This is a genomic window from Sphingobacterium litopenaei (assembly GCF_014692495.1).
Lineage (GTDB): Bacteria > Bacteroidota > Bacteroidia > Sphingobacteriales > Sphingobacteriaceae > Sphingobacterium > Sphingobacterium litopenaei.
In genome coordinates, this window is sequence record NZ_JACOIJ010000023.1 from 1 (window position 1) to 55,096 (window position 55,096).

The following is a 55,096-nucleotide window of genomic DNA, read 5'->3' on the forward strand; positions in this document are numbered from 1 at the left end:
CAAAATTGGGCAATTTAAACTATTCTAAAAGTAATATAGAGGGTATAATTTGACTTTAAAACAGAAAACTTATCTAGAAGCTAGATAAGGAGGTATATTATATGTCTAAAATTTTTATTTAGGACACTTGTGATTCAAAGAAATTTTAAAGTTGCTTATTATTAAATGATTTCTAAAAATAGTTTTTTTCATTAAACGCTTATCAGCTTAAATTAATGGCTTTAATGGCTATGTTTTTAGATCATTTGGCGCGTATTATTTTTCCTGATTTATATATTCTTAAAGTCATTGGAAGATTGGCGTTTATTTTATACGCCTTTTTATTAGTGGAAGGTTTTATACATACGAGAAACAAAGGAAAATATCTTTTTAGGCTATTAATATTTGCTATCTTTTCTGAAATACCGTATGATTGGGCTTTTAGCAATTCACTTTATGATCCTTTTCGTCAGAATGTATTTTTCACTCTATCAGCCGGACTCATTTCATTATGTATAATTGATTCTAAGAAGATATCATCCGATGTCAAAATATTACTTATAGCTTGCTTAGTCACTGCGAGTAATCTGTTTTATTTCGATTATTTATATTTGGGTGTATTACAAGTGATTTGCTTTTATGTGTTTAGATCCAATAAGCTGAAACAGTTTCTGACTGTCGGAATCCTTAATGTATTCTACATGTTCAGAATATCTACACAAGCCGCTGCTATTCTAGGATTCGTCCCCATTTATTTATACAACGGAGAACGAGGAAAGAAAACAGAATTATTGTATTATATCTTTTATCCAGCACATTTATTAATCTATTGGATAGTCAATCGCTGCTTTATGGAGTAATTTTTTGACTTTGCTGGGGTATCTTTCGATGTATTGCAACACCAAAGAGTTCATGTAATAATTACTTAAACACTTGTCATCTTCTTTTACAAGATCTTCATAATCTACAATATCTAACTCAACATCAAAATAGCCAAACGCATATAAAGTGTTATTCCTGAATAGAATATAAGATTTCTCGTTCAAATTTCGTCCTTGATCCACCAACACAAATGATTTCGATTGAGCAGCAATCTTTTCTATTGCGGCTTCAACCTTTTCATTATGCTGATCAACATTGGGAAGTGTTGCATAATTCAATTTTGGTTTAGGCTCATTGTGTACGCTGTAGAAATAACAAAGCTTATTATCCAACTCAAATTCTTCCATCAATTGCAACAAGAGTTGATTAGCTTCATACGGGCGCTCAAAATGTTGAATAGCCTTTGCATGCTTGTCATAAGGTGAAACAACCAAACGGATGTAATCATTTTGGTCTGTATATTGGATAAGCGAAAATTTTGGTTCAAACTTCTTCAAAGCTCTATTATGCGTAGGCCAATATTGTTTTATCAGCTTACATTCTGTCAAGAGTGACATGAGTTCTGTACCTGTTTCCAAATAATCAATATGATGAATATCATTAATAAAAGCCTGTCTCTTTTGTGTACCGTTAGTACCTGAAAAGTGACTTAATACTCTTTTACGGATATTAACAGCTTTACCTACATAAATGATTTTTCCTGTAGCATTGTGAAAAATGTAAACACCCGTAGTTTCGGGCAGTTTTAAAAAATCATCTTCATTAATATGCGTTGGTAAACGATGTTCTTTTGTCTTTTTTAAGGTGCTCTCGATCAGATTTTCTTTATCCTCTCTAACCAATTTTTCAAACAAAGTAACCGTGGCATCTGCGTCACCCATAGCACGATGTCTATCGTGAATAATAATGCCTAAATTTTGGCAAAGTTTTCCTAGACTATAAGATGATTGGTTTGGGATGATTTTGCGCGAAAGTCTCACCGTACACAATTTGGGGGCACGCCAAGAATATCCTGCATTTTTAAGTTCTTCCACCAAAAAGGAATAATCAAAATTTACATTGTGTGCCACAAAAATTCGTTTGTGCAACAAATTGTAAACTGTGGAAGCAATGTCATTAAAGTAAGGCGCATCTTCGACCATTTCATTGCTGATGCCTGTTAAAGCTTGAATATGGAAGGGGATGATTGCTCCAGGATTAACTAAAGATTGGAACTTTTCCAAAATATGAGTTCCATTATGGATGACGATAGCTATTTCGGTTATTTTATTTCCTGCCGCGTACGATCCCGTTGTCTCTATATCCACAATAGCATATTCCATAAAGCAAAAGTACAAACAACTTTCGGATTACAGAATTATCAATAGGATAGAGGCGATTATTACTAAAGAAATAATAATATAACGAAATGTTTTTTCTGGCAGAACTTTTATGATTTTAATACCAATAAAGCCACCCAATAAAATAAAAGGAATTGCCATTATATTTAGCATCAGACCTGCCCAAGTAATATTATGCCACACAAAAACCTGCAATGGAATTTTACTCAGGTTGAGGATAAATATAAACCAGGCTGAAGTTGCTGCAAAAGTAATTTTATCTAATCTTTTGGAAAGCATATAGACCGATAGAGCTGGACCAGCAGCATTTCCAATCATGGTAGAAAAACCTAAAATAAAACCGAACAAAGGCGAATACCATTTCTTTTCAGTAAGTAATTTTTGCTTTTCTTCGGAAGATTTTTCCATCCAAAGCATAATAAAAACACCTACAATGATACATATACCAATGCATATTTTGAAAGTTTTATCATCCACATAATTACCCAAAAACAATCCTACCAAAAGCCCGACAAACGCTAGGGGCAAAAGCTTTTTGACTTCGTTCCATAGAAAGGCTTTGCGGTAATAAATAACAGCTACTAAGTCAGCAAAACAAAGTAATATTAATACGATGCCCGTAGAATATTTTGCACCAAATAGCAAAGCAAAAAGGGGCACTGCAAGTGTGCCGATATTTTGTATTCCCGTCTTGGAAATACCAATGAGCATTGCACAGATAAAATACAATGACCAACTATAGGGACTAGATATTAATTGCAGTGCTTCTTGCATATTATGCTTTTAATATTTCCAACACTTTTGCTGCGCTGATTTCAGAATAATCATTAATATAGAAAGAACATTTTGGTAATTGCTCTTTAGTGTGTGAGCTTAATACAGCAACGACTTTCATCCCAGCATTTAATCCCGCTGTGACACCAGAAAATGAATCTTCAAATACCACGCAGTTACTAGGATCAACACCCAATCGTGCTGCTGAATTCAAATATACTTCAGGATGAGGCTTATGTAATTTAACATCTTCACTGCTCATTAGTGATTGCATTTCCTTGCGAATGTCTAAGTGATCTACAATAAGATCCATATTAGCTCTCGGTGCCGAAGTACATACTGCAGTTTTGAAATTATTAGCTTTTAGGTCCGCTAAGAAAGTTTTGTAATCTGGAATGGTTTCTATTTTATCTTTGTACAATTCACGAAACAATTGTTCTTTTTCATTTTCGAGCTGAATTAATTCTTCACCATGTACTGGTCTTTTGAAAAAGTAAGTCATAATATGGCTATTGTGTTTACCATACATATGGTCTTCAAACTCTTTCTCGGTATAAGGAATTTGGTATTTGTCAAAAAAAGCTTCGAATGCTTTAGCGTGATGAGGATTGGTATGGCAGATTACACCATCCATATCAAATAATACGGCATATTGATTCATGGCGCAAATATAACTATAAATTAGTCTGAATATGGTCATTTTAGCGTGGAGATTACTTAGGATTTTATTATTTTAGACACAAATGAAACATATACTAATTAGCCTAATAGCTCTCTTTCTTTTTTCATGTGATAGTGATGTTTACGAAACGTACTCAAAAGAGCGTGAGTTTACGATTCGTAAAATCAAACGATCAGGAAAAAGACATATGCGTGGATTTTATGTCGAGGGGAGTGATTACAAAATTCGTTATAGGGATATTCGTAATGGAAAGTACGAAGTAGGTGATAAGGTGGTTTTGAAATACGATTCCATTGTCAATAAAACTAAAGGCACTTACGAATTAAAAACGCAAAGAAGAATAACCGATTGATTATTCTTCTTTAGCTAACATTTTATAAGCTTGATCGATATATTGATAGAATGCTCCATCTGGTGTTCTCTTTCCAGATTTGTCGTGCATATGTCCCAATCGAACGACCATAATCCTGTCTTCGGGAATAGAAATCACAAATTGACCGAGATGTCCGTCCATATAGACAATCTTTTTCCCTTGATATTCGCCTAACCACCAACCATAACCATATTGCTGAGAATCTTCAGCCGCTGGCTGCAAAGATTGTTGGACATAGTTAGAATCCAAAATTTGTCGATTACCCCATTTGCCGTTGTTGGTATATAATTTACCGAATCGAGCGAAATCTCTGGCATTACTAGCGATACAACAATATGTTTTTTCGATACCGTCTTCTGGTGAAATTTGCCATAATGCATCGTTTTCAGCACCCATCAGCTTCCAAAAGTGTTCTGATAGAAAGTCAGATAAATTGCTTGGTATTGCCTTGGAAAGCACCATTCCCAATAATTGGGTATCTCCGCTTTGATATTTAAACTTTTGATTTGGAAATTTGTAAATAGGCAATTCTAGCATGGCTTTACTTACGTTTTTATAAAAATAAGCTTTAGTAGTAATAGAAAATGGTGAATTGTATCGCTCATCCCATTCTAATCCCGAACGCATCGTCACTAAATCTCTAATCGCCAAATCTGCTGCAAATTCACCTTTCAATTCGGGCAAATAAGACTTCACTTTTTCATCCAAACTAATAATATATCCGAGTTCCAAAGCTTTTCCAAGCAAAGCAGCTGTTATACTTTTTGCCATGGAGAAGGAATTTGTAAGCGAATTTTCGTCAAAACCATCATAATATTTTTCAAACCAAATACTATCGTTCTTAATTATCAAATACGCTATAGTCTTATTGGCTTGATGAATGGAATCCAATTTTGATGTACTGTTTACGGAATTATAATCTTTTGCTTGTGGCCAAGGTTGAGAAGCTCCGGCTTTAATAGTTCTATTTTCAAAATATTTATAATCTTCCAAAAAAGCAGAAGTGTGTCCCGTAAAATAAACAGTTCGTACAGCTTTTAGAATATATCCATTTCCTGTAAAAAGTAAACCTAATGTTATAATCGTAATGAGTACGATGACCGTACCAAGAAGCCATTTTAAAATTTTGATAATCATAGTTGAAGGTTTATAGATTAAATATACTGAATGTTTTAATTATTACTATTAATGAAGAAAATCATTTTGAATTTGTAGTTTATTTTGATATATTTATGATATCAAAATGATATCAAATTTTAACACTTATAAATTATGGAAAAAGTTATTAAGCCTACCTCAGGATATTCTGCCATCGGAATTGGAATTGTCTTGTTATTAATGTCTGGTTACATTGTATATTTATCGGTTTTAAACGATAGACCTGCATTTATATTCCTTGGGATTCTAGTTTTTTTAGCCTCAATTTTTATTTTTAAAGGAATTTTGATTGTACATCCAAATCATTCACGTGTATTGAATTTCTTTGGTAGCTATGTAGGCACAATTAAGGAAAATGGATTGTTTTTTGTGAATCCATTGTATACAGCGACAAAAATGTCTTTGCGTTCGGAAAACTTACAAGGACAAACGTTAAAGGTTAATGATAAAATGGGTAATCCTATTGAAATCGGTGCGGTAATCGTTTGGAAAATTGGTGATACGTATAAAGCTGCGTACGATGTAGAACGCGTATTTGATTATGTGCGCGCACAATCTGAAGCTGCGGTCCGTCATTTGGCGGTGAGTTTTGCATACGATGATTTGGAAGATGATACGGCTGAGATTACCTTGCGTAATGGTGGGGAAGAGGTAAATCATATTTTAGAGAATGAGTTGACAGAGCGCTTGTCAAAAGCAGGTATAGTTGTGCAAGAAGCTCGTATTAGTCACTTAGCTTATGCAGCAGAGATTGCTGGTGCGATGTTGCAAAGACAGCAAGCTGCAGCAATTGTAGCAGCGCGTGCAAAGATCGTTGACGGTGCTGTTGGGATGGTAGATATGGCGTTGAAAAAATTATCCGCTGAGAATATTGTGGAATTAGATGACGAGCGTAAAGCAGCTATGGTAAGCAATCTAATGGTCGTATTATGCGGTGAAAAAGCAGCACAACCAATTGTAAATACAGGCTCCTTGTATTAATAATAGGATCATCAAAGTGATTTGATATGAAGAAAAAAAGTTTTGTGGTGCGCATAGATGAGGATACATTCAAGCTACTTGAAAAGTGGGCGCAGGATGAATTTCGTAGTGTCAATGGTCAAATTGAATTTTTACTACATGAAGCTCTGGTGAAGAGCAAGCGTAAAAAGGATAACGCAAAAAAAGAGGATTAAATGAGGCATTATGCCTCATTTTTGTTTGATGTAGGATGATTTTCAAAGTGTTATAAAAAAAATCTCTAAAATAATTTTGATAATAAAAATTTACAATCTATATTAGTGTATTATTTAAATAGTACACTAGTATGATAACCATTAAAGACTTAAATTTTAGTTATACCAAAAACAAACCTATCTTTTCAGATTTGAATCTAGATTTGGATACAGGGCATATCTATGGACTCCTCGGTAAGAATGGGGCAGGAAAATCGACGCTTCTGAAGAATATGATTGGATTAGTATATCCCAATTCAGGCGAGATTTTAATTCTTGAACAGGATGTAAAACAGCGAAATCCTTCATTATTGAAAGAGATTTGCTTTATACCAGAGGATTTGTATTTACCTAATGTATCGGTAAAAAGTTACCTAAAATCAAATTCTTGCTTTTATCCGAATTTTGATGAGAGCTACTTTCAAAAACTCTTTACCGAATTTCAGATTCCTGCGAATCAAAATTTAGGAAATATGAGTTACGGGCAGAAGAAGAAATTCTTGATTTCTTTTGGTCTTGCGACCAACACCAAAGTAGTCATTATGGATGAACCGACTAATGGATTGGATATTCCGTCCAAAGCACAGTTCAGAAAGGTTCTTGCAGCCGTAATGAATGAAGATCGTGTGATTGTGATTTCTACGCACCAAGTCCGTGATTTGGACAATTTGATTGATTCTGTGATTATATTGGATCAACATCGTATCGTGTTGAATGAATCCATTCAAACTATTGCAGATCGTTTGCACTTTAAAAAAGTGACGGAATTGAGCCAAGATATACTGTATGCTGAACAAGGAATTGGAGCATACAATGTTATCTCAACGAATGCTGATTTTGAAGATTCGAAAATTGATCTTGAATTGCTGTTCAATGCTGTAACCGTAGAAAATGAAAAAATTACCAATCAATTTTTAATCGCAGAATATGAATAATACATTTGATTTTAATCGTTTCAAATTGCTTGTTGGTAGACAATGGCAATCTTATAAAAAAGAGTATTTCCTTATTGTTGGTGTTTTGTTGGCAATAATTCTTTATTTCTATGGGAATGAATTTTACAAAGTTTTCAAGGTAGGTGATATGGATATTTATAACAATGATTTTAGATTCCGAATTCCTTTATTTATTATTTTTGGACTTCTTTATATTTCTCTAACGGCTAGTTCTTATTTTAAAAATTACGGCAAATCCAATGCAGCTATAGCGGAGATATTAGTTCCGGCTTCTAAATTTGAAAAATTTCTTGCAGGCATATTCTACACAACAGGTTTAGGATTTGTGACATATTTACTTCTATTCCATATTGTAGATTTTGGGTTTATGAATTATGTACGATCATTTACCACAAGCACGACAACTTATGTAGAAAATGGTAAAGAAATAGTACGCGATAATTTACCTTACTTGCACAAAATAATATATATAGATCCAGTGAAATATTTTGTATTTCTACCGTTTACAATTAATGCGCTTTTTTTGCTGGGATCAATATATTTTAAGAACAAGCACTTTATCAAAACAATAGTATCTGTTGCGGTATATGCTGGACTTTGTTTTTTTCTAATTTATAGTATTTATAGATTATTCTTTTTAGGACATATGCAATTAGAAGAAAATGATTATATAGACAATAAAAAATTAATGTTGTTTTTATTTGCTGTTCTGGGGTGGACTATAACAATTATTTTGTGGGCAATCACATATGTTCGATTGAAAGAAAAGGAGGCTTAATATGGATTTTAACCCAAATAAAGCAATTTATTTGCAAATTGTAGATCATATTTGTGAGAATATTCTGCTTGGTAAGTTGCCAATAGATTCCAAACTACCGTCCGTGCGTGAGTTGGCTATTGAAATAGCCGTGAATCCAAATACAGTCATGCGTACTTATGATTTTTTGCAGCAGCAAGGTATTATTTCGAATAAGCGTGGCGTTGGTTTTTTTGTGACACCAGATTCTTTTTCACAAATAAAAAAGTATAAGAAAGAAATCTTCGTGAAGGAAGATCTTCCTCAAGTTTTCAAAAATATCTATCTTCTTGATATCTCATTAGAGGAATTGAAGGAGAGATATGATGCTTTCATTAATGAAAATTATAAATCGAACTAAAATGAAATTAAGTAATAAATTATTAATAGGGCTAGGCGTAGGCTTATTTACACTAATTTTGAGTATTGTCGTTGTTGCTAATGTTGGTGGTATCGATAGTCAAGAATATTGGAAGAGCATGGAAAATGAATCCAAAAATTTCTCGTCAGAAAGTAAATACTTGAAGGCGTCTAAACTAAAAACTTACAGCAGTATAAAATTAAATAGTGAACACCATAGGGGAGTGCAACTGCATTTAATTAAAGATGAGACTTATGGATTCAAAAGTAATTCTGAGACAAATGAAGTAGAGGTTTTATCCGATAAAAATGGACTTATATTAAACTTTAAAACAAAGTCATATCATCACTTACATGTTTACTTGTACGCGCCTCATTTTGAGAATGTGACTTTGTCAAATTTAAATCTAGATAATTTGGTTACGTCAGAAGATTCATTGAAATTGAACTTCCTTAATGCTTCATGGGGATCTTATAATATAGAAAATGAAAGTTTAAAATCTTTGGATCTGAGTTTAACGAATTCATCTATTGATAACACATTCAAAATTGGGAATTTGGAAAACCTAAATCTTAAACTAACAAATTCTTCGATTAAACTACAGCCATCCACGCTCAAAGGTTTAGCCGTTCAGGCCGAGAATTCCAGATTTGCTATTGAAGAGCCAAATGGTCCTACGACAATCTCTAGTTTATCCGTTGTTACACAAGGTAAATCAACTATTAGTTTGCCAAATAAAATTTCTGTAGATAAAATAGAAGGAAATCTTTCTGACAGTACATCAACAAATTTGCCTGTATTTTTACTAAAGAATTTAATCAAGTAAAATAAAATCTCAGACATAACAAAAGCGTCGTTTTATGACGCTTTTGTTGTTTAGTCTCTTCTCAAGAACTCTCTATCCTCATCTGATAAACCATCGTTTGGTTTGTATGGAGAATCGATATAATTATCATCTGCAGTTGTTGGCTCAACACGAGGTTCGAAAACAGGATTGTTTATGCCATATTCTGAAGGATGTTTCTTTCTTCGTCTAAAAAGTATTCCTCCAGTAATCACACCTAGCAAAAAGAAGATACCAAGAATTAAAAGTTTTGAAGTGCGGATATCACCGAATAACCAAAACGAACTTTCTTCCTTATTATTGAATAAAATAATTCCTACTAAAGCGAGAAGTATAGCGATGATTATAGTTTTTGGTTTCATAGTGAATACATTTTATTGAAACACAAACATAACAAAAAAGGAGATAACCATGGGTTATCTCCTTTATATTTTGAGCGAATAACTAATTATTCAGCTACAACTTCGAAAGGAACTTGAACTTTCACTTCTTTGTGTAAGTTTAAGTTTGCGATGTATTCACCTACAGTTTTAGGCTCTACTTCGAAAGTGATGCGACGACGGTCTACGTCATAACCTTGAGCTTTCAATGCATCAGCGATTTGGATGCTATTTACTTTACCGAAGATTTTACCAGACTCACCAGCTTTAGCACCGATAGACAACTTAACGTTTTCTAATTTAGCAGCTAATTCTGTAGCATCTTTCTTGATTTTGTCTTGTTTGAACTGAGCTTGTTTGATGTTCTCAGCCAATACTTTTTTAGCAGATGAAGTTGCTAATGTAGCAAATCCTTGAGGAATTAAGTAGTTACGACCGTAACCTGGTTTTACTACTACGATATCGTCTTTCTCACCAAGGTGCTTAACATCTTGTTTTAATATAATTTCCATTTATCGTATCCTCCTTATTTTAATGAATCAGCTACGTAAGGTAATAAGCCTACGATACGCGCACGTTTCACAGCTTGAGCAACTTTACGTTGGAATTTCAATGATGTACCAGTAAGACGACGAGGTAAGATTTTACCTTGATCGTTAACGAATTTCAACAAGAAGTTAGCATCTTTATAATCGATGTATTTGATACCATTCTTTTTGAAACGACAGTATTTTTTACGGTTGTCCTCTACTTTAGGAGCAGTCACGTATTGGATGTTTTCGTTTGCCATTAGTTTGCTACCTCCTCAGTTTTAGTTTCAGCTTTCTTGTTGAATGCACCGCTACGTTTTTTCTCGTTGTAAGCTACAGCGTGCTTATCAAGCGCGATAGTTAAGAAACGCATCACACGCTCATCACGTTTGTATTCAACCTCTAATTTTTTAATTAATTCACCTGGAGCCTTGAATTCAGTTAAGTGATAAAATCCAGTAGTTTTTTTCTGGATTGGATACGCTAATTTTTTCAAACCCCAATTATCTTCAGCGATAATTTCGGCTCCGCCTTCTGTTAAGATGTTTTTGAATTTAGCAATTGCCTCTTTCGCAGCATCTTCTGAAAGCAACGGGGTAAGAATGATTACAGATTCGTACTGTTGCATTGTTTTTAAATAATTATGTTAATTTAAATTTTCCGTACTTACGGAAGTGCAAAGGTAGATAAATATTCTTATTTGTCAAATAATTTATGCAAATATTCCAAGATCAAAACCTTCCTTATGACTTTTTAACTAATCTGCCGCTTGAGGATGTTTTGTTTTCCAAAATTTGAGTCGGCTGAGTTGCATAAGAAATTTTAGCAGAGGAGGAAAGATTGCTCTTTAATGTATTAGCTGTACTAATGTCTAACTTTGCCGAGGAACTACCTTTGCAAACCAAATTCTTTATAGTTACTTTTTCTAAATCTAAAGATGCAGACGAACTCATATCGATTGTTGAATTATCTATCTTTCCAGCCAAGGAGATCTTACCTGAACTTGAAGCTTCAATTACGGCAGTGCTCGCTAAGATGTGTGAATCAAATTTTCCAGAAGATGTGACTTCGATGTCCATATTATCAGCTTTAATATGTCTTGCGCTGATTTTTCCGGATGAATTAGCTACTATAGACACGGGAGATGAAGTAATTGGAGCATCCACATGTAAAGTAGCACTTGAAGTAGCTTTTAATACTTTTAATTTAGAATTGGAGTAAATGGTAACTTTATTTGGTTTTGAAGTTCTAATTGATGTATTAGGTTTATATCTAATAGTTAATACATCATTTTTTATTTCAGTTATAATTAAATCAAGGTAATCTTTCTTTTCACTCTCTAACACTATTTCGTTCCTATCTGATTCCACATAAGCGGCATTTAGACTCGTAGCGACTGATATTCCATGATGATTAGCAATTTTTCTTGTTTCCTTATATTGGGCAAATGTTACGGCCAAAGAGAAATAAGCTAGGAAAAATACAATTGTCCTTTTCATAATATTGGTGATTATTTATATATCTAATATAATTATATTATCTGGTTTCTTCGCTTATCTTTTGATTTCTATATTTGTCTATGACTTTAATTGAGCATTTCAAAAATTTGTATCATATAGATGAGGAATTGGAATTTTTCTTTGAATCGATCAGCGAAACGAAGGAATACGGGAAGGGAGATTTGATTTTTGAACCAAATAGCTATTTGAAGCATATCTATTTTATCGAATCAGGATTTACTCGGGTGTATTATTATAAGAACAAGAAAGATATTACGCATTATTTCTACGGTGAAAATACATTTAGTACAGGTATAGAGAGTGTATTTTACCAAAAGCCAACTTTATTTGGGTTTCAGGCGTTAGCTCCTTCCAAGATTATTCAAATTCCTTTTGCACCAATCCGTGAACTAGCCAATAAAAACATCACCATAAATCATATTATTGAAAAAATATTATTAGATAATTTAATTTCTTTTTCTAAAAGATTTTATAACAGCCAGTTTGAGACGGCGCATGAACGATATGCTTCTTTATTAACTGAAAATCCTACCTTATTACAAAATGCTTCCTTAGGACATATTGCTTCATATTTGGGAGTTTCTCAACAAACTCTTTCTGTTATTCGAGGAATGAAGTAATTTCATTTTTTAAGATATCTGAAAATTTTATTATGAAACAATCTTGATCTTTGTGATGTTATAAAAGTCAGAAGATCTTTTTATGAAAAAAAATACACTATTAGTTACAGTAGGTTTGTGTTTGTGTAGCACACTAAATGACAGTTTATTTGCACAAGAGCAATTAAATTTATTTAGTAGTCCAGTGGAATCAGCTATTAGACACAATAAATCTATCCAGAATGCTAATTTGGAAAATAAAAAAGTGGCTTTGGATAGGGAAGATGTAAGGGGAAAATTACTCCCTAAAGTATCTATGAATGCTTTGTATGGTTACGTGAATACGGGACTTGACGTGGATTTACCCACCCAACAGTTACCGATTACAGGAATTAATCTCTTCGAAGGCACTACCAAAGGCAATGTTTCTTCTCAAGTCTTTGCAACAGGCGTGACTGCTACACAGGTTATTTTTAGTGGTTTACAAATTACCAATGGTCAAAAGGCTTTAGAGCAAAAGCAAAAAGCACTTTCTCTCATGACTGAAGCTGGATATGATCAATTGGCACAGGAAGTAATCACTTCTTTTGATCAGCTAATGTTACTAAAAGAAGTTGATGTGTTGATTAATGACTCCGAAAAACGTCTGAATAAGGAACATCTTAAAGTGGTTAAAGCTATTGAAAATGGGGTGGCGATTCCTTATGATCGCGATAAAATTAAGTTAGCTATGCTAGAACTGGAAAGCAAGCGTGCAGAAATTCAAAGCAACCGCGAATTGTTGTATTATAAGTTGGAAGAATTAACAGGACTTCCAATGGAAGAATTACAAGCAGTTTCGTATCCATTACAAGAAATCCTGTTGGCTGAGGATGCTACAGCGATGAACCGAAAAGAAATAGAAACTTTAGAAACTTCACAAAAAGCATATGAGTTTGCACTGAAAAAAGAAAAGGGAGCGCAATTGCCTATGTTATTCGCTTTTGGTAATATTTCCTATTTAAATGCTTTTGATAGTAAATTGACTATAAAAGACGTTCCTCAATTGGGAGATTTGAAATTACAATCCAATCATTTTCAAATGGCGCCAACTTTTGCTGTCGGTGTGGGAATGAAATGGAATATTTTCGAAGGTAAATCTCATAAAGCTGCTGTCGAGAAAGCTAAATTGGATTTGGAAATCAACAACAATAAGTTAGAAGACACAAAAGAAAAGCTGAGTCTTTTGCAACGGAAGACCAAATCGGATTATGAATTAGCTATGAAAAAAATCTCTGTAAACCAACAACAGATGACTATTGCTAAAAACAATATGTATTTAGCTTCACGTCAGTTTGAAGAAGGTTTACAAGATGTCACAGAAAGATTGGAAGCGGAGAACGAGTATTACAAACAATCTTTGAATTATTACAATCAAATTTTAAGTCAGCGTACAGCGGCTACAGAAGTGTTGAAATCAAACGGTAATTTATATCAAACCATTAGTAGATAACTATGAAAAATATAGCATATACTTTAGGTCTTTTATTGGTGTTGCAAAGTTGCTCATCAGAGAAAGCAGAAAAGAAAATTGAGGGTAAAATAGAAAGAGAACAATTATCCGTAACGACTAAAATCCCAGGTAAAATTCAGCAGATTTTAGTAGAAGAAGGACAATTCGTACATAAAGGAGACACACTAATTATTCTGGAACTACCCGAAGTGGACGCCAAAGCGGCACAGGCTCAGGGAGCATTAGAATCGGCGCAAGCGCAATACGATATGGCGGTAAAAGGAGCGACTGATGGTCAATTGCAACAATTGCGCGCTAAGGTGGATGGATTAAAAGAGCAATATGAGTTTGCACAAAAGTCTTTGGATAGAATGCGTAATCTATTGCAGGATTCGTTGGTTTCACAACAAAAATACGACGAGGTATATGCTAAATACCAAGGCGCTAGAAACCAATATTTGGCTGCGCAAGCAGAAATCGCGGATGTAAATCATGGTGCACGTATTGAGCAGCAAAAAATGGCCTTGGGTCAAAAAGAACGTGCTTTAGGAGCAGTTTCTGAAGTGAATGTGGCTGCCAAAGAACGTTATATCATTGCGCCACAGGATATGTCTATTGAAACTATCAATCTGAAAGTAGGGGAGTTAGCGTTGGCTGGCTATAGCTTAGCTTCAGGATACATTACAGAAGGAACTTATTTCCGCGTGACCGTTCCAGAAAGTAAAGTAAAAGATTTCCAAAAAGGTGCTGTCAAAACGTTGAGCATTCCTTATTTGGATAATAAACAGATTCAAGCTAAGGTAGAAACAATAAAAACATTGACGTCCTATGCGAATATCAGTACAGCTTATCCAGACTTCGAACAACAAGAAGCTATGTTTGAGATTCGTCTGAAACCTACAGATACGACTTCTAGCAAAGAATTATTGACTAAAGCTACATTTGTTGTAGAATCTACTAAATAAGGAAATCATGAAAAACTTTATAAGTTTAGTCAAAAGAGAATTCCAGTTATTCTTTCAGAATAAGGTATTGGTGATGCTTTTTCTTGGCGCTCCTTTGATGTATGGTTTGTTGGTTGGTTCGGTTTACAAAAAAGGTACTGTAACACACATTCCTATCATCGTGGTGGATGAGGACCAAACACCGCTTTCCAAACAATTGATTGATATGTTCAATGAGAATGAAGTGATTTATGTTGCTTCGATCTTAAATGATAATTTCAATTCGCATGAGGAAGCTTTACGTAAAGAAGCTACAGTAGTGGTCAATATTCCAAAGAATTTTTCTTCGGATATTAATTACAACCGTCCTACAGAAGTCACCATGTTTGTGAATGCCTCAAACACGGTGACTTCTAACTATGCAATGATGGCGGTGAATGTGTGTGCAGGTACGTTGAAAGCAGGAATTCAGATCAAAGGGTTGGAGAAAAAAGGGGTTCCTTCGTATATCGCTTCACAACAATATGAGCCATTTAAAACCACCATCATCAGACAAAATTTCCGTTCGGGTAACTACCTGTACTTTATGCTACCAGGGGTACTCTTGACGGTATTTCAACAAGTCATGATGCTAGGATTGGCATTGAGTTTTGCTTCGGAATTTGAAAAAGGAACTTTCAGTGAGCTAATATTCAAATGTTCGAATGTTTTTGAGCTATTATTGGTGAAAATTACCCCGTACTTACTGATGTCCGTTTTAATTTATGCCTTATATTATGGTTATTCATTACTGTATAGAATGCCATTGCATGTAGAAGGTTTTGCATTTTGGGGTACTTCGGTATTATTCTTATTGGCAGTAGGTTTTTTAGGAATTTTAGTAAGTATTGCTATTCCAAATCAACTGAAAGCAACGGAAATTTTAATGGTTATAGCAACCCCATCTTTTATTCTAAGTGGTTTTACTTGGCCCTTGAGTCAAATGCCAAATTGGGTTGTTAATATAGCTAACTGTATTCCGTTAACTCACTACCTTAAAATTTTCCGTACGTTGATCGTGGAGAAAGGCACGGTGGATATGGTTACAAGTTCAGTATGGGGTTTAGTTATTATTGCAGGTGTAACTTTGATTTTGTCTGTGATTCTGTTGCAAATAAAAATTAACAAGACCAAAAAGGAAGCGCAAGTAGCTTAATGTTAGATATTAATTATATTCAAGGGGAAGGGCTAAATGTTTAACACTTAGCCTTTTTTGTTATTAATATTTTTATATAATCCTGATAAAATAAAAATTTCTTTGTAAACTATAAATTTCTTAAATAAGAAAATCTTATCTTTAAAAATATTTCCACAAAGACTGCCTTTCTATGAAATCAAAGAAACGGTATTAGTCACGTTTTTTATATTTATTTTATTTCAGTGTTATAGTAATCCTATATCAAAAGACTTATTACGTTTCAATGATTCGCTTGAAAATGTAATAAAAAAAGAGAAGGATTATAATAAAGTCCGAGATCATATCACGGATTTACTAAATACTAATTTTGCAAATAACGCACCATTTGTTATTGACTATATTGAAAAGAATATTTTAAATAACCCAACTTACACTTCTGATACCTTATTTTATGCAAACACATTAAATACGTATGCGATTTGTTTCTTATTTACCGACGTAGATAAATGTATAGAAATAGCGAAGCAAGCATTAAAATATATTGGAGATAATCAAAAGACAGAAATTCTGGAAAAGGTAGCTTTGCTAAATTCTAATCTAGGTAATGCCTATGCAAATAAGGGGCATGATCACACGAGATTAAAAGTCTTTGCAGATATTCACCCCATCATCCTTAAAACGAAAAATCCTCAGATAATAAGGAACTATCACCATAGAATTGGAAGTTATTATTATGGATTTAATGAACTTGACAAAGCTTTAGAGCATTTATATAAGGCATATTTATCGAAGAAGATTTTGTTTATCATCCGGGTTTTGCGGGTGCAACAGAAATTTTCATTGCCTCAGTTTATTTTAAAAAAAACCAAATAGACAGTGTTCGAAAATATATCACCATTGCCAATAATATAAAACGTGCAGAACTTCATTCTTTGTTCAATGCTAGAATAAAAAGTTTATTAGGCTTGACTGAAGCTTATAGAGGCGAGTACGAAAAGGCAAATCAACTTTTGAATGAAGGCTACCAAATTGCCACAAGTGTACCGGACACTTCGGAAATTTTGTATAACCAATTTATGCAAGCCAGAGTTTTGGTTTTACGCAAACAATTTGCAGCAGCCATAGAAAAATATAAGACAGTTATTGCCAACAATAATAAGGATTTTGCGCATTATCGTTATTAAGTGTTGAAAAGTTTGATAGATGCTTATAAAGCAAATGGGCAATATGATAAGGCTTTTGAGACGTATGACATGTTGTTCACATTCATGAATGAACAAAAGTTTAAAAATCAGCACTTATATGCCGAAGAACTTAGTTACAACATGAAGTTCGATGAGAAATTAGCTGAAATAGAAAACCTAAAAATTAGTAATGAGAAAGCAGAATTGACAAAACAACGAAATAGTTTGTTTATTGCTGGACTTGCCGTTTCTTTAATTTTAATACTTATAGTCTTATTTTTGGTTATTAGAGCTCAAAAACACAATAAAATTCTGGCTAAACAAGAATATGACTTATTGAAAGCTAAATTGGAGGAAGAAGAAAATAACAGAATGATTGATGAAATGCAATTGCTTAAGCAAGTGGAAGATCGTGAGCGAAATCGAATTGCTACAGATCTTCACGATAGCATTGGCGGTTTATTGTCATCCATTAAGATATCCATGTACAGCTATCAAGAATCTACGAAATTAAATCCTGCACAGACTGAGCATACTAACCGAATATTAGAATACATTGACGAAACTAAACAAGAATTAAATCGAATTGTCTATAATCTAACACCTCTTATTGTAGAAAAATTTGGTTTGCTAGAAGCAATAAAACAGTATTGTAAAAAGATTCAAAACGAGCAATTTCAAATTCGCCTTCAAATCATCAGTGTACCTACAAATATCATGGTAGAAGATGAAATCACGCTATATCGTATAATCCAGGAAGTTTTACATAACATTGTAAAGCATGCTAAGGCGCAAAATGTTTTAGTTCAAATACAAACAGACAAGGAGTCTGGTATGGTGATAATATCTATTGAAGATGATGGTCAAGGAATGGATGTGGAAGAAGCAAAAAATAAAGGAGGTTTAGGAATGCGAAGCTTATTTTCTCGAGTTCAGAATCTTAACGGATCCATCAAAATCGAGTCGCAAAAGAATATAGGCACATCCATTTATATTCATTGTTTCCCAAATCCTATTAACGGCTAAAATATTAATCCCCTGCCTTGTATTAGACAGGTGCAGGGGATACTCTCTTATTTTATAACATAACAAAAACTTATTGCTGTTTTTCAAACCAAAAATAACGTAATACGCTTTAAATCAATTTATTATTTTATCTTAGTTTAACATAATTTGACTTCCTTTTTCTAAATCTTTGATCACTGTAATAGAACGAGGCATACGTTCTTTCAATTCTTCCACGTGAGAAATAATACCGACAACGCGATTTTCTTGATGTAGATATTGTAAGGTATCAAATACCGTATTAATGCTTTCCAAATCCTGTGTACCGAAGCCTTCGTCAATAAAGAAGAAGTTCTTATCTGCTTTATTCAAAGACTGAATATTTTCTGCCAAAGCTAAAGCCAAACACAAGGAAGCTTGAAAAGCCTGACCGCCAGACAGCGTTTTGGCTGAACGTCGGTAGCCATTATTTAAGTAATCTATAACCTCAAATTCATTATTCTCATTGATGACCAAGCTCAACTGATTTTTGGTCAAACGATGAAAACGATGATTTGCAATTTCACACAATCTCTGCAAATGAATGCTTGAAACATAATTTACAAAACCATTTCCCTTGAACATATTGAACAGAACATCTAAGTTTTTCTTGCGGGTATCAAGTTTCTGATATTCTAGGAGCAATTCTTGCTTCTTCGCTAGTTCAATGGTCAAGCGGTCTAAATCGTCTTTCAAAGCACCATAAATTTCGATCTGCAGATTTAATTCTTCTTTTTTAAGTTGAATTAAATGAGACAATTCGTTGAATCGATCTTCTGAATAATTGTCCTGTTCAGAAATCTTTTGTAATTCCTGAATTCGATTCTCCAATGTGGAGTAGGCAACATAAAAATCCTGAACTGATTTTCTTGACAAGCTGGAATTAAGGCTTTTATCTAATATTGACTTAACAGTTGCTACATCAGGAAAATTAAGTTCATTTAGTAATTTGTGTACAGAATGCTGTATTTCTTTAAGCTGATTTGCGTAAAGCGCGTGTTGTTCTTGCGCTTCGGTATATGTCCCTTTTATTTGAGCATATTGGGTTCTATAACTCAACAATTGCTTGGTAAAAAGCTCATAATCTTGCATGATCTTATCGATGCTTGCCTGCGTTTTTTGCGCCTTATCTTCTAAAGCATCTTTATCATATTGCGCATATGCTGCAGCCTCAATAGCTTGTATTTGCCGTAGATTCTGTCTGATATTCGCATCCAGAACATTGATTTCATTTTGATATTCATTCAGCTTTACTTCAGCTTTTTGAATTTTATCGTTCGTGGTCTGCAATACATCACGTTTTGATTTCAACTCTTCTTCAAGCTTTTTGAGTTGATCTTCTAATTGAAATATTTCATTCTTTTTCGTTTCAAAAAACGCACGATTATCTTTATCAAAATCTTTCCAAACAAATGCCTGTTGATGAAGTTGAAATAGATTTTCAATCTTGGTGATTTCCTGCTGTAGATTAGAGGATTCAATTTCTTTTTCAGCCAATATTCTACTGTTAAGCTGTAATTCTGATTTTTGTTTTTCTAATATTTCCTTTTCTTGCTGTAATTTATTTTTGTCTGATTGTAATCGTGTGATTTCTTCATCTAAAGCTTCGATTTCCATAGGAGAGGGGTGTTCTGCTGATCCGCAGAGTGGGCAAGGCTCGCCATCATGCAGACTGTGAATATAGTGCGAAAGCTCTTGTTTGAGTCTAATATCACTGTCTCGTTGCTTCAGTGCGGTATCACGTTGTTGTAAACCTTCAAACTTATCTTCAATTTGTTGCTGCCATTCCGATTGGGTATAGCCATTCACCACAAATTGATTTTTTAGTTCTTCAATTTGTGATTTGAAATTAGTGAAACGTTCGTGTTCCTCTTTTAAATCCTGAACCAACTGTTCATTTCTTTGATACCAGGAATCTATAGCTAATAATTCGGACGAATTTATACGAGACGATTTAAGTTGTTCTATCGCAGATTCTTGTTGTTCAATATCTTTAATTAAAGCTTCAGCAGTTTGCTTTTGTTCATTCAGAAACTCATTTCCCTTAATAATACCAACTTCTTTATCCGCCTTGATTTTGCCAAACTCGACATTCTGAATAAGTCGTTTAATATCCTGAATTTCGGATTTCAGGTTATCTAAATTCTGGTATTGTGGTAGAAGTTGTTCCAGTGCTTGCTCGACTTCTGTCAAAGCTATTTTAGTGGCATCTTTAGATTCTTTTAAACCTTCAATTTTAGTCAGTAAAGCATTTTTACTTGTCGTAAGCTGACTTAAATTATTAAGTGGTTCACGAAAATTATTCAACACCAATTCATACTCATTGAGCTCGGCTTCAATTTTTTGGATGGCAGGCTTTCTTTCATTCAAAGCTGACAATTCACCTTGCTTGATCTCTAAATCGATCCGATTTTGTTTCGCTATTTGTAAAGCTTTGAAGTGAAAATCAAGCTGTTCAAATTCTTTCTTTAAGCTTTCTAAGGTAAGAGAAAGCTCTTGAAATTGTTGATTTTTCTCCTCAATAATTTCTGTATTCACTTCTTCAAAGCCACTTAAAGCACCTTTGAGATGTTCTATTTTCTTATTATTATCAGCCATCAGACCAGAGACTTTTGGACCTAGGTCATATTGATTCAGAAAGAAAATCTCCTTCATCATTTCCGAACGGTCTTTTCCCTTTAGCTCCAAAAACTCTTTGAACTGTCCCTGTGGAATAATAATGGTTCTTCTGAAATTGGAATACGATAAATTAGTAACCGCAGCACCATCGTTAGATTCCATCGGTGACCAATTGCCATCTATCCATTCATAGGCATTTCGCTCGTGATCGGTAATATCCTGAAATTTTTTCTTTCGTCTCCATTGCGCGACAAAACGAAACTTACGTCCTTCAAAGTTTAAAAACTGAAAATCTATAATCACCTGCGAAGATTTCAGGTTCATCATATTGTAGGTACGCTTTTCTTTGCTATTTAATCTTTCCGTTTCGCCATACAGTGCGTAGCCTATAGCTTCCAACACAGAGGATTTTCCCGAACCTACGGTGCCAAATATCCCAAAAAACCCCGCTTCAGTGAGGGCGGTAAAATCAATTTCTTGCTTTTGCTGATAAGAATATAATCCTTCGATACTTAAATATAATGGCAACATCTTATTCTTCTCCCTGTTTTGAATGCGTAAATACCTCTCTAAACAATTCCTTCAATTCCTCGTTTGGCTCTTGACCATATTTACTTTTGAAATAATCTCCAAACAATGAATGGATATCCTGATTTAATTTGACCTGCTCAGTAGCTTCGGTAGGACTATCTGCCTTATTTACAATTGGGATAATATGAATTATACCATCATGTGCTTCATGAATTCTTTTCAAATCCGCAGAAGTCATGAATGTATCACTAACCATCGTTAATTCGACCAAGGTATAGGGATTCTCGTGCAACCAAGCTACCGCTTCATCTACTTGGTAAAATGTTTTGCGGCACAACTGTTTGCCACTTCTTAATGGTAGAGCCTGAATGCGAGCTTCTTGATTTGGTTCTACATCGACAATTACAACTTTCTTTTCTTGCCCCGCTTCCGAAAAAGAATAGGCTAGAGGAGAACTGCAGTACACCACAGGATTTTGATGTCCTTTTATAAATTGATAGCGGTGCAAATGTCCTAGTGCCGTATATTGAATTTGAGTTGGAATGGCGTCAGAATAGACGATATCTGCGTTTCCGATTTTAATCGGCTTTTCACCTTCAGGCTCTTCTAGGATTTCTCCTCCACGCTGCAGCATGTACAAATGTGCGGTAAGTAAATTGACTCCATTTGCATTACAATATTGATCGGCAAGGTTTTGCCAACTGTTACGCAAAACTTCATTGAGTTGCTCCCCCTTATTTTCAATACCAAGGAATTGTTTCAAACGAAGTTCATTCGCATATGCTGTGGTCAAAATGCGAACAGGATAAGGAATATGTTTTAATTTAATTTCTAAAAATCCTTTATCAGAATTTATTATAGCAAAGCTATTATCTAGTTCAAAAGGTTTGACCTCTGCATGCGGATAGCCGATAAATATAATACCACATGCACGTGCTAAAGGATCTGGTGAATCAATGCGATCTGGCGAATCATGATTTCCTGCGATCGCAAGCACCGGCCTTGTACCATTAGCCGTCAGTCTTTTTAGCGTTTGATATAATAATTCTGTAGCGTCGACAGGAGGGTTAAAGGTGTCGAACAAATCTCCAGCAACGATAACCAAATCGACCTTTTGTTGTTCTGCTATCTCACAAATTTCTTGTAGTACTTCTTTCTGTTCGTCTAAACGACTTATATAATCGAGCTTTTTGCCTAAGTGCCAATCAGCGGTGTGTAGTATTTTCATGTACGCAAATGATAGTTGAGCGATTATAAAAATACTGAATTTAGATGAGCCTTAAAGGTATAGTGGAAAAGTATCTTATTTTTTCGTTTGAATTCTTTCTTTGGATAATTTATACATTGTATTCATGTTTTTATCCTGTGAAAAGAAGCTGGTTCCTGAGGAGAAAAGATGATATGCCGCTTTGAACTGTTTATCGTAAAATAATTGCATCCCAACATTGTAAATCAGGGCATCCACATTCGAGATTTTCTTTAATGAAGTAGGAGCGTTACTTTCCTGTATTGTTTTTATTATCAATTTAGTCAAACTCTCTGCGGAGTTTATGTTTTTCGAATCAAAGGATTGCATACCCAAACTAACCGCATCCTTTACTTTTATTTCTTGCAATCTTTTGTCTTCTTTGAGAAAAGGATATTGTGTTTCCCAGTTTTTTATATCCGTTAAGTTTTTATTTGGTTCTCCTTGAGTATTGATCTTCATAAGCAGCGTCTCATGCAGTAAGGCAATAACCATCGTGTCTAAATTATTCACGGCATAACAGCTATCCAAGATAGATTTTGCCTTTTGAAGTTCTTTGTTATGAACTGCAGTAATCGCTCTATTTAGCATAGGTTCATATGCTGTTAAGTCAAATACTACATATTCTTCATTTTCTTCTTTAACCTGTGCATTACAGATCAAAGAAGATAATATTAGAAATAGGATATAGAAAAAGGATTTCAAACTATTTAGCTACAGAGAAAGTTTTGGGTTCGTCGTGACCATTATGACATGTTTCACAAGTGATGTTTTTAAACGCACCATCATGCTCTTTGTTGAAATATTTTTTATTAATTTTTTTGGTCATTTTGATCATCTCGCGGGCGATATTTTTCTTCGGATTCGCATCACTTGCAAAGTCCATACCTTTTTCACCATTGGATTTTGGAGCATGACAATAATTACATTTAACACCTAATGCTGCGTTGAATCCACGCATAACCTTTGTCAATTCCTCATCAGAAATATTTTTGGGCAAAACTTTTAAGTTTTGAGGTTTCTCGTTTTTTGTCTGTCCTGGTTGTGTGAATGCACTTACAGAAATTACTAACGCTAATATTCCAGTGAAGAAAAATGCTTTTTTATTATTTCTCATGTCTTTCAAATTATAATTTAATATTACACAATAAAATTAAATTGTCATAATAAAGTCATTGTAAATTTTCATTTAACTAATTTTTAGTAGTTTTGGGACTATAAAAAAATCTAGACTACAAGTTTTTATGTTCAGACTATTGGTATTTCTATTTATAACATTCCAAATTTTTGTTTCCAAAGCAGAAGAAACTTTACCCATAAAAAATAAAACAAATTATAATTTTTTACTTCACATACCTGAAAATGGAAAGGCAACTGGGAAGCTACCTGTTATAGTATTTTTGCACGGTAAGAGTTTATCAGGAACCAATTTGGAAAAAGTGAAAAAATATGGTGTTCTCTATGCTAAAAATCGAGGTCATCAGTTACCAAATGCAATTGTTGTAGCTCCTCAAACCAATAAAGGCTGGAATCCTGATCATGTCATGGAGGTAATAGATTATGTACTGGACAATTATGATGCAGATCCTTCTCGTGTGTATGTTTGCGGAATGAGTATGGGCGGATATGGCACGATGCATGTTGCGGGCAAATATCCAGATCGAATAGCAGCGGCTGTAGCTATTTGTGGAGGTGGAAATGTCAATGATGCCTGCAATCTGACGAAGGTTCCGATGTGGATTCAGCACGGTAGTGCAGATAGAGCAGTGTCTGCTTCAGAATCCAAGAAGATATTTAATGCCATCAAAAAATGTAATAAAGATGCGGATGCTACATTGACTATTATTCGAGGAGGAACGCATGGTAGCGTTGAAAAACTTTTTCATCAGGACGCTATTTACGATTGGATGATGAAATATAAAAAGAACCAATAAAAGAAGAGAGGCATACAAATTTTGTATGCCTCTCTTCTTTTATATTAAAATATTTAGTTCAATACAGGTGTTACGGTGTAACCTTTATCACGTAATAATTTAATCAAACCAACTTCACCAATCAAGTGCGCTGCACCTACAGCAAATAAGGTTTTATTTTGAGAAATAATTGCAGGAATGTTTTCAATCCAATTATTATTTCTTTTTGTCAACATTAACTCAAAAGCTTCAGGAGTCATCCATTTTGGATCGTTAAAAATGTCTTCAAGAATGGATAGATTTTGTTGATTGTAAGCAGCTACCATGCGTTGTGTCATTTGAGCCGCTTCATCATAAAGTTTTAAGTAATTGTAGAAATATTCTGGAGTAGCGATTTGGCTCATCATTTCTAATTGAAAATCTACAGTTTCCAATTCGCCGATTTTCTTTCCTTCAGCTAGAACATTAATTTCATTCTCTAAAGATTTCACTTCCAACGGATTTGGACAGTTGAAGGATTTCAAACTCAATAAGCTCATTACCATGGCTGGGTGCAACATATCAAACATTTTGATGGACATTTGGTTGGCTGCCAATGCACTGTCAATTAATTGAATCTGATTAGGTTGTAAACTGGTCAAAAAATCAGGAACAGGCGTCATCATTTTTTGTTGCATTGAAGCTGTATTTTCTGGATTAAATAAATTCACTTCAAAGTATATTTGATCAACTTCGCCAATTACGCGTTTTACTTTATCGTGCATGACAAAATCATCTGGACACATCATGTGGATTGTCCCCATTAGATAAGAATCCGTTTTTAAATTATTACCTGAAATTTTCCAAAGTACAGAGTTCTCTTGTGCAAAAGAAAATAGAATGCAGCAAAAAAGAGCAAAAGATAGTGTGATGAGTTTTTTCATTAAAATATATTTTAGTTAGTTAATTTCCCTAAAAATAAAAAAAGGGATTTAAATAAATTAAATCCCTTTCTATAAATCTTAAAATATTATTGCAATGGAGCAGGAGCCTCTTCATCAAATAGAGGAAACTCTTTAATAATATTGTACCAAGAAATAATTTTTTTGATGTCAGAAGTATAAACTCTAGCTTCGTCATGACCTGGAGCTACCTCGCGGAAGAAATTACGCAATTCCTCACCGCTAGCTTTAGTGTCAGGTGTATTTCCACCATTTGCTTTGATAGTTTCTAACACATCTAACAAACGGATTTCTTCTTCTTCACCGTAAATCGTGATATCTTCCAATGTAGCCATCTTAGTTGTATTAAGATTCACTACAGATTTGATTTTAGCTTTATCTAAAGTTTCTAAGATAAAACCGCCTTTATTTTGTCCGATTAGTTTGAATAATCCTGGTTTACCAGTTACAGATACTAATGCTCTTAAATTCATTATCTAGGGAATAAAATTAATCTTCAATAACTTCAATTGTTAAAATACGATCGCCTTGACGGATATCATCTACTACGTCAACGTTTTCAATTACTTTACCAAAACAAGTATGGTTACGGTCTAAGTGAGCAGTGTTATTACGGCTGTGACAAATAAAGAATTGAGAACCACCTGTATTTCTACCAGCGTGAGCCATAGACAATACACCACGGTCATGGTATTGATTTTCACCAGTCAATTCACAATCAATTTTGTAACCTGGACCACCTGTACCTGGGATTCCAGCAGCACCTTCACGAGAATTAGGACAACCACCTTGAATAACGAAGTCAGGGATCACACGGTGGAATGTCAAACCATCATAAAAACCTTTTTTAGCCAATTTAACAAAATTTGCTACTGTATTAGGAGCGTCAGCTGTATAGAATTGTACAGTCATGTCGCCTTTTTCTGTCTTGATAATTGCTTTACTCATTTCTAAATAAATTTTACGAGGTACAAATATAATATTTTTTATCCTAAGAAAGGCTTTTTGGAAGGTATAGCAGCATGTTAATGTTTGTTAAGTTTGATTCAATTTTGTAAATTCATGATAACCATTTATTTACTACACACTAACAGATATGGATAAACTTGTTATCCGCGAATGGGCTGAATCAGATCGTCCGCGAGAAAAGCTCATGGAGCAAGGCAGAAGATCATTAACTGATGCCGAATTATTAGCTATCTTAATTGGATCTGGATCTACTAAAGAAACAGCTGTAGAACTTTGTCGTCGTATTCTTAAAGATGTGAACAACAATCTGAATGCGTTGTCCAAAAAAGAGGTATCTGACCTTTGTGCCTATCGTGGAATTGGCGAAGCCAAAGCCATTACCATTATTGCTGCCTTAGAACTAGGTCGAAGGAGACGCGATGAGCAAGTTATTGAAGTTCCGGTATTAAACAGTAGTAAGCGCGTATACGAATATTTTAGAGCCAATTTACAGGATTTGCCACATGAAGAATTCTGGGTTCTATACCTCAATACAGGCTGTAAGGTATTGGACACGCAGCTCATTGGGAGAGGAGGCAATGATTTTACACCTGTTGATGTACGAATCATTCTTCGTCACGCGCTACAGAGCAAAGCCAATTCCATGATTCTAATTCACAATCACCCTTCAGGCAATTTACAACCTAGTCAAGCCGACAAAATATTGACTAATAAAATCAATGACGCCGCAAAAATAATGGATATTAAAGTCAATGACCATATTATTTTTACGGATACAGTCTATTACAGTTTTAGGGATGAAGGTCTGTTGTAATTATTGATTATTGAACCGCTGATAGATCATGCGAACACGTTCCTGCTCACGTCCTCCATTCAAAATGGCTTGAATACGTGTTTCGTTATTAATGATTAGACGTTCATTTTGTCGCGTTTTCCAGATACTGACTAGTCCAAATCGGCCAATTTTCGTAGAGGGAAGCCCAAGAAGTTCGCAGGAATAATCTCCAAGGAGGAAATGATTGTAAAAAAGATGAACCTCTCGCATCATCATGCGCATCAATTTATTTTTAGGATAATTCGCCATTACAGGCTCTTCTTTTAAGGTATCAGCCAGTGATTTACTATCCTGATCACCTTCTCGCTGCGTCATAGTCCATAGATACAGTGCCTCAATTGCTTCGTTTTCATTCTCTGGAAGCAATTCTAAAGGAATACCTAATAGATACCCTACATATTTCCAAAAATGAAATAAACCATCGACTTCTTCCTCAGAAGGATGAATGCCTATTTTGCGCAAGCCTACCAGAAATACCAAAGAGAATCCTAAGTTAGTAGCCAGCATATCCCAAATATTGATAGGAATACCCCATTTATTGGAGTCCCAATCCGTATGCTTCAGAATATTAATACGAGAATATGAATGTATAAAACGTGTGAGAAAGATTTGTCGGAATCCTTCAGCATTACGCTGTAAACCATTTTCCTTGGTAATATGGACCCAAAAGTTTACTGTATCCGTTAATCTTTTTACAGCACCTTTTTTAAGAGCACCGGTATAAATCAAAGGCTTATTTATAGCCGAAGATTCATAACCTCCCATCAGACAATAATCACGAAGTACTATCAATGCGGAAAGACCCGCACGACGAGATAATTCAGAACCTAATTTTAATTTCTTACCATTTAGCCAGGTTGGCTTTACATCAATTTTTGAGAAGAAAGTATCCCAAATTACTTTTTCATCATAGGGTAATACTTCCTCCTTTAGATAAGCATATAAAGACTTGTTTCCCTCAACAAAACCTTTCTTCTCGTGCAAATCCAAAACTAATTGATCACCTAATCGATCCCATTCGTACAAAAATGGAATAAGCTTGTCAGCAACTTTTAAATCGGGAATAAAACCTAACTTTTGGAGCAATTGCACGCCAACTCCTTCATTCCAGTAATGGGCAAAAGATGATTCATTAATTTTATATCTATAAGGTTGATTCAGCATAGACTAATTATTTAAACTCCAATCAAAATATTCTGTCTTTGCGATAAGATTATCTTGATGTACTTTAAAATCAAAATCCAAATAATCGTTTACACAAGATTCCGTATCAGAACAACAATACCGTCTATCGATTTGAAATTTAAGCCGAAAAGAACCTGTATGTTCCTCGCGATCATACTTAAAATTTAATACTTCCAGACGATTAATTGAGGGACCTCCATCCAAATTGCTTAGATTATCAAGCACATACTCCGTTAATTTGCTTAGATTATCTTCACTTAGATTCTTACTAATTATTTGTGCGTCCTTTTCCAGTTCTCCTATATTAATTGGACTTATTTCTAATTGTAGCTCACTGTTGCTCATACTTATATATTCGTTCGCAATGTCTCCAATCGGAAACATGTTTGTTTAATAAAAAATATATCTGATCCTCAGAATATCTTAAAAATTTGCCCACTGTTAGTATTACAACATAGGTGATGAAATCTTTTGATTTCTCTTTTAATGCTTTCGCATAGGTGATGTGTTGCTTATTATGACAAATTGAAGAATATTTTGTTTTCAGATTCTTGAGATTTATTTCAGGAAGAATGATGTTCAGCTCTTCTTCTAGCATAGACATGCTATCATTTAAAAAGTTTAGCAACAAGCTATCCTTTAACTTTTCAATGCTTGATTTCGTGCTTAAAAATTTTGGGTGCGTGTATAGTATATTATTTTTTAAGTAAGAAGTTTCATCTACCCTTAATTTAATGGGATAATTCCTACCAAAAATATTGAGTTCATGAACTTCGAATACTAATTTTTTAGATTTCTTACGAATTACTTTTGGAAGTTCTTTTTGGATATAATGAATAAGATTTTCTTGAGGAAATAAAGCTGGAACATTCAAGTGAACTATATCATTTTCAACTTTACGCATGTAAACGGTATCAATATCAGTTTTTAAATGAATTACGTAGTTTTTTCCCTCTATTTCCAAATACATACACAAAATAGTTACTTTTTATTCCTTATGTAAATCATTATGTTTGCATAACATTTACATCACTTTAAATTAAGCTTATAAAGATGAAGAAATTTTTTGTTTTGACAGCAGCTTTGCTTGCCTCAAATTTCATTTTTGCGCAAGACTACAAAGCCATCAATCAAACATTCATGGATCAATCCGTACGTCCACAAGATGATTTTTACAACTACGTGAACGGTAATTGGATGAAAACAGTACAAATTCCGTCTGATAAAGCGCGTTGGGGATCATTTGATGAATTGCGTGAAAACACAGACGTAGCTGTATTGGAAATCTTGAAAACAGCTTTGAATGAAACACATGCCAAAGGATCAGATGGCCAGAAAATTGCTGACTTGTACAAATCTTATGTGGATTTTGAAGCGCGTAATAAAATCGGATTACAACCTATCCAAAAACAATTAGCGGACATCAACGCTATTAAAAACCTTAAAGATCTAACCGCTTATTTTTCAAAATATGGTCGTGAAGGTGGAAATCCTTTTTACGGAGGTTACGTAGGTCCACACTTGAAAAACTCTAAAATCAATACTGTTTATCTTGGTGGTGGAGCGCTTGGATTAGGTCGTACATATTACCAAAAAGATGATGAAGCCAATAGAAAAACTTTAGCTGATTATTCGGAGTTCATCAACACCTTGTATGGTAAGATAGATCAAAAGACTAAAGATCTAAAAGGTCCTAAAGTTATTGCATTTGAAAAATCAATTGCAGCAAACTTGAAAACTGTAGAAGAATCTCGTGATGCTCAAAAACGTTATAACCCAGTTGCTGTTAAAGATTTGAACAAGCTGGTTAAAAATGTTGATGTTGCTGGATTCTTAAAAGAAGTAGGTTTTAAAGCTGATACAGTAATTGTTGGTGAGTTAAAATACTTCCAAAATTTAGATCAAATCGTAAATGAGAAAAATGTTCCTGTAATCAAAGATTACTTAAAATTCCATTTAATTGATGGTGCTACTTCTTACTTGACAGAAGAATTAGATAAATTATCTTTTGACTTCTACGGACGTAAATTAAAAGGTCAAGCAGAGCAACGCAGTTTAGACAAGCGTGGTTTGGAGTTTGTAAACGGAAATGTTGGTGAATTGCTAGGTAAACTTTATGTAGAGAAACATTTCCCTCATGAAGCAAAAGAAACTTGTGAAGAATTGGTAAAATACCTAATCAAATCTTTTGAGCTTCATATCAAAAATTTAGAGTGGATGTCACCAGTGACGAAAGAAAAAGCTTTAGATAAACTTTCTAAATTCACTGTAAAAATTGGCTACCCTGACAAATGGAAAGATTATTCTTCTTTAGCGATCGGTAATTCATTATACGAAAATGTTACGGCAATTAGTAAATGGAGATTCGAACAAAATTTAGCTAAACAAGGTCAACCTGTAGATAAGTTAGAATGGGGAATGACACCTCAAACGGTAAATGCTTATTACAGTCCTTTGAATAACGAAATCGTATTCCCTGCTGCTATCCTTCAAGCTCCTTTCTATGATTACAGAGCTGACGCTGCTGTAAACTTTGGTGGTATTGGTGCCGTTATTGGTCACGAATTATCACACGGTTTTGACGATTCAGGATCTCAATATGATGGTGATGGAAACTTGAATAACTGGTGGACAGAAGAAGACAGAACAAAATTTGAGGCTGCTGCTGATGCATTAGTTGCTCAATTTGAAAAGTATGAACCGGTACCAGGAGTTTTTGTGAATGGTCGTTTCACTTTAGGTGAGAATATTGGTGATTTAGGAGGTTCTTCTGTAGCATTTGATGCATTGAAAATGTATTTACAGGACAAAGGTAATCCAGGATTAATCGATGGATTTACTCCAGAGCAACGTTTCTTCCTGTCTTGGGCTACAATATGGCGTACTAAGACTACAGATGCATTTGTAATTAATCAGGTAAAAACAGATCCGCATTCACCTGCTCAATATAGAGCTTTTGCGCCAATTATCAATTTGGATGCTTTCCATGAAGCTTTTGGAACAAAAGAAGGTGATAAGTTGTTCGTACCAAAAGATCAAAGAATAGTTATTTGGTAATATTCAATTCTACCTATAACAGAAAAGGCGATCCTAGGATCGCCTTTGTTATTTTAGATTATTGATTTCTTGCTGTTCTTTCAATTTGTCGACATTGTTTTTCTCGCCAAACTCATCCGTTTTATTTTGGAAGTCATCTAGAATGGCTTTAATAGCCTCTGCATTTTCTGCAGTGCGGGAGTAGATTTCGGGGATCTTGCTTTCTATTAGTTTATCGCCTAATTCTATATTATCTACTTCAATTTTCCCAATTTTCTCTAAAACTGCTTGCTGGCTGTTTCTTACATCTTCTAATTCTCGTGTAATCTTTGCCATCAATTCAAATTTTTTCAATTTATCCATAGTAATTTCATGTTAGTGATATTAAAAGAACAAGTTGAATACAAAATTGTTTTCCTTTAACACTATTTAACCCTTGACGCATAACAACAAACAGCCCTTATTCGACTAAATAAGGGCTGTTTAATTATGTAATAAAATCTTCTTAAGCTACTTCGCGTAGGTCAACAGGAACTACACGCGAGATTCCTTGCTCGACCATTGTCACACCGTAAATAATATCTGTACTTGCAATTGTACGCTTATTGTGTGAAACAACTATGAATTGTGACTGATTCGAGAATTCTTTGATAATATTGTTGAACTTATCAATATTCGTGTCATCTAATGGCGCATCTACCTCATCGAAGATACAGAACGGTGCTGGTTTTAATAGATACAACGAAAATAATAGGGCAGTAGAAGTCAATGTTTTTTCACCACCTGAAAGCTGGTTGATAGATAAAGGACGCTTTCCTTTAGGTCTAGCGATAATATCAATATCAGAATCCAAAGGATTTGCTGGATCTGAAAGAATTAAATCACAGCTATCTTCTTCATTAAACAAGGAACGGAACACTTTTATAAAGTTGTCACGAACGGTATTGAATGCATTCATAAACTTCTCGTTTGCGCTGCCATCAATTTCTTCAATGGTAGACATCAATGAAGCTTTAGCTTCCAACAAGTCATTTTTCTCTTTATTGATGAAATCATAACGCTGTGTAATCTCGTCATAGGCTTCCTTTGCCATTGGGTTGATGGTACCAAATTCGTCTAATTGCTTTTTAAGACGCGTACACATAGAACCTAATTCCTCTTGAGAATGCTCAATCTCTGGCAAATCGCCTTCCAACAATTCTTTGATATCAATATTAAATTCTACCGAAAGACGTTCTTTTAGCGAGTTTAAGTCAATTTGAAGCGTGGTTTTCTTGTCTTTGACTTCGGTAATCAAGTAATCCAACTGATCTTTTGATTTACGTAAAGTAGCAACTTCTTCTTCCAAATCATTCAAGCGCTTACGGAAAGCATAGAATTCTTCCTCCATATCATGAAGGGCTTTTTCTAAGGATTCACGTTGTTCGTAAAGCTCTTTTAAGTCATTATCGTTGTTGTCCGTAAAAGTCAAGGCATCTTTCATATCCACCTTGATTTGTTCCATCTCAGCGTTATTTTTATTGATACGAAGTTCTAAAGCTTCTTTTTGACTTTCGCGGTATTCTAAATCTTTTTGTATACCCGAAACTTTATTTTGTTGTTGATGCAGACGAATGTTTTCTTGATTGTACGCTGTAGATTTCTCTTGTACAATCTCGTTCAATTCTTGATAAGCAGCTTGTAAATCCGCCAATTGTTTTTGACGCTCGTCAACCTCAACTTTTAAGATTTTAAGTTCGGGTTCAGCTTTTGTCAATTCTTCTGCAATCTCAGCAAGACGTTTTTCAATGTCTTGTTTACGATTTTGTGAGTTGGAGATAAAAGCTTGATATTGCTCTTGTTTTGTCTTGACAGAAGTCCATTCATTCTGAATACGCGCCAATTGAATGCGGATTTCATCAATGATTTCTTTCTGCGACTGTAATTTCAATGAAGCAATCTTATCGACTAATTCCGCTTCTGTATGTTGTAGTTCAGCAATACGCTCGTTTAATTCTTTGATTTCTTTAGCAAGATTCTCTAAATTCTTAGCACGACCAATACGTTTACCTTCAAATAAACCAACTGAACCACCGCTTAAGCCCAATTTGTGCTTACTGAATTTACCTTCATGGTGCAATATTACCATTTCATCGTGAGGCAAATCAATATCTAAGGCTTTCGGGGCATCCGATTTTAAGAGATAAACATTGTTCAATAATTGCAGACAAAGTTTCTCATATTTTTTGTCCACTTTGATAACCTGCATCGCAGGAATCATATTTTCAGGAACGATGAAATCGCTATCTTTTTTATCGATAACTGATTCTAATACAAAGAAATTAGCACGACCACGTGAGGCATCACTTAACAATTGAATTGCTTGAACAGCATCTTGTTTCGTGTCAACGACATAGTGGTTCATTACTGACTCCAAGTAATTTTCAATCGCTACACGGTATTCTTCTTGACAGAATAAAATGTCAGAGAACAAAGGGTAGGATTTAGGCCAGCCTGCATTCTTGCGCAAGAATTTGATAGACTCCGGAAACCCTTCCAAATTGTCCACCAAAGATTTGGTCAAGTTATACTCGTTTTGTTTTGCATCAACCAAACGCGATTCCTTACTTAATAAAGAACGGGTTTCTTGCAATTGTACTTCAGCTTGTTCGATTTGACGGTTTAAGTCATTTTCAATTCGAACAGCATCGTCATATTGTTGTTGTTGCGCATCTAACTTACCTTGCAAGTCTGCAACAGCAATATTGAACTGCGATAATTCTTCAGCTTTTGAAGAAGCATCCGAAATATTACGCAAAGACTCCTGTTCCAATGATTCTTTTTGAATATTCAGAACGGCGATGTCTTTCTCGACTTTGTATATCTTGTTTTGAAGTTCGTTATTTTCCTGAACAAAACGATCTAATTTATTTTTAGCCGTTTGTTGTTGGCCTTTAAGCTCTTCAACTTCTGTTTTATTTTTTTGAATATCATGTTGAGCAACGTCTAGTTTAGCTTGCTCTTCATAAATTTCCTCATTAAGTCTTTTGATCGTATATTCAACGTTCGTAAGTTGCTGCTTATCCAAATTGAATTCCGCTGTTATACGCGATTCACGCTCTTTGAGGTGATGTAAACGTTCGTTCTTAATCTTCTTTTCCGACTCGTAAGCACGGATTTTATTATTAAATTCGTTCGTTGTTTTCTGTTGCGCAGCTAGACTTTTCTCTTTGGAAAGAATCTCTTCACGACCAGTACGAAGTTCTTTTTCCTTAACATCGATTTGCTCTAGTGTTGAATTCAACGATTGTTGCAACTCTTTCTCTTTCTCCGACAAAGAAGTCAAATCCGTACTGAAGCTATCCAAACGGTAGTAAGCCAAACCGATGCTCGCTTGCTTATATTCCTCTTTTAATTGAAAATATTTATCCGCTTTCTTGGCTTGATTTTCTAATGATTTGAGATTCTTTGTAATCTCATACAATAAATCGTCCACACGAGAAAGATCTGCTTCTGTATCTTTTAATTTGCTAAGTGTTTGTTTCTTGCGGACTTTATATTTAGAAATTCCCGATGCTTCTTCGAATAATGCACGACGTGAATTATCTTTATTGGCGATAATCTCGTCAATCATTTTCAACTCAATGATAGAGTAGGTGTCGGCTCCAATACCCGTATCCAAGAATAAATCCGTAATGTCCTTTAGACGACATTTGACATCGTTCAGACGATATTCGGATTCTCCTGTACGATACAATTTACGTGTAATGGTCACCGTCGTAAACTCCGTAGGAAGAATGTTTTTATTATTGTTGAATGTTAAAGAAACTTCCGCAAGATTGGCCGGTTTACGGTTTTTAGTTCCATTGAAAATGATGTTTTCCATCTTTTCCGAACGTAACGTTTTTGTACTTTGCTCACCCAATACCCAACGAATCGCATCCACCACATTGGATTTACCACAGCCGTTTGGACCGACAATTGCTGTCACGCCCTCATTAAAATTTATTGTGATTTTATCACCAAAACTTTTAAATCCTTTGATCTCAAGTTTAGTTAGTTTCATTCACTTAGCTTTTGTTATAACGTACGAAAATAAGGATAAAAAAACAGAATGAGTAGGTCAGTTTTTGCACATTTTTGGAGATTTCCACATTTCATTCTGGCATAGTGATTTATAGTTTAATACAGTAAAATTTTCGTGTATATTTTCTATATTGGGACATCTAAAACTACACTCATGCGTTATCTCACTCTCTTATTTCTATTTCTGTCAATTCAGCACTTTTCTGTTGCGCAATCTCGAAAAGTAGCTTTTAAGACAGATTATGGTACTATCAAAGTGCTGCTTTATGATTTTACACCCCAGCATCGCGATTTGATATTGAATTCCATAAAAGATTCTATATATCAAGGTGCATTATTCAATCGAATTATCGAGAATTTCGTGGTGCAAGGAGGAGAGCATGATATTGATATTGCTAAAAGAGAAGCTGCTGACCCAACAGGGAATAAACCTCGTTTAGCTGGAGAGTTTGATGCTCGAGCCTTCCATAAAATGGGCGCATTAGGTCAAGGTCGTGATGATAACCCAGAAAAAGCTTCATTTTTGAATCAAATCTATTTTGTGGTTGGTAAAAAAGTCTCAGAAGAAGATTTACAGTCTTTGGAAGCTAAGAAAGGTCGAAAGTTTACTAAAGAACAACGTGAAGAATATTTGAAAAATGGTGGCCTTCCACGTTTGGATGGCGATTATACTGTTTTTGGTGAGATATATGAAGGAATGGAAGTAATTATGACTATTAGTCGCTTCAAAACCGATAAGGATGATTTTCCATTGTCACCTGTTAGGTTTTCGGTTAGTGTTATAGAATAATTTAGAAGAGAGTAAGAAAACGTATTCGTCATTTCGACGAAGAATGAGGAGAAATCTAAAAGTATGATGAATAAATTATATTCATTTTACCAGATTTCTCCTCATGGTTGAATGAAGCAAATATTATTATTTAAATAATCCGTACAATTCGGCGTCAATCTTTTCTTTGATATAACCTAAATCTTCAGGATTGTTCGCAAAGTCTAAGTTGTCTTTGTCTAAGATTAACAATTTGCCATCCGTATAATTATTAATCCATTTTTCGTATTTTTCATTCAATTTAGACAAATAATCCAAACGAATAGCTGATTCGTAATCACGACCACGTTTTTGGATATTGTTAACCAATGTTGGCACTGACGCCTTTAAGTAAATCAACAAATCCGGTGGTTTGATATAGTGGATGATGCTTTGAAAAATATTGCTGTAATTATCAAAATCACGCGCACTCATCAAGCCCATGTCGTACAAGTTCTCGGCAAAGATGTAAGCATCTTCATAGATGGTACGATCTTGAATCATGTTTGTGCCTTTGGATTGTTGTTCTACGATATGTCTAAAGCGACTATTCAAGAAAAATATCTGCAGATTGAAAGCCCAACGCTTCATGTCGCTGTAAAAATCCTCTAAATAAGGATTGTTGTCCACCGCTTCAAATTGTGGCTCAAAATTTAAGTGTTGTGCCAACAATTTTGTCAATGTGGTTTTGCCAGCTCCTATATTCCCTACAATTGCAATATGCATAACTTATTCTAATATAGTTTTTTAAGACCTATAATTTCTCTTACTTCTTTAATTGTTTTTTGTGCACTCGCTTGCGCTTTTTCAGCACCTAATTTAATCACTTTTCTGATGTATTCATCGTCATTCGTGATATCTTCAATACGTGAACGAACAGGTTCTGTAGCGATGACCATATCTTCCGCCAATTGCTTTTTGAAGTCCCCGTAGCGAATTTCACATTTATTGTATAATTCATCAAAGTGGGCTAAAGTGTCGTCAGAAGAAACCACTTTCATCAAATCGAATAGATTTTGAATAGCTTCTGGTTTAGCTTGATTTGGTTCTGTAGGTCCTGAATCCGAAACAGCACGCATAATTTTTTTACGAATTACTTCAGGTGCATCAGATAAATAAATACAGTCCGCTTCGCCGTTTGATTTACCCATTTTGCCTTGACCACTCAAACCTGGCACTTTCACTAGTTTATCCGAATAACTAAATGCAAAAGCTTCTTTGAAATAATCTGTTTTATACAAATGATTGAAGCGATTCGCAAATGTACGTGTCATTTCCAAATGTTGCTCTTGATCTTTTCCTACAGGAACCTTAGTTCCGTGATGTAACAAAATATCACAAGCCATTAAAACAGGATAAGTTAATAAACCAGCATTTACGTTGTCAGGGTTAGAACGTACTTTATCTTTAAATGAAGTAGAGCGTTCTAATTCGCCTAAATAGGCATTCATATTCATGTACAAGTAGAGTTCTGCAACTTCAGGTACATCGGATTGAATGTATATAGTTGATTTTTCGGGATCAATACCGGCAGCTAAATATTCTACCACCACATTGCGCACTGTAGATTGCAAATCCTGTGGAGTAGGATGTGTCGTCAATGAATGTAAGTCAGCTATAAAAAAGAAGCAATTGTACTCATTTTGCATCTTGACAAAATTACTCAATGCTCCGTAGTAGTTTCCTAAGTGTAATTTTCCGGTACTTCTGATACCGCTAACAACTGTTTCCATATGACGCGAAATTAAGCAATTATTCTTGAAAATCGGAATCTAAAAGTATGCAGCATTAGTCATTTGTATGTATAAAAAATATTTATGTTCCGCTTTTCAATTCCGCATGAACTGTCCAATTTTATTCTAATCTTAAAGTAAATAGTTGAAAAATAATTTCAACCTTTGCAAACGGATTTATCTTATCGTTGTTTTTATTTTATGATTCAGTTAATTATTAAAATTTCAACGTTTATTTTGTTAGTGCTATCGCTACAAGCGCATGCACAAGAGCCTTTCAAATTTGAAGATGAGCTATGCCAATACCAAGGAATATTTGATACTACGCTTTATACCACAAATCAATTAGCTGACACCTATAAATTGGTAAGAGGTGAATATGGATTGTACACAAACGATGAAGATCAACTGCATGAGGATTATAAAAATGCAAAAGAAGAGATAAACAGCTTAGACATTGTCAATATCAAATATTTCCAGTCTTTAAAAGATTCTTTGCTTACTTTTTTGGATGCTACATATCAAATAAAGAATGTAGAATTCCAAGCTAGAAAAGGAGAGACGAAGGAACTCTTGAAACACTATCAAAATAACCTAACCGTTAAATTATACGCTGAATCCCTACATAGTGGAGGTGAAAAACTGCTTAAGGCATATGAACAGTTGACTAAAGAGCAAATGAAGAATAACGGTTCACCAGAAATTCTTTGGGAAGAATACTTAAAAAATAGTAAGTCAGCACAAGCACAAGAAATTGCTTTCGAACGTGTATTAAGCTATGGCTGGTGGAATGCCGTAAACAATCTTTTGCCCCACATAAACAATGATGGTACGCAATTCGAAGAATTTGTAAAATTGTTTAAAGAAGTAAAAACCATTGATTGCGATGAAGTGTAATTATTTTACAACTTCAAATGTTCTAATGGACTTTCAACTAATTCTTGCGCCTCTTTTAAGATTTTATACTTCTTATTATCGTCTGCTTGAATTACCTGTAAAAATTTAGGATCTCGAATTACATCTTTTACCAAAATACACTGTGCTTTCAGCAGTCTAGCTTTGTCATCTGCAGACAAAGTAGTCAAACATGTTATAGGATATTCACCGTTGCTATCGACAATTACTTTGATACTTCTTTTTTCAGGATAATCCCAAGCTAGCAAGTTCATTTTGTAATGCTCTCCAAAAGTCTTGGAATCTGCTGTCAGATACGCATTAGTCACTAACCAGCCTTGTGTGACTTGTAATGTTTTGTTGAAGAAAGTATAAGGCTTATTGCTGATGTCTTGCACTCGAGATAAAAAATACATTGGAGTTGTTACAGATATTTTGGCATCCACATCGTTTCTGAATTTACATTCTATAGCGAGTAAATTATTGCCTTTAGAGGCTACCACATCAATTTCGTGCGTTACTGCATGTCCTTGGATGGTCTGCCCTGTAATAGCTTTGTATCCATCTTCTTGAAACATACGAGCTACCCATTTTTCAAAATAAAAACCTTCTGGCCCCAAATCACGTAGCGCTTTTTTTAAACTATAACGCGCCGCATAAGTATTGCGTGTTAATTTTAGTTCATCGAAAGCAATCTCATATAGCTCACGTGTACTTATACCATCGTAAATTTTTGGTTTTAATGCATCAAAAACTTGATTTACTTCCTTATCAGAAGCACCAGAACGGGACAAAGAATGGCGAAGGCTATTGGGGTTGAAATCTACTAATTCTCCAGAATGCTTTTTAACTTTCATAATTTATAAATCTGATGGTTAAAATACTATTCTCCTTGTAATTTTCAAAAAAAATAAATGCGAGCAAGCAAACAAAGTTTAGGGTTGAATGTTTAATAATTGAACACAAAATCAAAACTATGAACACACTAATAAATTATGCTATAGATAAAATCAAAAGAAAAGTAGACGAAGGTTGTGTAGATGGAAATGTAGGTACTTCGGAGCGTATACTTTCAGTTGTTGCTGGTGGATTAATTTTAAGTATTAGTGTTAGACAACTCTTAAAAAATCCGATTACAGCGATTTCAGGTGTAGGGTTAGGGGGGGCTTTAGTGTACCGTGGAATTACAGGAAAATGTACTATCAAAGCAGCCGTAGATCAACTTGCTAACGAAAAAGATGAAGTAACGGTAATAGAACATCGGTACTTTGTAAAATAGGTTAATAATCAATTCTCATTGTATAATGGTCAAAAATTCTTAATTTTTGACCATTATCTTTTTTATTATGTCTAGAAAGAAAATAGTTGTATTTACAGGTGCGGGTATTTCCGCAGAAAGCGGATTGCAAACATTCCGAGGAACGGATGGTCTTTGGGAAGGTCATCGGATAGAAGATGTAGCGACACCAGAGGCATGGATCAAGGATCCTGAAAAGGTACTTCGTTTCTATAATATTCGCCGTAAAGCCTGTCGTGAGGCGCAGCCTAATGCGGGACACCTAGCTTTGGTAGAATTAGAAAAATATGCTGATGTGTATATTATCACTCAAAATATAGATGACTTACATGAACGAGCTGGAAGCAAAAATATACTACATCTACACGGTGAAATTATGAAAGCTCAATCCTCAAGAGAGTCAAGATTGGTGTATCCTTTGGACAAGGATGAAATTACGCTAGATGATGTCTGTGAATTAGGTTCCCCTCTGCGTCCCAATGTTGTTTGGTTTGGAGAATATGCTCCCAATATGATGATAGCAAATAGAGTAGTAAGTGATGCAGATATACTATTGGTAGTAGGAACTTCTTTAAAAGTCTATCCAGCGGCATACCTTCTTGACGAAGCGCCAGACTCCTGCAAAATTATTTTAATTGATCCCAATCCTAATGCAATTCGATTAAATTCAAAGGTTGAAATTATTAAAGGAAAAGCTGCTTCGGAATTACCCAAGTGGATAGAAAACTTTGCCAAATATAATTTTGAATAAATATTTAATTTGTTAAATATCAATGAATTGTATAAATTATCTAACTTACTTATTGATAACAAAGTGTTAATTAAGATATTTTAAATATCAGGATGCCAAATTATATTTGGTATCCTGATATTATTGAATTTAACTACATTATTAACAGGTGTTTACAATAATTATTTAAATAAAGTATTTAATTGTATTTATTATAAGTATCAATAAAAGCTGTTCGCATATTGGAAAAATTTTCTAATACTTTACTTATAAAGTCTTCGTCTAAAATTTCAAAAACTCCATTCACTCCGTTTAAAATATCGGCTTCTGCTATTTTGTAAGTCTGTTCCAAAGAACCCTGTTCAAACTTGATAATATATTTTTGATTCATCCCGAAAATGGTAATCTTACATTCGGGATGTGGTAATTCTGCTAATGTCCTCATGCTCGTATACTATAATTCGTTACAAAGAAACTAATAAATCTACTAACGCAAAGCAAAAAAATGAAAGGAATAACCTTGCGATTATTCCTTTATGAATTAAACAATTAAAAATTAATAATTCTATAAAACACCTTGCGCTTTCATAGCTTCGGCGACTTTGATAAATCCACCCAAGTTTGCACCTTTTAGGTAATTTATATAACCGTCTTTTTCTTTTCCGTAACGCACGCATGTTTTATAGATGTTTTCCATAATAGCTTTCAAACGGTCGTCTACTTTGGCTGAATTCCATTGTTGACCAATTGAGTTTTGGGACATCTCTAAACCAGACACGGCTACACCACCAGCATTTGCTGCCTTACCTGGAGCATAGGCAATTTTTGCTTGATGGAATACTTTTATTGCCTCAGCTGTAGATGGCATATTTGCGCCTTCAGCTACGCATGTACAGCCGTTCGCAATAAGCTGCTTGGCATCAGCCTCATTCAATTCATTTTGTGTAGCACAAGGAAGCGCAATATCACATGCGAATTGCCAAGGTTTTTCACCGGCATGGAAAGTGGCAGATGGGTATTTCTCAGGGAAGGATTCTAAATTCCTTCCTAATTTAGCAATGTAAGTTAGTTTTTCATGTGTAAAGCCGTCTTTATCATAAATAGTCCCCGTGCTGTTTGACAAGGTGATTACTTTAGCTCCGAAAGAAAGTGCTTTTTCCGCGGCATAATAAGCAACATTTCCTGCTCCGGAAATAGCAACTACTTTACCATCTAGTGTGTCATTTTCGTTTTCGAAAATGCTTTTTACAAAATATAAAAGACCGTATCCCGTAGCTTCAGGACGAATGTAAGAACCTCCCCATTGCACACCTTTACCTGTTAAAACACCAGTAAAATTATTTTGGATTCTTTTGTATTGTCCAAACAAATAACCGATTTCGCGTCCGCCAACGCCAATATCACCCGCCGGAACATCGGTTTCTGATCCAATATGACGATATAATTCAGTCATAAAGGCTTGGCAAAAACGCATAATTTCATTATCTGATTTTCCTTTAGGGTCAAAATTAGAACCGCCTTTACCACCACCAATAGGAAGACTAGTTAGTGCATTTTTAAAAACCTGCTCAAATGCTAAAAATTTTAAAATGCTAAGATTTACAGTTGGCGAAAAGCGTAACCCTCCTTTGTAAGGTCCTATAGCGCTATTCATTTGAACTCTATAACCTTTATTGACCTGTACATTGTTTTGATCATCCACCCATGCGACACGGAATGACACCACACGTTCAGGTTCTACCAATCTTTCCAAGATTTTCAGATCAGCATACTCCGGATGATGTTCGTTAATATAAGGGATTAAATCTTCTACGACTTCAGTCACTGCTTGCAAGAATTCAGGCTCGTGAGGATTTTGACTTTCAACGTAATCAATAAAGTTTTTAAAATTTAGCATTTTCTATTGATAGATTTGTATTAATTTGTAATGAAATTTACCAAATATACATTTTATACCTGTGATAATACTACTTTTAGGAAGCTTTTTGATTAAAAGTCACAAAATAATTGCAAAAGCAATCTTCAGAATAAATGTATGGTAATAATAGATAAATTAGTATCTTGATTCAAATATAACGGGCATGAAGAGAATAAATTTAAAAAAATATCCGAAGGTAAAATTAATCGAGCAGCCTTCTTCTATATATCATCTAAAGAGAATAAGCAAAGCCGTAGGTGTAGATATATACATTAAACGCGATGACTTGTTTCCTGTCGGATTTGGCGGAAACAAACTTCGTAAACTGGAATATTTGTTGGGGGAGGCAGAAAAGCAAAAAGCTACCCATGTATTCACTGTCGGAGCAATTCAATCCAATCATGCGCGAATGACCGCCATTGCTGCTAAAATGTTCGGCTTTGAAATCGAACTTTTTCTTAAAAAGTCTGTACCTGTTAAGGAGGGATCTTATTTTAACAATGGAAATATAATTCTGAATAATATTGTTAATGCAACTATTCATGAGGTTACAGACAATGAGAAAGCCTACAGAGCTATAGAAGAGCGAAAATTGACCATAGAAAAGGAGAGTGGTAAAGTTTATGTGATTCCTGTTGGGGGCTCAAATGCACTCGGTACATTAGGTTACGTAGACTGTTATTTTGAGATAATAAAACAGCAAAATGACATGCGCCTTCAATTTGATTTGATTGCCACAGCTTCGGGGTCTGGTGGAACACATGGAGGCTTAGTCGTAGGAAAAACACTTTCAGAAACTAAAATCAATATAAAAGCATATAATGTTGAACCAGATCAAGGCGAATTGGCACTGCACACTTTAAAAATTGCTAACGAAGCTCTGGAATTATGTGAATCTAAAATTTCGCTTTCGGCCTCCGATACCGTGGTTTCTAATGAATATAGCGGGACAGCATACGGCATTCCTTCGGATTTTCATATTGACACCATCAAGTTTTTAGCTAAAAATGAGGGCATCTTTTTGGATCCTGTCTATACTTCGAAAGCGTTTACAGGATTGCTGATGGATATACAAAATAATGTGATTAAGAAAGGAGAGAAGGTGCTTTATATTCATACAGGAGGTATGCCTGGAATATTTGCCTATCCCCAATATTTTTAATTATTATTAGTCATTGCTTCGTACACTTTTGGATTAAACGGCTCGATGTGTACGAAGACATTCGAAATCTCAGGCATTTCTGCCATCAAATAATCTTTAAGATTGTGCGCAATATCGTGACCTTCTTTTACTGTAAATTCCGAGGGAACAATGGCATGAATGTCAACCAAAAAGTACATTCCATTTTTACGCACAAAACATTTCTCCGTAGCAATTAATCCTTTAACATTAAGAGATTTTTCTTTTATTACTTCAACCATGTCTTCATAAAGATTTTCATCCATAATTTCCCCTAAAGCAGGTCTGAAAATGCGGTAGCAGTTATAAATTATAAATCCGGAAGCGAATAAAGCAGCCCAATCATCAGCAGATTGATATCCGTCGCCAAGCAACAAAGCCATCGAAATACCTATAAAAGCAGCCACCGAAGTAATTGCATCACTGCGATGATGCCAAGCGTCCGCTTTGAGAGAGCTACTATTTAAAATTCGAGCTTTACGCATCACAACTTGATAGCTTATTTCTTTCCAAATGATAATTAATCCTAAGATTATTAAAGTCCAAGGCTTTGGTAAATCGTGAGGAGTTCGAATATTGATAAGACTTTGGTGAGCAATGAAGGTTGCCGAAATTACCAAAAATATTACGACAATAAAGGTTATTAAAGGTTCAATGCGTCCATGTCCATAAGGATGTGTTTTGTCCGCTGGACGTTCAGAATATTTAATACCCAATAAAACCAAGATGGATGAAAAGATATCTGATGTAGATTCTATAGCGTCCGCAATCAACGCAAATGAATTTCCAAAGAACCCCGCAAGCCACTTGATCAGAGCTAAGCCAAAACTTCCGAGAATACTGAAGTAAATTGTTCTTTTTGCTGCACGTGATTGCTTCGTAGACATGGTATTAATATTAGGCTACAAAATAAGCCAATAATAATTGAATATAAGATTAAAGTTTTAAACATGGGAATTCTATGATATTTTTCACGAAAGAGACAGTTATTATATTTTTCTATTTAACATAATATAAATTATAAGACAAATTATACAGTTTCAAATCGCTGGTAAATACTACTTAATTATACATAACTATAAGTATTAAACAATTTATTATCTTTAAACCTGTTATTAACCCATAAGTCTAATGTTCAGAATCCTTTTTATTTTCTTAATAGTAATTTTTGGGATTACATCAGCCATGAATAATTCTAATTCTTCAAGATGATTTAGCCTATATAAATTCATGTTATTCCAACGTTACAGACTACTATTATTTCAATAAAGAATATCCCAAAGCGATAAAAATAGCTCATCAGTATTTGGATTTCGCCAAACAAAGTGACAGTAAATTTAATATCATGTTAGCCTTATATTTATTCAATCCCTAAGTAAATGTTAGCCTCGTTAAGTTTTTAACGAGGCATTATTTTTTATCATACTAATTTTAAACTTTATAATATTGTTCCCAACCTTTAGCTGGTGGCGGACCAATTAGCAAAGCATTTGCAAACCTATTGTTTGTGATTTGTTTTGATTTTGGATCAAATTCAATATTGCTGTACAATCGTTGTGCAATTACACCCAAACAAAATATTTGACTTAAAGGCCCAGCAATCTCAAATGGCGAACGTGTTTTTTCCAAACCTTTACAAGCCTGTAAGAAATTTTTAAAATGATTTGATGGCGTTGCAGGAACTTCTGGAAGTTTGGAAGCTAAAGCTTTGGCTTTTTCTTCAGGAATAATTTGCAACGTACTTCCGTGGGATCCACCTTTGAAGGTTAAATCTTTTCCATAAATTATTTTGCCAGGATTTAATTTAGCTGGCTCCAATTTTCCCGTACTTGGCGGAGGAATATTGGGATCTAATCCTGATACACCATATCCTTCAGGAATCGGCGGCAAATTATCCAAACCATCATACCAATTGATATCCATTGCAGGATAATTTTTCCGTTTAGGGAATTTAAATTTCAATGTAGTAGACATTGGAAAAAAGAAAGCATTGTGTCCATCTAATTTGACAGCCTGTACTTCAGTTGGTAAACCTAATTCCAAAAATTCATGCGCCGAATCCAAAATGTGAGCACCCCAGTCCCCTAGCGCTCCCATTCCAAAGTCGTACCAGCATCGCCATTGACCATTTACAAAATCCTTATTATACTGATGACCTTTAGTTTGCATTTGCCAAAGTTCCCAATCCATTGTATCAGGAATTTGTTCTGCTGCTGGGAAATTTTTAATATTTGGATCCCAAGAGTGCCATCTTCTTGGCATATTCATATGGGCGTCGATGCGAGTAACATCCTTGATAATTCCAGCATCTTTCCAAGCTTTAAATTGAAAATAGTTAGCTTCTGAGTGCCCTTGATTACCCATTTGTGCCACTACTTTGGGGAATTTTCTGGCTTTTTGCATAAGCAATTCATTTTCCAAAAACGTGTGTGCCATAGGTTTCTCCACATACACATGTTTGCCTAAATCAATAGCTTGCATAGTTATTGCAAAGTGAGCAAAATCAGGTGTTCCAATGGAAACAGCATCAAATTCATTGCTTATTTCATCAAACATTTTACGGAAATCTTGATAACGTTTTGCGTTCGGAAACAGTTTCAAGATCTCTTCCGTATGTTTAGCGCCCAAGTCCACATCACACAGCGCTACAATATTACAAAGACCTGTTTTATATAATTCCTTAATAATTTCTCCGGCACGATTACCAATACCGACACAAGCGAGATTAACTCGTTCATTGGCATTGGCTAAAGCAAGGTTAGCGAATAAGCTATTCGATAAAAGTAGCCCACCTCCTGCCAAGGCAGTACGAGAAATAAAGCTACGACGAGACATATAATGTTTCATAGTTGTTGATATTTTCTTGGCTACTTTAGTTCTTTAATTTTAATGCTACGGAATGAAACCTCATCACCATGATCCTGCAATAAGATATGACCTTTTTCCGCTTCCCCGAATTTATCCCAATCTTTATATTTGCTAATAGCGACTAAATCTCTGAATTCTTTAGAACCGCGCACGAAACTCAACATTTTAATGCCATTCAAATAATAAGTGACCGTATTGTCTTTTTCAACTACAATACGTCCTCTATTCCATTCTCCTATTGGTCGTCTCGCTCGCCCATCCTTATTAGATGTAATCAAATCATACAATGAAGCTAACGTACGGTTGCCATCTCGCCCCATTTTGGCATCTGGATGCTTCACATCATCCAATAATTGATACTCTAATCCAATTGCTGAACCTTTTGTTTCTTCTTTCAGCGTTACGAAATATTTCACGCCACTGTTTGCGCCTTCAGTAAGTTTGAAATCAAATGACAAATCAAAAGCAGAGAATTGCTCCTTCGTAATGATATCTCCCCCATTAGTCGATTCACCACCATCCGATTTCAACACTTTAATTATCCCATCTTTAATTTCCCATCCTTTAGTTGGAAATTGATAATGGTAGGCACTGCGCCAATTTTGAGATGTCTTTCCATCGAAAAGAAGTTTATAACCTGCATTTTGCTCAAACGAACTTAATGTGTTTGGCGTCAAATTCACTACATATATATCCTTTGGAAATTCTTTGGGCTTTAGATTAGAAGTTTGAATTTTAATATTCTTAAAATACACTTTTTTGCCATCCAAATCTGCCGGAATGCTATGAACTTGTAATCCAATAAATCCAGATGCGTCCAATGTATCTATCACATATGCAACAGGAACGTCGTTAATCCACGTTTTAAGTTCATTTCCAATGGATTCGATCCGTACATGATTATATTGTTCAGCTATATAAGCTGTTTTTGCTTTTTCGTTTAAATCCAACGGATACAACCAATTTCTACGCGCTTCATCATAAATCCCTCCTGTCCATGCGCGAGAGGTTGGATCAATTTCTACCTGTCTACCATACACTCTGCCTTGTCCATTATTTGCTTGTGGATCTATATGACTTCTTACCTGTACGCCAGAGTTTGTCTTATCACCTTCTAATTTTATTTCCAATTCCAGAATAAAATCCGCATATTCTTTTTCGGTGATTAAGAATGAATTCGGTGTTCCTTTTGTCATACGGCCGACAATAGCACCATTTTCAACAGAATAAGGAGCTTTCCCTCCTACGGCTTTCCAACCTTTTAAACTTTTACCATCAAATAAGTTTGTCCAGTTTTCTTTAGTCGTCTTATTTTGTGCGACAGCATCCATAGTGTTAAAAGTGAATAAAGTAGTTAAGGCAATCGAACTACAGACGATTTTACAATTAGTTTTAAGCAAATTAAACATTTCGATCTCTTTTTATAAGTTTATTATAATTGATGTAAGGATTGTATAATGGGTTTGATAGCCGCCAAACAGCTTCAATTTTCTTAATATTTTTTTCATAATAGAAGTTTATCTCAGCAATTTAATGATTATCTAGCAGTTATACCAATCAAGATTTCGTCTCAACTAATATTTTACAATATTTTTCTTCAGAATTTTTACCTGCTCAGAACCCTAAAAGGTTTTAATTGTTAATCTAGAAATCACACAAATAAAATTATATGAGTAAAAAAATATTTTATCAAATTGCGAAACTTCTAGGTATTGCTTGTTTATTCGCTACTTTCTCCTGTAGATCTATTCCAAAGGGTGCAAGTGTGGTATCAGATTTTGATGCCAACAAATATGTAGGAACGTGGTACGAGATTGCTCAGATAGATTTCAAATATGAACGAAATCTAAATAATACGGCTGCTCAATATAGTTTGAAAGATAATGGCGATATCAAAGTAGTAAACTCTGGGTATAATTATGTAAAGGACAAATGGAAAAAGCGGGAAGGAAATGCAAAATTCCGAGAAGAAAAAACTAAAGGCGCATTAAAAGTATCGTTTTTCGGACCATTTTATTCGGGCTACAATATTTTTGCTTTGGACAAAGACTATAAATATGCCCTAATCGGCGGAAAAAATTATGATTATTTATGGATTTTATCTCGGGAAAAAACTATTCCAAATAGTATTAAAGAGCAATATCTCAAAATAGCCACTAATATTGGATACGATGTAAATGATTTAATTTGGATTGATCATGATAAAGAAAATCCTTACGTTAAATAATTAGTAATTATACGTTTATTAGAAATATCTATTTAAGAACGTATAAGAGAGGAATCTACTAAGATTCCTCTCTTTTTATATCAAATTAGCTAAACTATACTGCTGGAATTTTATACCCATTGTGATATTTCGCAGCTAAATAAGTGTTGCACTCATCATCCGTAAATTTTTTATTTTCATCATTCCAATATATTTTTTTACCTGTTCGGTAAGCAATATTACCCATCTGAGAGATGGTAGCGATATGACTGCCAGCCTCTATAGGTGCATTTATAATAGATTTGTCTTTTTTACGAATAGCTTCCACAAAGTTCACCATGTGTAATTCCAAACCATTATCTACCGAAGGCTGTAAAGGCACCGCCTCCATTTTATTTTTATCCGGAATTACTTCCCAACCTTGTCTATTCAATACTAGCGTACCGTTATTTCCAATGAAAGCTACGCCATGATCTCTACCATAAGGTCCAGATTCAATACCCAAAGCATGTTCCCATTGAATATTGAAACCATCAAATTCGTATAAAGCAGTTAAGGTGTCAGGTGTTTCTGCAGCTGTGTTTGGATCAGCATACACCCCTCCCGTCGCAACTATAGATTTTGGAACAGAAGCTTTCATTCCTATTAATCCAAAATCTATCATATGTACGCCCCAATCAGTCATTAATCCACCTGCATAATCCCAGAACCAACGGAATTCGAAGTGGAAACGATTTTCGTTAAAATTTCTTTTTTGCGCAGGTCCAAGCCATAAATCATAGTTTACACCAGCAGGAACGGGAGTATCTGGTTTTTTGATAATAGGATCTTTCCAACCAACATATGACCAAGCCTTCACTAAACGAACTTTACCCAATTTGCCCGAATGAACAAATTTAATTGCGTCACGGAAGTGCTGTTGACTACGCTGCCATTGCCCTACCTGAACTATACAGTTTGATTTTGCAGCTGCAGCAACCATTACTTCACATTCTTTAATCGAATTTCCAATAGGTTTTTCTACATATACATGTTTCCCTGCTTTAATTGCATCCACGTATATTAGACAATGCCAATGATCTGGTGTTGCAATTATTACAGCATCTACTACATCATCTTTCAAAAGCTGTTTGTAATCTTCGTATGTTTTTACCTGTATATTTCTCTTCTCTAATTCAGATTTGCGGCGTCCTAAAACATTGGCATCCACATCACACAAGGCTGTACAGATTACATTCTCAACCTTGAGAAGGGCATTCAAATTCGCCCATCCCATTCCATTTACTCCAATAAGACCAACTCTTAGTTTCGAAGATTGTGTTAAGCCAATTGCATTGGAACTTGTGTAAAAAGTAGTAGCGGCTAACAAAGCACCCGCTTTTAAAAAGTGTTTTCGATTCATAAAAAAAGTTTATAGGTTGTTTTAAGATTTAAAATTATTGATGCAATAAAGCTTGTAATTATCTAAAGTTTATAAGTTTAAAATAACGTAAAATATAATCTATTAGTTAATTTGCAGTAAAATAAATTAAAAATATTTCAAATACCAATTTTTCAAATCATAATTTTATTATAACAAATTTTAAGTTATAAAAAATATTCAATTTAAATAAATTGTATAATAGATGTTACTTGAATCGAGTAATTTATCTGTCAGTGCTAATCTAGACCAAGAATTGTTAACTACAACATGAAATTGTTTCAAAATAATATATGTTAATAATTCTTAAAGAATGAATAAAGTAAAACATTTATTTTAATTATTCTGTTATTGTATCATAACTAAATTTAATTAATTATGGCACTAACTACAGGAAACGAAGATCAATTAACAAAATCTGTCGAAAAACAAACTTCAAAAATTCCATCTATTTTATTTCTTGGTGCAGCATTGGGCGCAATGACTGTTTCAGCAGCGCTAAAATGTGCACGTGGAAAGGATGACAAAGATGCTCTATTCATCGGACAATGGGTAGCTCCATTTTTACTATTAGGTATTTACAACAAAATAGTAAAAACAGAAGGTCACGATTAATCCTCCTAATTCAATTTGTAAAATGAACGCATTGCTGAGCTATAATCGATTAGCTCAGCACTTACTTATCACTCGATTAAACACTAAAAACGATGAAAGAAGAAAAATCAAATAAGAAAATAGAAGTTATAAATAGTCATTTGGTAGATAATACCAACAGACCGTTGACTACAAATGACGGAGTTCATATTCATGACAATAATAATACGCTTAAGGCCGGTGAAAGAGGTCCTTCCTTGTTAGAAGACTTCATTTATCAAGATAAATTAGCACATTTTGATAGAGAACGTATTCCCGAACGCGTAGTACACGCCAGAGGATCGGGAGCACACGGTATTTTCGAAGCAACGGCTGATATATCCAAATATACGAAAGCGAAGTTTCTTCAAAAGGGAACAAAAACACCACTTTTCATTCGTTTTTCTACTGTGGCCGGTTTTAAAGGTTCAACAGACTTAGCACGTGATGTACGCGGATTTTCTGTCAAATTTTACACAGAAGATGGCAATTATGATTTAGTTGGAAATAATATCCCCGTATTCTTTATTCAAGATGCGATGAATTTTCCTGATTTGGTACATGCCGTAAAACCAGAACCAAATAATGAAATGCCTCAAGCAGCGTCGGCACATGATACTTTTTGGGATTTTGTTTCACTGATGCCCGAATCGGCACATATGGTTATGTGGGCAATGTCCGATCGCGCTATCCCAAGATCGTTACGTATGATGGAAGGATTTGGTGTACATACATTTAAATTTGTGAATGAAGAAGGAAAAGGAACTTTTGTTAAATTCCATTGGAAACCTAAATTAGGGGTGCATTCAGTAGCTTGGCAGGAAGCGCAAAAAATATCTGGGTATGATTCTGATTTTCATCGTCGAGATTTATGGGAAGCTATTGAAAAAGGAAATTTTCCGCAGTGGGATTTAGGCGTGCAATTAGTTCCTGAAGAAGATGAATTAAAATATTCCTTTGATATTTTAGACCCAACAAAAATCATCCCGGAAGAACTTGTACCTGTGCAGATAATAGGTACAATGACATTAAATCGTAATCCAGAAAACTTCTTTGCGGAAACTGAGCAGGTAGCTTTTGATCCAGGTCGTTTGGTACCTGGAATTGATTTCAGTAATGATCCATTATTACAAGGAAGAGTCTTTTCGTACGCTGATACACAAAATTACAGATTAGGAGGTCCAAATTTTCACGAATTACCGATTAATAGACCCATAAATGGAAAATACAACAATCAAAAAGATGGATTCGGAAGACAAGATATTCTTAAAGGAAATGTATCTTATTTTCCGAATAGTTTGGGCGGAGGTTGCCCTTATCATGCCATGCTCAAAGGGGAATCAGGATTTGAATCGCATGCTGAGAAAATAGATGCCAAAAAAATTAGGGGTCGCTCCTCTTCTTTTGCAGATCATTTTACCCAAGCTAGATTATTTTTCCAATCTCAATCTCCAGCTGAACAGGAGCACATAATTTCTGCTTACAGTTTTGAGCTATCCAAAGTCAATAGCGTGGACGTTCGTCGTAGAGAATTAGCAATTTTAAATCAAATTGATCAAAAATTAGCTAAAGCGGTAGGTGATAATTTGGGAATGGAGCCTCCTAAAGATTTGGATGAATTAACAGTTCAATTCGCTAGACACAATCATCCCGAGTATCCAATTGAGCCGTCAAAGCCCGAAGTGACCGTTTCTAAGGCATTAACTATGGAAGTAAAGCCAGGTGAAGGTTCTATCGAAACACGTAAAGTAGCATTCTTAGTGGATAATGGAGTAAGTAAAGCAAGTATCGATAAAATGAAAACCGCACTTGAAGCTGAAGGTGCTGAAGCTGTCTTAATAAGCACTAAAGTGGGTAAAATAAAATTTAAAGAAGGTGGCGAAGATGAAATTCAATTTACTTATTTGACTGAGGCTTCCGTTTGCTATGATGCATTTTACACACCTGAAGGAGATTCTGTAAAAACATTAGCAGCTGAACCTGATTATTTTCAGTTTATCAATGAAGCCTATCGACACTGTAAAGCTATTGCGTTTGCTAAAGGGGCTGAAGAACTAATTGAAGATACTTTAATTAAGGATTTGGACGACGGAATAATTTTAGAATCAAAAGCAAACCTGACAGATGATTTTATTCATATTATGAAAGGTCATCGAATCTGGGAACGTGAAAAAGCAAGAAAAGTGGCCGTATAGCCCAAAATAACATATAATTAAAGCGGAATAAACAAATGAGTTTATTCCGCTTTTAAATTTATAAACAGCTTATCTAATGTGATAAGCTGTCACTTAATTATTAATAAATAGATAGTGTGTGATTTCTATTTAAAGTTGATTAAATGTCCTTTATTTAATCATTCAATGTACAATTATAAATAAAGCGTAATAAATAATGTTGATTTTCAGTAGTGTCCAAAATAAGGGAAAAAATGGCGGTGTATTTATATAGCAGGGATTGCTATATTTAATTCGCTAAAATTCCATCACCGCCATGGTAAATATAAACGTATTTTCTCAGATATTAGGACTAGTAGATCGCAATATTTTCAACAAATTGGTTCAACAATATCAGTCCGATAAACACCATAAAGGAATTAATAGTTGGACACACTTTGTAAGTATGCTTTTCTGCCATCTTTCCTCAGCTGATTCCGTTCGTGATATTTCTAATGGGCTTCGTAGTACTACAGGAAACATGAGTCATATGGGTATCTCTAGAACGCCAAGCAAGTCCAACCTCTCTTACATCAACCAACATCGTAATCATGGCCTATTTCGAGATTTGTATTATAAACTTTTGGATGATTTGTGGCATAAAGATTCTCCAAGACGCGCAGAGCTTAACAGACTCAAGCGTAAAGTATATCTAATGGATGCTACTATTATTCCTTTATGCTTAAGTGTATTTGACTGGGCAAAATTCCGCAGTGCTAAGGGAGCTGTAAAACTTCATACTATCCTTGATTATGATGGCTGTATGCCCAGTTTTGTGCATATCACAGATGGTAAACAACATGAATCTAAAATCGCCAAGACTATTTCATTTCCTAAAGGCTGTGTGGTCGTTGTAGATAGAGGCTACGTTGATTATGCTTGGATGAACGTTTTGGATTGTTATGACTTTAACAAATAAATTTTATCTTTTTAAGCCGCCGCTCCGCTATTTTTTATATATGGTGTCTGCTTATTTATGACAGCTGCCGCCCTGAGTACAATTTTGTTCCTAATAGCATTGATTACACTCATTTTAGGCTTTCCTTCTCCTGTTTTTCTTTCATAGTATCCTTTGAACTCCGGATAAGATTGTATTGCCGATATAGCACAGAGATGCAGCATTTTTTTTAACTCTTTGTTTGCCATGTTACTGACCCTGTTCCGTCCTTTGATGCTTATCCCGCTACTGTGCTCAAAAGGCACCACACCTGCATAGCAAGCCAGCTGTTTACCGCTTCTGCCACAAGCAAAATTGTTCGTACAGCAGATTAGATAGATCGCGGTAAGATTACCGATTCCCGGAACGCTTGTTAATAGTCCATAATTTGTTTTGATCTTATCATTCTCTGCGATAATCTTTTTCATCATTGCCTCGATCTTGGCAATTGATTCCGAAAGCCCTTTAATGGCATCCCTGTGAACCCGTTCTAACATCTGTCTGGTAGCTTTATCACTGATATTCCTCAATTCGTTCAGGTAGGTTTTATTACTGTTAAGCTCAGAAAGCATTCTCCTTCTGGAGGCCATCAGATCCTGCAATCGCAACAGTGTGGGATCTAGGACACCTGTTGATTTCAGTGAGTCCGCTTCACGGCAGGCATACTGGCACAGTCGTATACTGTCTATC

Annotated in this window: 57 protein-coding genes; 26 read left to right on the forward strand and 31 right to left on the reverse strand. The window is 34.7% G+C overall.

Annotated elements, in window-relative coordinates; translation table 11 throughout:
- Positions 1-224: 224 nt before the first annotated feature.
- Positions 225-839, forward strand: coding sequence for a conjugal transfer protein TraX (locus H8B04_RS11710; RefSeq protein WP_262891417.1), 615 nt, complete (start codon positions 225-227; stop codon positions 837-839).
- Here H8B04_RS11710 and H8B04_RS11715 read toward each other — a convergent pair.
- From H8B04_RS11715 to H8B04_RS11725, 3 genes are read right to left on the reverse strand one after another with little or no spacing between them, the layout of a single operon-like run.
- A complete protein-coding gene (locus H8B04_RS11715) occupies positions 801-2,183 on the reverse strand; it encodes an exonuclease domain-containing protein (RefSeq protein ID WP_190302474.1) in 1,383 nt (460 codons plus the stop codon). The two genes, H8B04_RS11710 and H8B04_RS11715, sit on opposite strands and share 39 nt — an antisense overlap.
- Positions 2,184-2,210: 27 nt before the next feature.
- A complete protein-coding gene (locus H8B04_RS11720) occupies positions 2,211-2,975 on the reverse strand; it encodes a sulfite exporter TauE/SafE family protein (RefSeq protein WP_190302475.1) in 765 nt (254 codons plus the stop codon).
- 1 nt (position 2,976) lies between these two features.
- Positions 2,977-3,636, reverse strand: a complete 660-nt coding sequence (locus tag H8B04_RS11725) for an HAD family hydrolase (protein ID WP_190302476.1) — start codon at positions 3,634-3,636, stop codon at positions 2,977-2,979.
- Between the two features lie 82 nt (positions 3,637-3,718).
- On the opposite strand from H8B04_RS11725, the gene H8B04_RS11730 reads away from it, so the two are divergent.
- On the forward strand, positions 3,719-4,009 hold the full coding sequence (locus H8B04_RS11730; protein WP_165289730.1) for a hypothetical protein: 291 nt from the start codon (positions 3,719-3,721) through the stop codon (positions 4,007-4,009).
- Here H8B04_RS11730 and H8B04_RS11735 read toward each other — a convergent pair whose 3' ends face one another.
- A complete protein-coding gene (locus H8B04_RS11735) occupies positions 4,010-5,167 on the reverse strand; it encodes a serine hydrolase domain-containing protein (RefSeq protein ID WP_223815403.1) in 1,158 nt (385 codons plus the stop codon). It abuts the gene before it with no gap.
- 135 nt (positions 5,168-5,302) lie between these two features.
- On the opposite strand from H8B04_RS11735, the gene H8B04_RS11740 reads away from it, so the two are divergent.
- The 6 genes from H8B04_RS11740 (at position 5,303) to H8B04_RS11765 (ending at position 9,341) form a co-directional block, all read left to right on the forward strand.
- On the forward strand, positions 5,303-6,169 hold the full coding sequence (locus tag H8B04_RS11740) for an SPFH domain-containing protein (RefSeq protein WP_165289728.1): 867 nt from the start codon (positions 5,303-5,305) through the stop codon (positions 6,167-6,169).
- Between the two features lie 26 nt (positions 6,170-6,195).
- Positions 6,196-6,363, forward strand: a complete 168-nt coding sequence (locus H8B04_RS11745) for an Arc family DNA binding domain-containing protein (RefSeq protein ID WP_165289727.1) — start codon at positions 6,196-6,198, stop codon at positions 6,361-6,363.
- Between the two features lie 131 nt (positions 6,364-6,494).
- On the forward strand, positions 6,495-7,337 hold the full coding sequence (locus tag H8B04_RS11750; RefSeq protein WP_190302477.1) for an ABC transporter ATP-binding protein: 843 nt from the start codon (positions 6,495-6,497) through the stop codon (positions 7,335-7,337).
- Entirely contained in the window at positions 7,330-8,136 is an 807-nt protein-coding gene (locus H8B04_RS11755) for a hypothetical protein (protein ID WP_190302478.1), read from the forward strand. Before H8B04_RS11750 ends, H8B04_RS11755 begins: the two co-directional genes overlap by 8 nt.
- A 1-nt stretch (position 8,137) precedes the next feature.
- Positions 8,138-8,515, forward strand: a complete 378-nt coding sequence (locus tag H8B04_RS11760) for a GntR family transcriptional regulator (protein WP_165289724.1) — start codon at positions 8,138-8,140, stop codon at positions 8,513-8,515.
- Position 8,516: 1 nt separating this feature from the next.
- Complete coding sequence (locus H8B04_RS11765) at positions 8,517-9,341, forward strand: hypothetical protein (protein ID WP_165289723.1); 825 nt, start codon at positions 8,517-8,519, stop codon at positions 9,339-9,341.
- A gap of 50 nt (positions 9,342-9,391) precedes the next feature.
- On the opposite strand, the gene H8B04_RS11770 is transcribed toward H8B04_RS11765, so the two are convergent.
- The 5 genes from H8B04_RS11770 to H8B04_RS11790 form a co-directional block, all read right to left on the reverse strand.
- On the reverse strand, positions 9,392-9,721 hold the full coding sequence (locus H8B04_RS11770; protein WP_165289722.1) for an LPXTG cell wall anchor domain-containing protein: 330 nt from the start codon (positions 9,719-9,721) through the stop codon (positions 9,392-9,394).
- Positions 9,722-9,807: 86 nt separating this feature from the next.
- Positions 9,808-10,251, reverse strand: coding sequence for a 50S ribosomal protein L9 (rplI, locus tag H8B04_RS11775; RefSeq protein ID WP_165289721.1), 444 nt, complete (start codon positions 10,249-10,251; stop codon positions 9,808-9,810).
- A 14-nt stretch (positions 10,252-10,265) separates the two neighbouring features.
- Entirely contained in the window at positions 10,266-10,529 is a 264-nt protein-coding gene (rpsR, locus tag H8B04_RS11780; RefSeq protein WP_148920887.1) for a 30S ribosomal protein S18, read from the reverse strand.
- Positions 10,529-10,897, reverse strand: a complete 369-nt coding sequence (rpsF, locus tag H8B04_RS11785; RefSeq protein ID WP_165289720.1) for a 30S ribosomal protein S6 — start codon at positions 10,895-10,897, stop codon at positions 10,529-10,531. Before rpsF ends, rpsR begins: the two co-directional genes overlap by 1 nt.
- A 115-nt stretch (positions 10,898-11,012) precedes the next feature.
- Complete coding sequence (locus tag H8B04_RS11790) at positions 11,013-11,768, reverse strand: GIN domain-containing protein (RefSeq protein WP_165289719.1); 756 nt, start codon at positions 11,766-11,768, stop codon at positions 11,013-11,015.
- A gap of 80 nt (positions 11,769-11,848) precedes the next feature.
- Between H8B04_RS11790 and H8B04_RS11795 the strand changes: the two genes are divergently transcribed.
- From H8B04_RS11795 to H8B04_RS11820, 6 genes are all read left to right on the forward strand, one after another.
- Entirely contained in the window at positions 11,849-12,409 is a 561-nt protein-coding gene (locus H8B04_RS11795) for a Crp/Fnr family transcriptional regulator (protein WP_165289718.1), read from the forward strand.
- 82 nt (positions 12,410-12,491) lie between these two features.
- Positions 12,492-13,880: a TolC family protein gene (locus tag H8B04_RS11800; RefSeq protein ID WP_190302479.1), complete on the forward strand. Its 1,389-nt coding sequence runs from the start codon at positions 12,492-12,494 to the stop codon at positions 13,878-13,880.
- Between the two features lie 2 nt (positions 13,881-13,882).
- On the forward strand, positions 13,883-14,845 hold the full coding sequence (locus tag H8B04_RS11805) for an HlyD family secretion protein (protein WP_190302480.1): 963 nt from the start codon (positions 13,883-13,885) through the stop codon (positions 14,843-14,845).
- A 7-nt stretch (positions 14,846-14,852) separates the two neighbouring features.
- Positions 14,853-16,019: an ABC transporter permease gene (locus tag H8B04_RS11810; protein WP_165289715.1), complete on the forward strand. Its 1,167-nt coding sequence runs from the start codon at positions 14,853-14,855 to the stop codon at positions 16,017-16,019.
- Positions 16,020-16,933: 914 nt separating this feature from the next.
- Positions 16,934-17,185 (forward strand): hypothetical protein, encoded by a 252-nt coding sequence (locus tag H8B04_RS11815; RefSeq protein WP_190302481.1) that lies wholly within the window; start codon positions 16,934-16,936, stop codon positions 17,183-17,185.
- Between the two features lie 3 nt (positions 17,186-17,188).
- Positions 17,189-18,211, forward strand: a complete 1,023-nt coding sequence (locus H8B04_RS11820; RefSeq protein ID WP_190302482.1) for a sensor histidine kinase — start codon at positions 17,189-17,191, stop codon at positions 18,209-18,211.
- Between the two features lie 132 nt (positions 18,212-18,343).
- Here H8B04_RS11820 and H8B04_RS11825 read toward each other — a convergent pair whose 3' ends face one another.
- From H8B04_RS11825 to H8B04_RS11840, 4 genes are all read right to left on the reverse strand, one after another.
- Positions 18,344-21,379 carry an SbcC/MukB-like Walker B domain-containing protein gene (locus H8B04_RS11825; RefSeq protein ID WP_190302483.1) on the reverse strand — a complete coding sequence of 1,012 codons (3,036 nt, stop codon included), beginning with the start codon at positions 21,377-21,379 and terminating at the stop codon, positions 18,344-18,346.
- Position 21,380: 1 nt separating this feature from the next.
- Positions 21,381-22,607 (reverse strand): metallophosphoesterase family protein, encoded by a 1,227-nt coding sequence (locus H8B04_RS11830; RefSeq protein WP_190302484.1) that lies wholly within the window; start codon positions 22,605-22,607, stop codon positions 21,381-21,383.
- Between the two features lie 75 nt (positions 22,608-22,682).
- Positions 22,683-23,288 carry a hypothetical protein gene (locus H8B04_RS11835; protein WP_223815404.1) on the reverse strand — a complete coding sequence of 202 codons (606 nt, stop codon included), beginning with the start codon at positions 23,286-23,288 and terminating at the stop codon, positions 22,683-22,685.
- A gap of 43 nt (positions 23,289-23,331) precedes the next feature.
- Positions 23,332-23,742, reverse strand: coding sequence for a c-type cytochrome (locus H8B04_RS11840; RefSeq protein ID WP_190302486.1), 411 nt, complete (start codon positions 23,740-23,742; stop codon positions 23,332-23,334).
- Between the two features lie 127 nt (positions 23,743-23,869).
- On the opposite strand from H8B04_RS11840, the gene H8B04_RS11845 reads away from it, so the two are divergent.
- Positions 23,870-24,559, forward strand: a complete 690-nt coding sequence (locus H8B04_RS11845) for a carboxylesterase family protein (RefSeq protein WP_190302487.1) — start codon at positions 23,870-23,872, stop codon at positions 24,557-24,559.
- 53 nt (positions 24,560-24,612) lie between these two features.
- Here H8B04_RS11845 and H8B04_RS11850 read toward each other — a convergent pair whose 3' ends face one another.
- The 3 genes from H8B04_RS11850 to H8B04_RS11860 all read right to left on the reverse strand — a co-directional run bounded on the left by H8B04_RS11850 (position 24,613) and on the right by H8B04_RS11860 (position 26,427).
- Entirely contained in the window at positions 24,613-25,461 is an 849-nt protein-coding gene (locus H8B04_RS11850) for a TraB/GumN family protein (protein WP_190302488.1), read from the reverse strand.
- 86 nt (positions 25,462-25,547) lie between these two features.
- Complete coding sequence (locus tag H8B04_RS11855) at positions 25,548-25,952, reverse strand: DUF5606 family protein (protein ID WP_165289706.1); 405 nt, start codon at positions 25,950-25,952, stop codon at positions 25,548-25,550.
- A 16-nt stretch (positions 25,953-25,968) separates the two neighbouring features.
- Positions 25,969-26,427 (reverse strand): peptidylprolyl isomerase, encoded by a 459-nt coding sequence (locus H8B04_RS11860; protein WP_190302489.1) that lies wholly within the window; start codon positions 26,425-26,427, stop codon positions 25,969-25,971.
- Between the two features lie 148 nt (positions 26,428-26,575).
- Here H8B04_RS11860 and radC point away from each other — a divergent pair, with 148 nt between their 5' ends.
- Positions 26,576-27,262 carry a RadC family protein gene (gene radC, locus H8B04_RS11865; RefSeq protein ID WP_190302490.1) on the forward strand — a complete coding sequence of 229 codons (687 nt, stop codon included), beginning with the start codon at positions 26,576-26,578 and terminating at the stop codon, positions 27,260-27,262.
- On the opposite strand, the gene H8B04_RS11870 is transcribed toward radC, so the two are convergent.
- From H8B04_RS11870 to H8B04_RS11880, 3 genes are read right to left on the reverse strand one after another with little or no spacing between them, the layout of a single operon-like run.
- Positions 27,263-28,447 (reverse strand): oxygenase MpaB family protein, encoded by a 1,185-nt coding sequence (locus H8B04_RS11870; protein WP_190302491.1) that lies wholly within the window; start codon positions 28,445-28,447, stop codon positions 27,263-27,265. It lies immediately after the preceding gene.
- Positions 28,448-28,450: 3 nt separating this feature from the next.
- Positions 28,451-28,813 carry a hypothetical protein gene (locus H8B04_RS11875; RefSeq protein ID WP_165289702.1) on the reverse strand — a complete coding sequence of 121 codons (363 nt, stop codon included), beginning with the start codon at positions 28,811-28,813 and terminating at the stop codon, positions 28,451-28,453.
- The gene (locus H8B04_RS11880; protein ID WP_190302492.1) at positions 28,800-29,438 is read right to left on the reverse strand and encodes a YgjP-like metallopeptidase domain-containing protein; all 639 of its coding nucleotides are present in this window, start codon (positions 29,436-29,438) and stop codon (positions 28,800-28,802) included. Before H8B04_RS11880 ends, H8B04_RS11875 begins: the two co-directional genes overlap by 14 nt.
- 83 nt (positions 29,439-29,521) lie before the next feature.
- Between H8B04_RS11880 and H8B04_RS11885 the strand changes: the two genes are divergently transcribed.
- Positions 29,522-31,525 (forward strand): M13 family metallopeptidase, encoded by a 2,004-nt coding sequence (locus tag H8B04_RS11885; RefSeq protein WP_190302493.1) that lies wholly within the window; start codon positions 29,522-29,524, stop codon positions 31,523-31,525.
- Between the two features lie 48 nt (positions 31,526-31,573).
- Here the strand turns inward: H8B04_RS11885 and H8B04_RS11890 are convergent, their stop codons facing one another.
- Together H8B04_RS11890 and smc are read right to left on the reverse strand one after the other, a co-directional pair.
- The gene (locus tag H8B04_RS11890; RefSeq protein ID WP_165289699.1) at positions 31,574-31,867 is read right to left on the reverse strand and encodes a hypothetical protein; all 294 of its coding nucleotides are present in this window, start codon (positions 31,865-31,867) and stop codon (positions 31,574-31,576) included.
- Between the two features lie 142 nt (positions 31,868-32,009).
- Positions 32,010-35,549 carry a chromosome segregation protein SMC gene (smc, locus tag H8B04_RS11895; protein ID WP_190302494.1) on the reverse strand — a complete coding sequence of 1,180 codons (3,540 nt, stop codon included), beginning with the start codon at positions 35,547-35,549 and terminating at the stop codon, positions 32,010-32,012.
- Positions 35,550-35,723: 174 nt separating this feature from the next.
- Here smc and H8B04_RS11900 point away from each other — a divergent pair, with 174 nt between their 5' ends.
- The gene (locus H8B04_RS11900) at positions 35,724-36,359 is read left to right on the forward strand and encodes a peptidylprolyl isomerase (RefSeq protein WP_190302495.1); all 636 of its coding nucleotides are present in this window, start codon (positions 35,724-35,726) and stop codon (positions 36,357-36,359) included.
- Positions 36,360-36,485: 126 nt separating this feature from the next.
- On the opposite strand, the gene H8B04_RS11905 is transcribed toward H8B04_RS11900, so the two are convergent.
- Both H8B04_RS11905 and trpS read right to left on the reverse strand, forming a co-directional pair.
- Entirely contained in the window at positions 36,486-37,103 is a 618-nt protein-coding gene (locus H8B04_RS11905; RefSeq protein WP_165289696.1) for a deoxynucleoside kinase, read from the reverse strand.
- An 8-nt stretch (positions 37,104-37,111) separates the two neighbouring features.
- Positions 37,112-38,110 (reverse strand): tryptophan--tRNA ligase, encoded by a 999-nt coding sequence (gene trpS, locus H8B04_RS11910; RefSeq protein WP_165289695.1) that lies wholly within the window; start codon positions 38,108-38,110, stop codon positions 37,112-37,114.
- 201 nt (positions 38,111-38,311) lie between these two features.
- On the opposite strand from trpS, the gene H8B04_RS11915 reads away from it, so the two are divergent.
- A complete protein-coding gene (locus H8B04_RS11915) occupies positions 38,312-39,007 on the forward strand; it encodes a hypothetical protein (RefSeq protein WP_190302496.1) in 696 nt (231 codons plus the stop codon).
- Positions 39,008-39,012: 5 nt separating this feature from the next.
- On the opposite strand, the gene H8B04_RS11920 is transcribed toward H8B04_RS11915, so the two are convergent.
- Positions 39,013-39,861: an ATP cone domain-containing protein gene (locus tag H8B04_RS11920; RefSeq protein WP_190302497.1), complete on the reverse strand. Its 849-nt coding sequence runs from the start codon at positions 39,859-39,861 to the stop codon at positions 39,013-39,015.
- Positions 39,862-39,980: 119 nt separating this feature from the next.
- Here H8B04_RS11920 and H8B04_RS11925 point away from each other — a divergent pair, with 119 nt between their 5' ends.
- Both H8B04_RS11925 and H8B04_RS11930 read left to right on the forward strand, forming a co-directional pair.
- Positions 39,981-40,283, forward strand: coding sequence for a YgaP family membrane protein (locus tag H8B04_RS11925; protein ID WP_165289692.1), 303 nt, complete (start codon positions 39,981-39,983; stop codon positions 40,281-40,283).
- A gap of 67 nt (positions 40,284-40,350) precedes the next feature.
- Entirely contained in the window at positions 40,351-41,052 is a 702-nt protein-coding gene (locus H8B04_RS11930; protein WP_165289691.1) for an SIR2 family NAD-dependent protein deacylase, read from the forward strand.
- 178 nt (positions 41,053-41,230) lie between these two features.
- On the opposite strand, the gene H8B04_RS11935 is transcribed toward H8B04_RS11930, so the two are convergent.
- Both H8B04_RS11935 and gdhA read right to left on the reverse strand, forming a co-directional pair.
- Positions 41,231-41,476 (reverse strand): hypothetical protein, encoded by a 246-nt coding sequence (locus H8B04_RS11935; RefSeq protein WP_165289690.1) that lies wholly within the window; start codon positions 41,474-41,476, stop codon positions 41,231-41,233.
- 120 nt (positions 41,477-41,596) lie between these two features.
- A complete protein-coding gene (gene gdhA / locus H8B04_RS11940; RefSeq protein ID WP_165289689.1) occupies positions 41,597-42,928 on the reverse strand; it encodes an NADP-specific glutamate dehydrogenase in 1,332 nt (443 codons plus the stop codon).
- 184 nt (positions 42,929-43,112) lie between these two features.
- Between gdhA and H8B04_RS11945 the strand changes: the two genes are divergently transcribed.
- Positions 43,113-44,111 carry a D-cysteine desulfhydrase family protein gene (locus H8B04_RS11945; RefSeq protein ID WP_190302498.1) on the forward strand — a complete coding sequence of 333 codons (999 nt, stop codon included), beginning with the start codon at positions 43,113-43,115 and terminating at the stop codon, positions 44,109-44,111.
- On the opposite strand, the gene H8B04_RS11950 is transcribed toward H8B04_RS11945, so the two are convergent.
- The 3 genes from H8B04_RS11950 to H8B04_RS11960 all read right to left on the reverse strand — a co-directional run bounded on the left by H8B04_RS11950 (position 44,108) and on the right by H8B04_RS11960 (position 48,328).
- On the reverse strand, positions 44,108-45,016 hold the full coding sequence (locus H8B04_RS11950; protein ID WP_165289687.1) for a cation diffusion facilitator family transporter: 909 nt from the start codon (positions 45,014-45,016) through the stop codon (positions 44,108-44,110). The genes H8B04_RS11945 and H8B04_RS11950 overlap by 4 nt on opposite strands.
- A gap of 544 nt (positions 45,017-45,560) precedes the next feature.
- Positions 45,561-46,976 carry a Gfo/Idh/MocA family protein gene (locus H8B04_RS11955; RefSeq protein WP_190302499.1) on the reverse strand — a complete coding sequence of 472 codons (1,416 nt, stop codon included), beginning with the start codon at positions 46,974-46,976 and terminating at the stop codon, positions 45,561-45,563.
- A 20-nt stretch (positions 46,977-46,996) separates the two neighbouring features.
- The gene (locus tag H8B04_RS11960) at positions 46,997-48,328 is read right to left on the reverse strand and encodes a 3-keto-disaccharide hydrolase (RefSeq protein ID WP_190302506.1); all 1,332 of its coding nucleotides are present in this window, start codon (positions 48,326-48,328) and stop codon (positions 46,997-46,999) included.
- Between the two features lie 338 nt (positions 48,329-48,666).
- On the opposite strand from H8B04_RS11960, the gene H8B04_RS11965 reads away from it, so the two are divergent.
- A complete protein-coding gene (locus tag H8B04_RS11965; RefSeq protein ID WP_190302500.1) occupies positions 48,667-49,224 on the forward strand; it encodes a lipocalin family protein in 558 nt (185 codons plus the stop codon).
- Positions 49,225-49,318: 94 nt separating this feature from the next.
- Here the strand turns inward: H8B04_RS11965 and H8B04_RS11970 are convergent, their stop codons facing one another.
- Complete coding sequence (locus tag H8B04_RS11970; protein ID WP_190302501.1) at positions 49,319-50,605, reverse strand: Gfo/Idh/MocA family protein; 1,287 nt, start codon at positions 50,603-50,605, stop codon at positions 49,319-49,321.
- 396 nt (positions 50,606-51,001) lie between these two features.
- Between H8B04_RS11970 and H8B04_RS11975 the strand changes: the two genes are divergently transcribed.
- The 3 genes from H8B04_RS11975 (at position 51,002) to H8B04_RS11985 (ending at position 54,388) form a co-directional block, all read left to right on the forward strand.
- Entirely contained in the window at positions 51,002-51,238 is a 237-nt protein-coding gene (locus H8B04_RS11975; protein WP_165289682.1) for a hypothetical protein, read from the forward strand.
- 92 nt (positions 51,239-51,330) lie between these two features.
- Entirely contained in the window at positions 51,331-53,451 is a 2,121-nt protein-coding gene (locus tag H8B04_RS11980) for a catalase (RefSeq protein ID WP_190302502.1), read from the forward strand.
- A gap of 295 nt (positions 53,452-53,746) precedes the next feature.
- Positions 53,747-54,388 carry an IS4 family transposase gene (locus tag H8B04_RS11985; protein WP_190302503.1) on the forward strand — a complete coding sequence of 214 codons (642 nt, stop codon included), beginning with the start codon at positions 53,747-53,749 and terminating at the stop codon, positions 54,386-54,388.
- Positions 54,389-54,399: 11 nt separating this feature from the next.
- Here H8B04_RS11985 and H8B04_RS11990 read toward each other — a convergent pair.
- A partial coding sequence (locus H8B04_RS11990; protein WP_190302504.1) for a transposase occupies positions 54,400-55,096 on the reverse strand: 697 nt, incomplete at its 5' end.

Bases quoted from the DNA above. Each gene is read 5' to 3' on its own strand.
- H8B04_RS11710 (WP_262891417.1), top strand. From the start codon at position 225: ATGGCTATGTTTTTAGATCATTTGGCGCGTATTATTTTTCCTGATTTA.
- H8B04_RS11715 (WP_190302474.1), bottom strand. From the start codon at position 2,183: ATGGAATATGCTATTGTGGATATAGAGACAACGGGATCGTACGCGGCA.
- H8B04_RS11720 (WP_190302475.1), bottom strand. From the start codon at position 2,975: ATGCAAGAAGCACTGCAATTAATATCTAGTCCCTATAGTTGGTCATTG.
- H8B04_RS11725 (WP_190302476.1), bottom strand. From the start codon at position 3,636: ATGAATCAATATGCCGTATTATTTGATATGGATGGTGTAATCTGCCAT.
- H8B04_RS11730 (WP_165289730.1), top strand. From the start codon at position 3,719: ATGAAACATATACTAATTAGCCTAATAGCTCTCTTTCTTTTTTCATGT.
- H8B04_RS11735 (WP_223815403.1), bottom strand. From the start codon at position 5,167: ATGATTATCAAAATTTTAAAATGGCTTCTTGGTACGGTCATCGTACTC.
- H8B04_RS11740 (WP_165289728.1), top strand. From the start codon at position 5,303: ATGGAAAAAGTTATTAAGCCTACCTCAGGATATTCTGCCATCGGAATT.
- H8B04_RS11745 (WP_165289727.1), top strand. From the start codon at position 6,196: ATGAAGAAAAAAAGTTTTGTGGTGCGCATAGATGAGGATACATTCAAG.
- H8B04_RS11750 (WP_190302477.1), top strand. From the start codon at position 6,495: ATGATAACCATTAAAGACTTAAATTTTAGTTATACCAAAAACAAACCT.
- H8B04_RS11755 (WP_190302478.1), top strand. From the start codon at position 7,330: ATGAATAATACATTTGATTTTAATCGTTTCAAATTGCTTGTTGGTAGA.
- H8B04_RS11760 (WP_165289724.1), top strand. From the start codon at position 8,138: ATGGATTTTAACCCAAATAAAGCAATTTATTTGCAAATTGTAGATCAT.
- H8B04_RS11765 (WP_165289723.1), top strand. From the start codon at position 8,517: ATGAAATTAAGTAATAAATTATTAATAGGGCTAGGCGTAGGCTTATTT.
- H8B04_RS11770 (WP_165289722.1), bottom strand. From the start codon at position 9,721: ATGAAACCAAAAACTATAATCATCGCTATACTTCTCGCTTTAGTAGGA.
- rplI (WP_165289721.1), bottom strand. From the start codon at position 10,251: ATGGAAATTATATTAAAACAAGATGTTAAGCACCTTGGTGAGAAAGAC.
- rpsR (WP_148920887.1), bottom strand. From the start codon at position 10,529: ATGGCAAACGAAAACATCCAATACGTGACTGCTCCTAAAGTAGAGGAC.
- rpsF (WP_165289720.1), bottom strand. From the start codon at position 10,897: ATGCAACAGTACGAATCTGTAATCATTCTTACCCCGTTGCTTTCAGAA.
- H8B04_RS11790 (WP_165289719.1), bottom strand. From the start codon at position 11,768: ATGAAAAGGACAATTGTATTTTTCCTAGCTTATTTCTCTTTGGCCGTA.
- H8B04_RS11795 (WP_165289718.1), top strand. From the start codon at position 11,849: ATGACTTTAATTGAGCATTTCAAAAATTTGTATCATATAGATGAGGAA.
- H8B04_RS11800 (WP_190302479.1), top strand. From the start codon at position 12,492: ATGAAAAAAAATACACTATTAGTTACAGTAGGTTTGTGTTTGTGTAGC.
- H8B04_RS11805 (WP_190302480.1), top strand. From the start codon at position 13,883: ATGAAAAATATAGCATATACTTTAGGTCTTTTATTGGTGTTGCAAAGT.
- H8B04_RS11810 (WP_165289715.1), top strand. From the start codon at position 14,853: ATGAAAAACTTTATAAGTTTAGTCAAAAGAGAATTCCAGTTATTCTTT.
- H8B04_RS11825 (WP_190302483.1), bottom strand. From the start codon at position 21,379: ATGTTGCCATTATATTTAAGTATCGAAGGATTATATTCTTATCAGCAA.
- H8B04_RS11830 (WP_190302484.1), bottom strand. From the start codon at position 22,607: ATGAAAATACTACACACCGCTGATTGGCACTTAGGCAAAAAGCTCGAT.
- H8B04_RS11840 (WP_190302486.1), bottom strand. From the start codon at position 23,742: ATGAGAAATAATAAAAAAGCATTTTTCTTCACTGGAATATTAGCGTTA.
- H8B04_RS11845 (WP_190302487.1), top strand. From the start codon at position 23,870: ATGTTCAGACTATTGGTATTTCTATTTATAACATTCCAAATTTTTGTT.
- H8B04_RS11850 (WP_190302488.1), bottom strand. From the start codon at position 25,461: ATGAAAAAACTCATCACACTATCTTTTGCTCTTTTTTGCTGCATTCTA.
- H8B04_RS11855 (WP_165289706.1), bottom strand. From the start codon at position 25,952: ATGAATTTAAGAGCATTAGTATCTGTAACTGGTAAACCAGGATTATTC.
- H8B04_RS11860 (WP_190302489.1), bottom strand. From the start codon at position 26,427: ATGAGTAAAGCAATTATCAAGACAGAAAAAGGCGACATGACTGTACAA.
- radC (WP_190302490.1), top strand. From the start codon at position 26,576: ATGGATAAACTTGTTATCCGCGAATGGGCTGAATCAGATCGTCCGCGA.
- H8B04_RS11870 (WP_190302491.1), bottom strand. From the start codon at position 28,447: ATGCTGAATCAACCTTATAGATATAAAATTAATGAATCATCTTTTGCC.
- H8B04_RS11875 (WP_165289702.1), bottom strand. From the start codon at position 28,813: ATGAGCAACAGTGAGCTACAATTAGAAATAAGTCCAATTAATATAGGA.
- H8B04_RS11880 (WP_190302492.1), bottom strand. From the start codon at position 29,438: ATGTATTTGGAAATAGAGGGAAAAAACTACGTAATTCATTTAAAAACT.
- H8B04_RS11885 (WP_190302493.1), top strand. From the start codon at position 29,522: ATGAAGAAATTTTTTGTTTTGACAGCAGCTTTGCTTGCCTCAAATTTC.
- H8B04_RS11890 (WP_165289699.1), bottom strand. From the start codon at position 31,867: ATGGATAAATTGAAAAAATTTGAATTGATGGCAAAGATTACACGAGAA.
- smc (WP_190302494.1), bottom strand. From the start codon at position 35,549: ATGAAACTAACTAAACTTGAGATCAAAGGATTTAAAAGTTTTGGTGAT.
- H8B04_RS11900 (WP_190302495.1), top strand. From the start codon at position 35,724: ATGCGTTATCTCACTCTCTTATTTCTATTTCTGTCAATTCAGCACTTT.
- H8B04_RS11905 (WP_165289696.1), bottom strand. From the start codon at position 37,103: ATGCATATTGCAATTGTAGGGAATATAGGAGCTGGCAAAACCACATTG.
- trpS (WP_165289695.1), bottom strand. From the start codon at position 38,110: ATGGAAACAGTTGTTAGCGGTATCAGAAGTACCGGAAAATTACACTTA.
- H8B04_RS11915 (WP_190302496.1), top strand. From the start codon at position 38,312: ATGATTCAGTTAATTATTAAAATTTCAACGTTTATTTTGTTAGTGCTA.
- H8B04_RS11920 (WP_190302497.1), bottom strand. From the start codon at position 39,861: ATGAAAGTTAAAAAGCATTCTGGAGAATTAGTAGATTTCAACCCCAAT.
- H8B04_RS11925 (WP_165289692.1), top strand. From the start codon at position 39,981: ATGAACACACTAATAAATTATGCTATAGATAAAATCAAAAGAAAAGTA.
- H8B04_RS11930 (WP_165289691.1), top strand. From the start codon at position 40,351: ATGTCTAGAAAGAAAATAGTTGTATTTACAGGTGCGGGTATTTCCGCA.
- H8B04_RS11935 (WP_165289690.1), bottom strand. From the start codon at position 41,476: ATGAGGACATTAGCAGAATTACCACATCCCGAATGTAAGATTACCATT.
- gdhA (WP_165289689.1), bottom strand. From the start codon at position 42,928: ATGCTAAATTTTAAAAACTTTATTGATTACGTTGAAAGTCAAAATCCT.
- H8B04_RS11945 (WP_190302498.1), top strand. From the start codon at position 43,113: ATGAAGAGAATAAATTTAAAAAAATATCCGAAGGTAAAATTAATCGAG.
- H8B04_RS11950 (WP_165289687.1), bottom strand. From the start codon at position 45,016: ATGTCTACGAAGCAATCACGTGCAGCAAAAAGAACAATTTACTTCAGT.
- H8B04_RS11955 (WP_190302499.1), bottom strand. From the start codon at position 46,976: ATGAAACATTATATGTCTCGTCGTAGCTTTATTTCTCGTACTGCCTTG.
- H8B04_RS11960 (WP_190302506.1), bottom strand. From the start codon at position 48,328: ATGGATGCTGTCGCACAAAATAAGACGACTAAAGAAAACTGGACAAAC.
- H8B04_RS11965 (WP_190302500.1), top strand. From the start codon at position 48,667: ATGAGTAAAAAAATATTTTATCAAATTGCGAAACTTCTAGGTATTGCT.
- H8B04_RS11970 (WP_190302501.1), bottom strand. From the start codon at position 50,605: ATGAATCGAAAACACTTTTTAAAAGCGGGTGCTTTGTTAGCCGCTACT.
- H8B04_RS11975 (WP_165289682.1), top strand. From the start codon at position 51,002: ATGGCACTAACTACAGGAAACGAAGATCAATTAACAAAATCTGTCGAA.
- H8B04_RS11980 (WP_190302502.1), top strand. From the start codon at position 51,331: ATGAAAGAAGAAAAATCAAATAAGAAAATAGAAGTTATAAATAGTCAT.
- H8B04_RS11985 (WP_190302503.1), top strand. From the start codon at position 53,747: ATGGTAAATATAAACGTATTTTCTCAGATATTAGGACTAGTAGATCGC.